Origin of the sequence: Aquicoccus porphyridii (assembly GCF_008369105.1) — a bacterium.
Classification (GTDB): domain Bacteria; phylum Pseudomonadota; class Alphaproteobacteria; order Rhodobacterales; family Rhodobacteraceae; genus Aquicoccus; species Aquicoccus porphyridii.
Genome location: NZ_VINQ01000004.1, coordinates 224,443 through 280,036 on the forward strand (window position 1 = coordinate 224,443; position 55,594 = coordinate 280,036).

60 protein-coding genes and 1 other RNA gene (2 of these 61 running past the window's edge) are annotated in these 55,594 nt (G+C 64.9%); 22 read left to right on the top strand and 39 right to left on the bottom strand.

The genetic code is table 11. The features are described from left to right. The 5 genes in view from hpaE to hpaH are tightly spaced (at most 28 nt apart) and all read left to right on the top strand, a layout consistent with a single transcriptional unit that may run on beyond the window. Window positions 1–142, top strand: partial view of a 5-carboxymethyl-2-hydroxymuconate semialdehyde dehydrogenase gene (hpaE, locus tag FLO80_RS08210; RefSeq protein ID WP_111365515.1) — the 3' portion only. 1,370 nt of this gene lie to the left of the window's left edge; only the last 142 of its 1,512 coding nucleotides appear in the window; its start codon lies off the left edge, out of view; the stop codon is at window positions 140–142. Window positions 143–170: 28 nt separating this feature from the next. Continuing rightward, complete coding sequence (gene hpaD, locus FLO80_RS08215; RefSeq protein ID WP_111365517.1) at window positions 171–1,151, top strand: 3,4-dihydroxyphenylacetate 2,3-dioxygenase; 981 nt, start codon at window positions 171–173, stop codon at window positions 1,149–1,151. Between the two features lie 10 nt (window positions 1,152–1,161). Next, the gene (locus FLO80_RS08220; RefSeq protein ID WP_111365519.1) at window positions 1,162–1,473 is read left to right on the top strand and encodes a cupin domain-containing protein; all 312 of its coding nucleotides are present in this window, start codon (window positions 1,162–1,164) and stop codon (window positions 1,471–1,473) included. A 4-nt stretch (window positions 1,474–1,477) separates the two neighbouring features. Then, entirely contained in the window at window positions 1,478–2,335 is an 858-nt protein-coding gene (locus tag FLO80_RS08225; protein WP_111365521.1) for a fumarylacetoacetate hydrolase family protein, read from the top strand. Continuing rightward, window positions 2,332–3,129, top strand: a complete 798-nt coding sequence (gene hpaH, locus FLO80_RS08230) for a 2-oxo-hept-4-ene-1,7-dioate hydratase (RefSeq protein WP_111365523.1) — start codon at window positions 2,332–2,334, stop codon at window positions 3,127–3,129. The genes FLO80_RS08225 and hpaH overlap by 4 nt, the downstream gene beginning before the upstream one ends. 115 nt (window positions 3,130–3,244) lie before the next feature. Here the strand turns inward: hpaH and FLO80_RS08235 are convergent, their stop codons facing one another. From FLO80_RS08235 to FLO80_RS08245, 3 genes are all read right to left on the bottom strand, one after another. Next, window positions 3,245–3,718 carry a c-type cytochrome gene (locus FLO80_RS08235; protein WP_439328711.1) on the bottom strand — a complete coding sequence of 158 codons (474 nt, stop codon included), beginning with the start codon at window positions 3,716–3,718 and terminating at the stop codon, window positions 3,245–3,247. Window positions 3,719–3,782: 64 nt separating this feature from the next. Next, window positions 3,783–4,928, bottom strand: coding sequence for an alpha-D-ribose 1-methylphosphonate 5-triphosphate diphosphatase (locus tag FLO80_RS08240; protein ID WP_111365525.1), 1,146 nt, complete (start codon window positions 4,926–4,928; stop codon window positions 3,783–3,785). Beyond that, a complete protein-coding gene (locus tag FLO80_RS08245) occupies window positions 4,925–5,644 on the bottom strand; it encodes an esterase/lipase family protein (RefSeq protein WP_111365527.1) in 720 nt (239 codons plus the stop codon). Before FLO80_RS08245 ends, FLO80_RS08240 begins: the two co-directional genes overlap by 4 nt. Window positions 5,645–5,687: 43 nt before the next feature. On the opposite strand from FLO80_RS08245, the gene FLO80_RS08250 reads away from it, so the two are divergent. Beyond that, window positions 5,688–6,140 carry an NUDIX domain-containing protein gene (locus FLO80_RS08250; protein ID WP_111365529.1) on the top strand — a complete coding sequence of 151 codons (453 nt, stop codon included), beginning with the start codon at window positions 5,688–5,690 and terminating at the stop codon, window positions 6,138–6,140. On the opposite strand, the gene FLO80_RS08255 is transcribed toward FLO80_RS08250, so the two are convergent. The 5 genes from FLO80_RS08255 to groES form a co-directional block, all read right to left on the bottom strand. After that, entirely contained in the window at window positions 6,107–6,949 is an 843-nt protein-coding gene (locus tag FLO80_RS08255; RefSeq protein ID WP_111365531.1) for a DMT family transporter, read from the bottom strand. The two genes, FLO80_RS08250 and FLO80_RS08255, sit on opposite strands and share 34 nt — an antisense overlap. Continuing rightward, window positions 6,946–7,530 carry a VOC family protein gene (locus FLO80_RS08260; protein ID WP_111365533.1) on the bottom strand — a complete coding sequence of 195 codons (585 nt, stop codon included), beginning with the start codon at window positions 7,528–7,530 and terminating at the stop codon, window positions 6,946–6,948. Before FLO80_RS08260 ends, FLO80_RS08255 begins: the two co-directional genes overlap by 4 nt. A gap of 105 nt (window positions 7,531–7,635) precedes the next feature. Then, on the bottom strand, window positions 7,636–8,385 hold the full coding sequence (map, locus tag FLO80_RS08265; RefSeq protein ID WP_111365535.1) for a type I methionyl aminopeptidase: 750 nt from the start codon (window positions 8,383–8,385) through the stop codon (window positions 7,636–7,638). A 235-nt stretch (window positions 8,386–8,620) separates the two neighbouring features. Continuing rightward, window positions 8,621–10,270, bottom strand: coding sequence for a chaperonin GroEL (gene groL, locus FLO80_RS08270; protein WP_111365537.1), 1,650 nt, complete (start codon window positions 10,268–10,270; stop codon window positions 8,621–8,623). Between the two features lie 61 nt (window positions 10,271–10,331). Then, window positions 10,332–10,643, bottom strand: coding sequence for a co-chaperone GroES (groES, locus tag FLO80_RS08275; protein ID WP_111365539.1), 312 nt, complete (start codon window positions 10,641–10,643; stop codon window positions 10,332–10,334). A 259-nt stretch (window positions 10,644–10,902) separates the two neighbouring features. Between groES and FLO80_RS08280 the strand changes: the two genes are divergently transcribed. Both FLO80_RS08280 and FLO80_RS08285 read left to right on the top strand, forming a co-directional pair. Beyond that, window positions 10,903–11,913, top strand: a complete 1,011-nt coding sequence (locus FLO80_RS08280; protein ID WP_111365541.1) for a TraB/GumN family protein — start codon at window positions 10,903–10,905, stop codon at window positions 11,911–11,913. Next, window positions 11,910–12,791 carry an alpha/beta fold hydrolase gene (locus tag FLO80_RS08285; protein ID WP_111365543.1) on the top strand — a complete coding sequence of 294 codons (882 nt, stop codon included), beginning with the start codon at window positions 11,910–11,912 and terminating at the stop codon, window positions 12,789–12,791. The genes FLO80_RS08280 and FLO80_RS08285 overlap by 4 nt, the downstream gene beginning before the upstream one ends. Before the next feature lie 259 nt (window positions 12,792–13,050). Here FLO80_RS08285 and FLO80_RS08290 read toward each other — a convergent pair whose 3' ends face one another. The 5 genes from FLO80_RS08290 to FLO80_RS08310 form a co-directional block, all read right to left on the bottom strand. After that, window positions 13,051–13,632: a 5-formyltetrahydrofolate cyclo-ligase gene (locus FLO80_RS08290; RefSeq protein ID WP_111365545.1), complete on the bottom strand. Its 582-nt coding sequence runs from the start codon at window positions 13,630–13,632 to the stop codon at window positions 13,051–13,053. After that, the gene (gene mgtE, locus FLO80_RS08295) at window positions 13,629–15,023 is read right to left on the bottom strand and encodes a magnesium transporter (protein ID WP_111365547.1); all 1,395 of its coding nucleotides are present in this window, start codon (window positions 15,021–15,023) and stop codon (window positions 13,629–13,631) included. The genes FLO80_RS08290 and mgtE overlap by 4 nt, the downstream gene beginning before the upstream one ends. A 116-nt stretch (window positions 15,024–15,139) precedes the next feature. After that, complete coding sequence (locus tag FLO80_RS08300) at window positions 15,140–16,483, bottom strand: 8-oxoguanine deaminase (RefSeq protein WP_111365549.1); 1,344 nt, start codon at window positions 16,481–16,483, stop codon at window positions 15,140–15,142. Window positions 16,484–16,881: 398 nt separating this feature from the next. Beyond that, entirely contained in the window at window positions 16,882–17,655 is a 774-nt protein-coding gene (locus FLO80_RS08305) for an inositol monophosphatase family protein (RefSeq protein ID WP_111365743.1), read from the bottom strand. Window positions 17,656–17,766: 111 nt separating this feature from the next. Further along, the gene (locus tag FLO80_RS08310; protein ID WP_111365551.1) at window positions 17,767–18,138 is read right to left on the bottom strand and encodes a helix-turn-helix domain-containing protein; all 372 of its coding nucleotides are present in this window, start codon (window positions 18,136–18,138) and stop codon (window positions 17,767–17,769) included. A 319-nt stretch (window positions 18,139–18,457) separates the two neighbouring features. Between FLO80_RS08310 and FLO80_RS08315 the strand changes: the two genes are divergently transcribed. Both FLO80_RS08315 and FLO80_RS08320 read left to right on the top strand, forming a co-directional pair. After that, the gene (locus FLO80_RS08315; protein WP_111365553.1) at window positions 18,458–19,417 is read left to right on the top strand and encodes an NADPH:quinone oxidoreductase family protein; all 960 of its coding nucleotides are present in this window, start codon (window positions 18,458–18,460) and stop codon (window positions 19,415–19,417) included. A gap of 148 nt (window positions 19,418–19,565) precedes the next feature. After that, entirely contained in the window at window positions 19,566–20,342 is a 777-nt protein-coding gene (locus tag FLO80_RS08320; RefSeq protein WP_111365555.1) for a Bax inhibitor-1/YccA family protein, read from the top strand. Between the two features lie 161 nt (window positions 20,343–20,503). Here the strand turns inward: FLO80_RS08320 and rpmG are convergent, their stop codons facing one another. From rpmG to gatC, 7 genes are all read right to left on the bottom strand, one after another. Beyond that, window positions 20,504–20,671, bottom strand: a complete 168-nt coding sequence (gene rpmG, locus FLO80_RS08325; RefSeq protein WP_057816833.1) for a 50S ribosomal protein L33 — start codon at window positions 20,669–20,671, stop codon at window positions 20,504–20,506. A 79-nt stretch (window positions 20,672–20,750) separates the two neighbouring features. Continuing rightward, window positions 20,751–21,179, bottom strand: a complete 429-nt coding sequence (locus FLO80_RS08330; RefSeq protein WP_188078241.1) for a PACE efflux transporter — start codon at window positions 21,177–21,179, stop codon at window positions 20,751–20,753. A gap of 231 nt (window positions 21,180–21,410) precedes the next feature. Further along, an RNA gene (rnpB, locus tag FLO80_RS08335) (RNase P RNA component class A) lies at window positions 21,411–21,828 on the bottom strand. Between the two features lie 11 nt (window positions 21,829–21,839). Beyond that, window positions 21,840–22,454 carry an N-acetylmuramoyl-L-alanine amidase gene (locus FLO80_RS08340; protein ID WP_111365559.1) on the bottom strand — a complete coding sequence of 205 codons (615 nt, stop codon included), beginning with the start codon at window positions 22,452–22,454 and terminating at the stop codon, window positions 21,840–21,842. 71 nt (window positions 22,455–22,525) lie between these two features. Beyond that, window positions 22,526–23,242: a hypothetical protein gene (locus FLO80_RS08345; RefSeq protein ID WP_111365745.1), complete on the bottom strand. Its 717-nt coding sequence runs from the start codon at window positions 23,240–23,242 to the stop codon at window positions 22,526–22,528. Between the two features lie 35 nt (window positions 23,243–23,277). After that, entirely contained in the window at window positions 23,278–24,765 is a 1,488-nt protein-coding gene (gatA, locus tag FLO80_RS08350) for an Asp-tRNA(Asn)/Glu-tRNA(Gln) amidotransferase subunit GatA (RefSeq protein WP_111365561.1), read from the bottom strand. Beyond that, a complete protein-coding gene (gene gatC / locus FLO80_RS08355) occupies window positions 24,765–25,052 on the bottom strand; it encodes an Asp-tRNA(Asn)/Glu-tRNA(Gln) amidotransferase subunit GatC (protein WP_111365563.1) in 288 nt (95 codons plus the stop codon). Before gatC ends, gatA begins: the two co-directional genes overlap by 1 nt. A gap of 250 nt (window positions 25,053–25,302) precedes the next feature. Between gatC and FLO80_RS08360 the strand changes: the two genes are divergently transcribed. The 3 genes from FLO80_RS08360 to FLO80_RS08370 all read left to right on the top strand — a co-directional run bounded on the left by FLO80_RS08360 (window position 25,303) and on the right by FLO80_RS08370 (window position 27,660). Further along, a complete protein-coding gene (locus FLO80_RS08360) occupies window positions 25,303–25,995 on the top strand; it encodes a metal-dependent hydrolase (protein ID WP_111365564.1) in 693 nt (230 codons plus the stop codon). A 115-nt stretch (window positions 25,996–26,110) separates the two neighbouring features. Further along, window positions 26,111–26,815 carry a Crp/Fnr family transcriptional regulator gene (locus FLO80_RS08365; RefSeq protein ID WP_111365566.1) on the top strand — a complete coding sequence of 235 codons (705 nt, stop codon included), beginning with the start codon at window positions 26,111–26,113 and terminating at the stop codon, window positions 26,813–26,815. Window positions 26,816–26,973: 158 nt separating this feature from the next. Then, entirely contained in the window at window positions 26,974–27,660 is a 687-nt protein-coding gene (locus FLO80_RS08370) for a GntR family transcriptional regulator (protein WP_188078242.1), read from the top strand. An 11-nt stretch (window positions 27,661–27,671) separates the two neighbouring features. Here FLO80_RS08370 and FLO80_RS23360 read toward each other — a convergent pair whose 3' ends face one another. The 4 genes from FLO80_RS23360 to FLO80_RS08385 form a co-directional block, all read right to left on the bottom strand. Beyond that, a complete protein-coding gene (locus FLO80_RS23360; RefSeq protein ID WP_281286978.1) occupies window positions 27,672–27,806 on the bottom strand; it encodes a hypothetical protein in 135 nt (44 codons plus the stop codon). After that, window positions 27,803–29,761, bottom strand: a complete 1,959-nt coding sequence (locus FLO80_RS08375; protein WP_111365570.1) for an acetyl/propionyl/methylcrotonyl-CoA carboxylase subunit alpha — start codon at window positions 29,759–29,761, stop codon at window positions 27,803–27,805. Before FLO80_RS08375 ends, FLO80_RS23360 begins: the two co-directional genes overlap by 4 nt. A gap of 17 nt (window positions 29,762–29,778) precedes the next feature. Continuing rightward, the gene (locus tag FLO80_RS08380; RefSeq protein WP_111365572.1) at window positions 29,779–31,395 is read right to left on the bottom strand and encodes an acyl-CoA carboxylase subunit beta; all 1,617 of its coding nucleotides are present in this window, start codon (window positions 31,393–31,395) and stop codon (window positions 29,779–29,781) included. 175 nt (window positions 31,396–31,570) lie between these two features. Next, complete coding sequence (locus FLO80_RS08385) at window positions 31,571–32,380, bottom strand: helix-turn-helix transcriptional regulator (protein WP_146611032.1); 810 nt, start codon at window positions 32,378–32,380, stop codon at window positions 31,571–31,573. Window positions 32,381–32,573: 193 nt separating this feature from the next. Between FLO80_RS08385 and FLO80_RS08390 the strand changes: the two genes are divergently transcribed. The 3 genes from FLO80_RS08390 (at window position 32,574) to FLO80_RS08400 (ending at window position 35,495) form a co-directional block, all read left to right on the top strand. Continuing rightward, the gene (locus tag FLO80_RS08390) at window positions 32,574–33,851 is read left to right on the top strand and encodes an acyl-CoA dehydrogenase family protein (protein ID WP_111365576.1); all 1,278 of its coding nucleotides are present in this window, start codon (window positions 32,574–32,576) and stop codon (window positions 33,849–33,851) included. 49 nt (window positions 33,852–33,900) lie between these two features. Then, on the top strand, window positions 33,901–34,554 hold the full coding sequence (locus tag FLO80_RS08395) for a glutathione S-transferase family protein (RefSeq protein ID WP_111365578.1): 654 nt from the start codon (window positions 33,901–33,903) through the stop codon (window positions 34,552–34,554). An 83-nt stretch (window positions 34,555–34,637) separates the two neighbouring features. Then, a complete protein-coding gene (locus FLO80_RS08400; RefSeq protein WP_223145469.1) occupies window positions 34,638–35,495 on the top strand; it encodes a beta-keto acid cleavage family enzyme in 858 nt (285 codons plus the stop codon). Window positions 35,496–35,576: 81 nt separating this feature from the next. Here the strand turns inward: FLO80_RS08400 and FLO80_RS08405 are convergent, their stop codons facing one another. The 15 genes from FLO80_RS08405 to FLO80_RS08475 all read right to left on the bottom strand — a co-directional run bounded on the left by FLO80_RS08405 (window position 35,577) and on the right by FLO80_RS08475 (window position 49,012). Continuing rightward, window positions 35,577–35,960 carry a DoxX family protein gene (locus FLO80_RS08405; protein WP_149187066.1) on the bottom strand — a complete coding sequence of 128 codons (384 nt, stop codon included), beginning with the start codon at window positions 35,958–35,960 and terminating at the stop codon, window positions 35,577–35,579. After that, on the bottom strand, window positions 35,957–36,424 hold the full coding sequence (gene msrB / locus FLO80_RS08410) for a peptide-methionine (R)-S-oxide reductase MsrB (protein ID WP_111365582.1): 468 nt from the start codon (window positions 36,422–36,424) through the stop codon (window positions 35,957–35,959). The genes FLO80_RS08405 and msrB overlap by 4 nt, the downstream gene beginning before the upstream one ends. Window positions 36,425–36,502: 78 nt before the next feature. Continuing rightward, window positions 36,503–37,054: a fasciclin domain-containing protein gene (locus FLO80_RS08415; protein WP_111365749.1), complete on the bottom strand. Its 552-nt coding sequence runs from the start codon at window positions 37,052–37,054 to the stop codon at window positions 36,503–36,505. A 92-nt stretch (window positions 37,055–37,146) separates the two neighbouring features. Next, window positions 37,147–37,833 carry an anti-sigma factor gene (locus FLO80_RS08420; RefSeq protein WP_111365584.1) on the bottom strand — a complete coding sequence of 229 codons (687 nt, stop codon included), beginning with the start codon at window positions 37,831–37,833 and terminating at the stop codon, window positions 37,147–37,149. Then, a complete protein-coding gene (locus FLO80_RS08425; RefSeq protein ID WP_111365586.1) occupies window positions 37,830–38,372 on the bottom strand; it encodes a sigma-70 family RNA polymerase sigma factor in 543 nt (180 codons plus the stop codon). The genes FLO80_RS08420 and FLO80_RS08425 overlap by 4 nt, the downstream gene beginning before the upstream one ends. 128 nt (window positions 38,373–38,500) lie before the next feature. Then, window positions 38,501–39,334: a DUF4394 domain-containing protein gene (locus tag FLO80_RS08430; protein WP_246156612.1), complete on the bottom strand. Its 834-nt coding sequence runs from the start codon at window positions 39,332–39,334 to the stop codon at window positions 38,501–38,503. A 268-nt stretch (window positions 39,335–39,602) separates the two neighbouring features. Further along, window positions 39,603–40,082: a helix-turn-helix transcriptional regulator gene (locus FLO80_RS08435; RefSeq protein WP_111365590.1), complete on the bottom strand. Its 480-nt coding sequence runs from the start codon at window positions 40,080–40,082 to the stop codon at window positions 39,603–39,605. A gap of 43 nt (window positions 40,083–40,125) precedes the next feature. Beyond that, complete coding sequence (locus FLO80_RS08440; protein WP_146611033.1) at window positions 40,126–40,614, bottom strand: hypothetical protein; 489 nt, start codon at window positions 40,612–40,614, stop codon at window positions 40,126–40,128. Window positions 40,615–40,698: 84 nt separating this feature from the next. Beyond that, window positions 40,699–41,172, bottom strand: coding sequence for a hypothetical protein (locus FLO80_RS08445; protein WP_111365592.1), 474 nt, complete (start codon window positions 41,170–41,172; stop codon window positions 40,699–40,701). Window positions 41,173–41,337: 165 nt separating this feature from the next. Further along, complete coding sequence (locus FLO80_RS08450) at window positions 41,338–42,102, bottom strand: ABC transporter ATP-binding protein (protein ID WP_111365594.1); 765 nt, start codon at window positions 42,100–42,102, stop codon at window positions 41,338–41,340. Continuing rightward, a complete protein-coding gene (locus tag FLO80_RS08455; RefSeq protein ID WP_111365596.1) occupies window positions 42,099–43,139 on the bottom strand; it encodes a FecCD family ABC transporter permease in 1,041 nt (346 codons plus the stop codon). Before FLO80_RS08455 ends, FLO80_RS08450 begins: the two co-directional genes overlap by 4 nt. After that, window positions 43,136–44,143 (bottom strand): ABC transporter substrate-binding protein, encoded by a 1,008-nt coding sequence (locus FLO80_RS08460; RefSeq protein ID WP_111365598.1) that lies wholly within the window; start codon window positions 44,141–44,143, stop codon window positions 43,136–43,138. The genes FLO80_RS08455 and FLO80_RS08460 overlap by 4 nt, the downstream gene beginning before the upstream one ends. Before the next feature lie 167 nt (window positions 44,144–44,310). Further along, window positions 44,311–45,504, bottom strand: coding sequence for an MFS transporter (locus tag FLO80_RS08465; RefSeq protein WP_111365600.1), 1,194 nt, complete (start codon window positions 45,502–45,504; stop codon window positions 44,311–44,313). Between the two features lie 267 nt (window positions 45,505–45,771). After that, entirely contained in the window at window positions 45,772–47,400 is a 1,629-nt protein-coding gene (locus FLO80_RS08470; protein WP_111365602.1) for an amidohydrolase, read from the bottom strand. A 25-nt stretch (window positions 47,401–47,425) separates the two neighbouring features. After that, window positions 47,426–49,012, bottom strand: coding sequence for an amidohydrolase (locus FLO80_RS08475; protein WP_246156613.1), 1,587 nt, complete (start codon window positions 49,010–49,012; stop codon window positions 47,426–47,428). Between the two features lie 148 nt (window positions 49,013–49,160). Between FLO80_RS08475 and FLO80_RS08480 the strand changes: the two genes are divergently transcribed. The 6 genes from FLO80_RS08480 to FLO80_RS08505 form a co-directional block, all read left to right on the top strand. Next, window positions 49,161–50,105: a LysR family transcriptional regulator gene (locus tag FLO80_RS08480; protein WP_111365606.1), complete on the top strand. Its 945-nt coding sequence runs from the start codon at window positions 49,161–49,163 to the stop codon at window positions 50,103–50,105. Window positions 50,106–50,219: 114 nt separating this feature from the next. Then, the gene (locus FLO80_RS08485) at window positions 50,220–51,776 is read left to right on the top strand and encodes an ABC transporter substrate-binding protein (protein WP_111365608.1); all 1,557 of its coding nucleotides are present in this window, start codon (window positions 50,220–50,222) and stop codon (window positions 51,774–51,776) included. A gap of 124 nt (window positions 51,777–51,900) precedes the next feature. Continuing rightward, on the top strand, window positions 51,901–52,878 hold the full coding sequence (locus FLO80_RS08490; RefSeq protein WP_111365610.1) for an ABC transporter permease: 978 nt from the start codon (window positions 51,901–51,903) through the stop codon (window positions 52,876–52,878). Continuing rightward, window positions 52,875–53,744 (top strand): ABC transporter permease, encoded by an 870-nt coding sequence (locus FLO80_RS08495; RefSeq protein WP_111365612.1) that lies wholly within the window; start codon window positions 52,875–52,877, stop codon window positions 53,742–53,744. The genes FLO80_RS08490 and FLO80_RS08495 overlap by 4 nt, the downstream gene beginning before the upstream one ends. Further along, entirely contained in the window at window positions 53,744–54,718 is a 975-nt protein-coding gene (locus FLO80_RS08500) for an ABC transporter ATP-binding protein (RefSeq protein WP_111365614.1), read from the top strand. The genes FLO80_RS08495 and FLO80_RS08500 overlap by 1 nt, the downstream gene beginning before the upstream one ends. After that, window positions 54,715–55,594, top strand: partial view of an ABC transporter ATP-binding protein gene (locus FLO80_RS08505; protein WP_111365616.1) — the 5' portion only. Its footprint extends 104 nt past the window's final position; only the first 880 of its 984 coding nucleotides appear in the window; its start codon is at window positions 54,715–54,717; its stop codon lies off the right edge, out of view. Before FLO80_RS08500 ends, FLO80_RS08505 begins: the two co-directional genes overlap by 4 nt.

The window sequence follows — 55,594 nt, forward strand, 5'->3', positions numbered from 1 at the left end:
CCACCTGCCCACCCCCTTCGGCGGGGTCAAGGCATCGGGCATCGGGCGCGATGGCGGCGACTGGTCGTTCGAATTCTACATGGAGCAGAAACATATCGGGCTGGCCACCGGCCAGCACCATATTCCGCAACTGGGCGCCTGACCCGACCCGCACAAAGGACACAGCCGAAATGCCCATCCCTGCCCCCAATCTCTACCCCGCCTTCAACATCGTCCGCCTTTCCCATGTCGAGCTCGTGGTGAGCGATCTGGCGAAATCCCGCGCCTTCTATGTCGACACGCTCGGCCTGCAAGTCACCGACGAGGACCGCGAAACGATCTACCTGCGCGCGATGGAGGAACGCGGCCACCATTGCCTCGTCCTGCGCCGGGGCGATACACCTTGCGCCCGCGATCTCGGCTTCAAGGTTTATGACGAGGACCACCTCGAAAAGGCCGCGCAGTTCTTCACCGAAAAATCGCTGCCCGTCGAATGGGTCGACCGGCCCTTTCAGTCGCGCACCTTCCGCACCCGCGATCCGCACGGCATCCCGCTGGAATTCTACGCGCGCATGGACCGCTTGGCGCCCATTCACCAGCAATACGCGCTCTACAAGGGCGTGAAACCGCTCCGGATCGACCATTTCAACGTCTTCTCGCCCAATGTCGACGAAAGCGTGGCGTTCTACAACGATCTCGGCTTTCGCGTCACCGAATACACCGAGGACGAGGCGTCGGGCCGCCTCTGGGCCGCATGGACCCACCGCAAGGGCGGCGTGCATGACATCGCCTTCACCAACGGCACCGGCCCGCGCCTGCATCACACCGCCTTCTGGGTGCCCACGCCGCTCAACATCATCGACCTGCTTGACCTCATGTCCACCACCGGCTGGGTCGACAACATCGAACGCGGCCCCGGGCGGCATGGCATCTCCAACGCCTTCTTCCTCTATATCCGCGATCCGGACGGCCACCGGATCGAGATCTATTGCTCTGACTACCAGACCGTCGATCCCGATCTCGAACCGATCAAGTGGGATCTGAAAGACCCCCAGCGCCAGACCCTCTGGGGCGCCCCCGCCCCGCGCTCATGGTTCGAGGAAGGCTCGCTTTTCGAAGGCCAAGCACCCGTCCCCGCCCAACTCGACGCCCAACCCATCATTGCCCCGTAAAGGACATCCCATGTGCGACACGACCCAAGGCACCGCCAAAGGCGACATCCTGATCGAAAACGACCGCGTCCGCGTCACCCGCTGGAGCTTTGCGGCAAAGGGCGACAACACCGGCTGGCACCGCCACGAACATGATTACGTCGTCATCCCGCAATTCGACGGCACGCTCGAGATCAAGTTGCCGGGGGGCGAGCGCACCACCGCAGAGCTGCGCACGGGCGAACCCTATTACCGCCCCTTGGGCACCGAGCATGACGTGATCAGCGGCAATGACTTCCCCTGCGCCTTCATCGAGGTTGAACTCATGGACCGCAAAGGCTGATCCGATGCGCTATGCCACCGTCACCACTGCCGAAGGGCCGCTTTACGGCATCGTCACCGACGACGGCTTCATCGCCCTCTCGCCCGATTTCCCGCAATGGCAAACCCTGACCGACGTGATCCGCGCCGGCGCGCTGCACGATCTGGCCCGCGCCGCGACGGGCCGCACCGTCACCCACGAAAACGGCACCTTCACCCATGACATCCCCCTGCCCGATCCGGGGAAAATCCTCTGCGTCGGCGTCAATTTCCCCGACCGCAACGCCGAATACAAGGACGGGCAGGACGCCCCGCCCAACATGTCGCTCTTCATCCGCTTCGCGCAAAGCTTTACCGGCCACGGGCAAAACCTCGTCCGCCCGCCGGAAACCCCGCAGCTCGACTACGAGGGCGAAATCGCGGTCGTGATCGGCAAACCCGGCCGCCGCATCCCGCAGAGCGACGCCTATGATCACATCGCCGCCATCACCCTTTGCAACGAAGGCACCCTGCGCGACTGGGTGCGGCACGCGAAATTCAACGTGACGCAAGGCAAGAACTGGGATCGTTCCGGCGCGATGGGGCCATGGCTCATCCCCTTCACCCACGCCGCCCAACTCGACGACATCCGCCTCACCACCCACGTGAATGGCGAGTTGCGACAGGATGACCGGACCAGCCGCATGCTCTTCCCGATCCGCCGCCAGATCGAATATATCTCGACCTTCACCACGCTCCACCCCGGCGATATCATCGTCACCGGCACCCCCACCGGCGCGGGTGCTCGCTTCGACCCGCCCCGCTTTCTCGAACCGGGCGATGAAATCCAGGTCAGCGCCGAAGGTATCGGCACCCTCATCAACGGCGTGGAGGACGAGGCATGACCCCGCAAGAGATCGAACAGGCCGCGCAATCTCTCCTCGAAGCCGAGGAAACCGGCCAGCAGACCGGCCTGCTCTCCACCGCCCACCCCACGATCACCATGGACGACGCCTATGCCGTCCAGTCCGCGCTGATCGCCCGCAAGAAATCCACCGGGCGCCGCGTGATCGGCTGGAAGATCGGCCTCACCTCCCGCGCCATGCAACAGGCACTGGGCATCACCACCCCAGACAGCGGCGTTCTGCTCGACGACATGAAGTTCGCTAACGGCGCCACCATCCCCGCGGGCCGCTTCATCCAGCCCCGCATCGAGGCCGAGATCGTCTTCGTCATGAAGGCCCCGCTCAAGGGCGCCGTCACGCGCGACGACGTGCTCGCCGCCACCGATTACGTCGCCCCCGCGATCGAGATCCTCGACACCCGGATCAAGCGCACCTGCCCCACCACCGGCCAGCCGCGCCGCATCTTCGACACCATCGCCGACAACGCCGCCAATGCGGGCATCATCCTCGGCGACCATAGGTTCGACCCCGCGAAAGAAGACCTCCGCCGCACCGGCGCCATCGTCAGCGCAAACAGCATCGTCGAGGAAACCGGCCTCGGCGCCGGCGTGCTGGGCGATCCGGTCATGGGAATCGTCTGGCTGTCCGAGCGGATGACCCAATACGGCCAGAGCATCGAACCCGGCCAGGTGATCCTCTCAGGCAGCTTCATCCGCCCGCTCGAATGCCCCCCCGGCACCGAGATCGACGCCGATTTCGGCCCCTGGGGCCATGTCACCTGCCGCTTCGACTGACCCACACCCCTGCTTCATCTGACTGAAAATACCTCGGGGGTGCTGACAAAATGCCCCGGCATTTTGCAGCTCGGGGGCTGGCCCCCGCTCCGACCTCACAACAGGCGCAACCGCCTCAGTTCACGCCAATCCCGTTTTCCCGTTGCAGTTCCCGCACATAGGCGGTGATCGCGCGGATATCCGCCCCGGTCAGCCCCGCGACCGGGGCCATGTCCCCGAACCGCCAGTGATGCGCCCGCACACCGTTCTTCACCGCCATCTCGAACGCGTAATCGGCATGATGCGAGGGCTCGTATATCTTGTGGACAAGCGGCGGCCCGCTGCCCATCACCCCGGCGGCGTTGTCGCCGTGACAGGCCACGCATTTCGCTTCAAAGGCGCGCTGGCCCATCCGTGCCTCCGCGCTGATCGTCTCGGGCAATACCGGCGTCACGATCGGGGCGCCCTCGGCCACGCCCGACACCCGGGCCGACGCCATCTCTTCGGGCAATCCGCGCGCCCCCTGCGGCGCCATGCCGGGCGCGCCGAAGAGCCACCACCCAACCGCCGCCAGCACGATCAGCGCAAACCCAAGCCCTGCAATACGCATCGTTCATCCTTTGCATGTCATTCGGATGACAGACACCCTTCCCACGGGGGAGGGTCAAGCCCGCTCAGCCCAGAAACCGCGCCGCCACGTCGCCCGCCATCCACGCGACCCGCCCGCCCGCGAACGTCGCCACCAACCTGCCGCTGCCCGGCTCCAGAACCACCAAATCCGCGCACTTGCCCGGGCTGAGCTCCCCCCGGTCGTCCAGCCCCAAAAGCCGCGCAGGCCCCGCCGAGACCAGCGCCCAGGCCCCGGCCAGGTCGAGCACCCCGGCGCGCTCAAGAAACAGAGCCGCCCGCCACAACGACGGGTAATGGTAATCCGAGGCCAGCGCATCGCACAGCCCCAGCGCAATGAGGTCGAGCGCCGAGGCATTGCCCTTGTGCGACCCGCCCCGCATCACGTTGGGTGCACCCAGAACGATTCCGTCACCGCCCGCGCGCGCCGCCTCCGCCGCCTCAAGCGTCTCGGGAAACTCGGTGATCGGGCAGCCCCGCGCGCGCCACTCCGCCCGATCCTGCGCGCTGTGGTCGTCATGGCTCCCCAGCCGCACATCCCGCGCCGCCAGTCGCGCGGCAAGTGCGCCCACGGCCCCCGGCACCTCGCCGCGACGGTCATGCATCTCCTGCATCAGCGCCAACAGCGCCTCGGGGCTGCGCCGCGACTTGAGCGCAGTCCCGGCCAGCCGTGCGGGCCGCTTGCCCGCCGCCAGCCTCTCATGCGGCAGGTGATCGTTGAACACCACGTAATCGACGCCGAACTCCACCACCAGCGCCTCGAACTCGGCGTAAAGGTCCAAGAGATGCGTCTCGAGCCGCAACTGCACCCGCAGATCCACCTCGACCCGGTCCCGCACCCCGCCCAGCGCCTCCAGCATGGCGCGGGCGAAGTCCGGCCCGCGCAAGCCGCCCTCCCAACTGAAGAACTGGGCCAGCACGCCAGTGGTGATCCCGTTCGCGGCCAATTCCGCGGCGCAGGCCTCGATGCCCCCGCCCATATCCTTCATCGCCCCCCGGCGCGGCGCCACATGGCGCTCGAACCCGTCGCCATGAATGTCCACGATCCCCGGCAGGACCTGATAGCCCGAAAGATCGACCGCCCGCCCCACCGGCGCCTTCGCGATCACCCCGTCGGCAAACCCCAACGGCGCCTGGTCGAGCCCCCCGGGCCGCAACACCTGCGCCCCCTCAAGCGTCAGCGCGAGGCTCACCTGCCCGGCCCCGGGATCAGGTCGCCCATCTCCATCCCGTGATCGAACTGACCATGTTCGAGGAAATACAGCACCTGCGCGATCACCATCGGCGCGTTCATCATGAAGGTATGCGTGACCGGCAACACGATATGATCCGCCATTCCCTCGACCCGGGTCGAGGCGACCGAGACCTTGCCATCATCCGGCCCGGGCAGGATCACCGAATAGGCCGGGCTCAGCGACCGGTTCCCGGCGATCACGCCCAGATCGAACGCGACCGGCCCCAGATGCGCGGGCAGCCCCTCGGGCCCGGTGCCAAGCTGCATCCCCGCCGGGCCGTTGATCCAGTCGAACACCGCGATATCGCCCAGCGTATCCACCAGCTCCGACCCCTGGTTGGGCGGGGCCAGCATCACCACCCGGCCAAGGTTGGCCGGTTGATGCGTCTCGAGCCATGTGCGCACCAGGATGCCACCCATCGAATGGGTCACGAAATGCACCGTGTCGTCGCCGCAATCGTCCACCGCCCTCGGCAGGGTCTTGACCACGAGCGACACGATGGTCTCCTCGGTCGACGGGTATCCGGGCCGCACCACCCGGTAACCTTCGGTTTCAAGAACCTCTTCCATCACCAGGAACGACACCTCGCTGCGCGCCAGCCCATGAAGCAGCACGACACAATCCGCCCGCGCCATGACGGGAAACATCAGCATTATGAGGAAAAGCCACCGCATGGGGCTTGAGATAGGCCGAAACCCGCGCCTATGAAAGGGCGTTATGAGCACATGCCCCATCCGCCTCGCCACCCGCGCGCTTTTGCTGCACGATGACCGGCTGTTGCTGGTCAACGCCTTCCCGGATGCGTCCTCCACGCTCTGGTGTGCGCCCGGTGGCGGGGCCGATCCGCATATGTCCCTGCCCGACAACCTCGCCCGCGAGGTGCACGAGGAAACCGGCCTTTCCATCGCGGTCGGCGCGCCCGCCCTCGTCAACGAGTTCCACAACCCGGACACCGACTTTCACCAGGTCGAGGTGTTCTTTCGCTGCACCCTCACCAGCGGCGAGATCACCGACGACTGGATCGACCCCGAGGGCATCGTCCACCGCCGCCGCTGGGTCGCCCGCGCCGAAATGGCGGGGCTGCGCTTCAAACCCGACGCCCTGCCCGCCGCCGCATGGGGCACGGCCACCTGCGCCTATGACCCCCTCGAACGCCTCGCAAAGGCATAATTGGCAATTCCCACGCCCCCCAGCACCAGCAGCAACGCCAGCACCACGCGCAGGCTCACCGCCTCGCCCAGCAGGAGAGCACCGCCCGCGATCGCGATCACCGGCACGGTGAGTTGCGCCACCGCCGCCCGCGTCGCCCCCAGCCCCGGCAGGACGTGATACCACAGCGCATAGCCCAGCCCCGACGTCACCGCCCCCGACACCACGGCCAGCCAAAGCCCCGCCATGCTGCTCGCATCGGGTCGCATGAGCCAGACCAGCACCGCCACCGGCGCGGCCCAGAGAAAACTCGCCGCCGTCACCGCCAGCGGATCGCGCACCCCCCGCCCGATCAGCGAATAAAGCCCCCAGCCCAGCGCCGCCGCAACCATCAACCCCGCCCCCCACAGGTCGGGCGCGGCCCCGCCACTGGGCCACATCAGGTAACACAGGCCCACGAAACTCACCCCGGCCCCCAACCAGCGCCGCATCGGCACCACGTCACCGCCGATCAGCGCGCCCGCGAACATCGTCACCTGAACACCACCAAAGAGGATCAGCGCCCCGACCCCCGCGGGCAGGCTGACATAGGCGAACGAGAACCCCAGCATATAGAGCGCCAGCGCCGCAGGCCCACTCACCCCCACGCGCCACTTCACGCCACCGCCCCGCGCCGCGACCAGCAGCGCCAGCATCACCGCCCCCGAGATCAGCCGGATCGCGGCGAAACTCGCCGGTCCCGCCTCGCCCGCATCAAGCGCCAGCCGGTTGAGCACCGAATTGGCGGCAAACGCCACCATGGTCAGCGCGGTCAGAAGGAACACCTTCATGCATAGGGATTCCGCGCCGCGCGATCCTGCGACAGCGAATCTTGCCGCCGCTCGACCAGCATCTCGATCGCATCGGCCAGGTGCACCTCCTGGATGTTGTAATCACCCCGCGCCACGCGCAGGCGGTGCGCCTCAATCATCACGTCGGCATGGGTGCAACCCACCGGCGGCTCGAACCGGTAACAGGCCAGTTCGATCAACAGGCCCAGCGGGTCCTTGAAATAGATCGAATCCATGAACCCCCGGTCCTTGACCCCCGAATGCCCGACCCCGCGCGCCTCCAGCCGCTCGATCACCTGGCTGAACACCGCGTGGCTCACGTTGAACGCCAGGTGATGCACGCATCCCGGCTCGGTCGGCGTGCGCCGCCGGTCGGGGGTGCGGGTCTCGTTGGTGAAAACGGTGATCAGCCGCCCGTCGCCCGGATCGAAATAAAGATGCCCCTCATCCGGCGCATCGAGATTGGGCTGATCGAAGATGAAGGGCATGCCAAGCAGCCCCTCCCAGAAATCAATGCTGGTCTGCCGGTCGGCCCCGGTCAGCGTGATGTGATGCACGCCCTGAACCTGTAACTTGCGCATGGTCGGCCCTCCTTTTGGCCGAGGATAGACCGCCCGAGCCCCCCTGTCGCCCCCTCCCGGCGCAGGGCACCCGCGCGCGATTGCACAGGATCGGGCCCGGATCGGTCATCCCGGCAGTGTCACGATGGCAGCCCCGCGATCCGTCGCAACGATCGTGTGCTCATACTGCACGACATGAGCGGCCGGCTCGCTGTAAAGTGTCCAGCCATCGCGCCCGTCGGCCGCCCAAAGCCCGCCGGTCGAGAGAAAGGGTTCGACGGTCATGACAAGCCCCTTGTGAATGCGACGGGTATCCCCACGAGTGGGCCAGGTCGGGATCTCTTCCGGATATTCGTGCAGGGATCGGCCCACACCATGACTCGCGAGATTTCGGATCAGCGTGTAGCCCCGGTCCGAGGCGAAGCGCCCGATGGCCCGTCCGATACCGGCCAACGGCTTGTTGCGGCCGACCTGCGCAATCCCGATTTGCATCGCGCGCTTCCCGTCTCGGCAGAGGCGAGTTAGCGACGGGGCCACCGGCGGAACACGATAGGTCGCGCCGGTATCCGCGAAAAAGCCGTTCCTGGAAGCCGACACATCAATATTCACAAGATCACCGCGTGCAATGACACGCTCGCCGGGAATACCGTGTGCGATCTCCTCGTTCACACTTATGCACGTGGCTCGTGGAAAGCCGTAAACCGATTGCGGTGCCGAGACAGCCCCTTCACGCTCCAGCAGGTCGCTGCCGATCTCGTCCAGTTCCCCGGTGGTCATGCCCGGCTCCATCGCCTTCGCCATGGCCTGCATCGTATTCGCGACAATTCGGCCGATCTCTTTCAACCCATCCAGTTCATCTTGCTTTGTGATCGTCATCGCCGATGCTCCTTCGTTCAGGGCCAGCGTAGCACTGAAGGGTTGGATTGTCCCGCAGACCGGAAGTTGACCTTGTAGAGGTCCGGCTCATGCCGAAACTCTCGAAGTTTCCTTCGCAATCGTCAACGCTTCAGCCCCTCTTGCGGCGAAGCTTCGTGCCCCGAGACGCGGCACCGCAAAATAAAAAGGGGCCACCCGTGGGCAGCCCCTTCCATATCGGCAAGGCCAAAGCAGCTTACATCATGCCGCCCATGCCGCCCATGTCGGGCATGCCGCCGCCAGCACCGCCACCGGCGCCTTCTTTCTGCGGCTTGTCGGCCACCATGGCTTCGGTCGTGATCAGCAGACCGGCGATCGAGGATGCGTCCTCAAGCGCGGTGCGCACCACCTTGGCCGGGTCGATCACACCGTATTTGAACATGTCGCCATATTCTTCGGTCTGCGCGTTGAAGCCAAAGCTCTTGTCTTCGCTTTCACGGATCTTGCCCGCCACGACGGCACCATCGACACCGGCGTTCTCGGCGATCTGGCGCAGCGGCGCTTCAAGCGCGAGGCGCACGATCTGGATGCCGCGGTTCTGGTCGATGTTGACACCCTGAAGGCCGTCAAGCGCCTTGGCAGCTTGAACCAGTGCAACACCACCGCCCACGACGATGCCTTCCTGAACGGCGGCCCGGGTGGCGTTCAGCGCGTCATCGACGCGGTCCTTGCGCTCTTTCACCTCGGTTTCGGTCATGCCGCCCACGCGGATCACGGCCACGCCACCGGCGAGCTTGGCAACACGCTCCTGGAGCTTCTCGCGGTCGTAATCGCTGGTGGTTTCCTCGATCTGGGTGCGGATCTGCGAAACACGCGCCTCGATCTCGGCTTTCTCGCCAGCACCGTCAACGATGGTGGTCTCGTCCTTGGTGATCGTGACCTTCTTGGCGGTGCCCAGCATGTCCATGGTGACATTCTCAAGCTTCATGCCAAGATCTTCGCTGATCACCTGGCCGCCGGTCAGGATGGCGATATCCTGAAGCATGGCCTTGCGACGATCGCCAAAGCCCGGTGCCTTGACAGCCGCGATTTTCAGACCGCCGCGCAGCTTGTTGACCACGAGGGTGGCCAGCGCTTCGCCTTCGACGTCTTCCGCGATGATAAGCAGCGGCTTTTGCGACTGGATGACGCTCTCGAGCAGCGGAACCATCGGCTGAAGGCTCGACAGTTTCTTCTCGTGCAGCAGGATCATGCAGTCATCGAGATCGGCAATCATCTTGTCGGGGTTGGTCACGAAATAGGGCGACAGGAACCCACGGTCGAACTGCATACCCTCGACCACGTCGGTTTCGGTCTCGAGACCCTTGTTTTCCTCGACGGTGATGACACCCTCGTTGCCGACTTTCTGCATCGCATCGGCGATCTGGCGGCCGATTTCGGCTTCGCCGTTGGCCGAGATGGTGCCGACCTGGGCAACTTCATCGCTGTTGTCGACAGGGCGCGACGCGGCCTTGATCGCCTCGACCACCTTGCTGGTGGCAAGGTCGATGCCGCGCTTGAGATCCATCGGGTTCATGCCGGCGGCAACCGCCTTCATGCCTTCCTTGACGATCGACTGGGCCAGAACCGTCGCGGTGGTGGTGCCGTCGCCGGCCTCGTCATTGGTGCGGTTGGCCACTTCCTTGACCATCTGCGCGCCCATGTTCTCGAACTTGTCTTCCAGCTCGATTTCCTTGGCCACGGACACGCCGTCCTTGGTGATGCGCGGCGAGCCAAAGCTCTTGTCCAGCACCACGTTACGGCCTTTCGGGCCCAGCGTCACCTTGACCGCATCGGCCAGGGTGTTCACGCCCTTGAGAATCTTGTTACGGGCGTCGGTGTTGAATTTCACGTCCTTTGCAGACATGTGCAATCTCCTTGCATTTTTGTTCGTTGAAACGGTCAGATCAGGTCACGATCCGCGGAATTCAGGCCGCCTTGGCCGCCTTGCCGCTTCCCATGATGCCCATGATGTCGGACTCTTTCATGATCAACAGTTCCTCACCGTCGATCGTCACTTCCGTGCCCGACCATTTGCCGAACAGAACGCGATCGCCGACCTTGACATCAAGGGCGATGCGCTCGCCGTCCTCGTCGCGCGCGCCCGCGCCAACTGCGACGATTTCACCTTCCGCCGGCTTTTCCTTGGCGCTGTCGGGGATGATCAGCCCGCCTGCGGTTTTCTCTTCGCTTTCAACGCGGCGCACGACCACGCGGTCATGAAGCGGTGTAAATGCCATCTCTGTACTCCTCTGAGACAGTCGTTTCTCCCGGGCTCGCCACGCCCGAAGCACGTGAGCGAGCGTTAGCACTCATTGGGTTCGAGTGCTAACGGCGTATAGCTAAGGTTATGGCCCGCGCCTGTCAAGACAGCGTTTCGCGAAAATTGGCGCCGTCCTGCACACCGACCTTCACAGCCCCCGACTTCGGGGTTAAGCCCGCGCCGCAAACACGCTAACCTGCCCCCCGAACCCCGCCATCCCGACCGGAGCCCGACCCGTGCGATTCCTCCTTGTTGCCCTCCTGCTGATTGCCCGCCCGGCGCTCGCCCTCGAGTGCGCCGGCACCGACCTGCTCACCACGATGCCAGAGCCCGACCGCACCGCGCTCAAGGCCCGCGCCGAGGCCACGCCGCATGGCCACGGCCTGCTCTGGCAGGCAACCAGGGACAACACGCGCTTCACGATCTTCGGCACCTATCACCTGCCGCACGAGCGGACAACGGCCCATCTCGACGCCCTCCTGCCCCGCGCCCGCGCCGCCGACATCGCCTATTTCGAGATGAACACCCCAGATGCCCGGGCGTTCGAACGCATGGCCGCGACCCGGCCCGGTCTCATCTTCATCGCCGACGGGCCGACCCTGCCGGAACGCCTCGCCGAAGACGAATGGCAAGCGCTGCACCGGCAAATGGCCACCCGCGGCTTTCCCGCCTTCATGACCGCCAAGCTGCGCCCGGTCTTCGTCTCGATGATGCTGGGAATAAGCCCCTGCGCCCTCAAACAGCAACAATCCGGCGCGAAAGGCATCGACCACCGCCTCGCCGAAACCCTGCATGCCGAATCCCGCGACACCCGCTCGATCGAGGACCCGATGACGACCCTGCAGATCTTCGACGCCTTCCCCCCCGAGAAAGAGCTCGACATGATCCGCCTCGCGCTCGACATGGCCATCGACCCCGACGATCTGGGCACGACCCTGCTGAATGCCTACCTGCGCCAGGAAATCGCGCTCATCTGGGAACTCGGGCGCGACATCTCGCTCGCCCATGGCGGACCAACCGCCGAAGAGGATTTCGCCCTGTTCGAACGCGTCCTGCTGACCCAGCGCAACCGCGACTGGGCCGACACCTTGCTGGCCGATGCGACCCGAAACCCTGACCAGACCGCCTTCGTCGCCGTCGGCGCGGCGCATCTCATGGGCGACACCGGCCTCCTCAACCTGCTCGAACGCGCTGGCTACACGATCACGCCCCTGCCCTTCGACCAACCGGAGAGACACCGCCAATGAAGATCACCGCCAACGACATCACGCTCGAAATCGAGGATCACGGCCCCGCCGACGCCCCCGCCATGATCCTGGTCCGGGGCCTCGGCACACAGCTTGTCCACTGGCCCGAGAACCTCGTGCAGGGCTTCGTCAATTCCGGGTTCCGCACGATCAGTTTCGACAACCGCGACGTCGGCCGCTCGCAACGCTGCCCCGCCCCCGGCGTGCCCGGCGATGCCGATGAGATCACCGCAAAAATCATGGCGGGCACCGACATTCCCCCCGCCTACACGCTCGATGACATGGCCCGCGACGTGATCGGCCTCATGGATGCACGCGGCATCGAACGCGCGCATGTCTTCGGCATCTCCATGGGCGGCGCCATCACCCAGCTCCTCGCCCTCGACCATGGCGACAGGTTGCTGAGCGCCACCATCGTCATGACCGCCGCGCGCCCGCTGCTCGAGCGCGGGCGCATCGCCGACATGCTGCCGCGGCTGCTTGCACGCCCCGAAACCCTCGACGAGGCCCAGGACAACTGGGTCGCGGGCCACGCCTCCTTCGGCTCGCCCGGCTTTCCCATGGCCGAAGAGGACATCCGCGCCGAGGCCCGCCTCGCCTGGTCGCGCGGCGCCGATGCCGAAGGCGTGAACCGCCAGCTTCTGGCCACGCTCGATGCCCCCGACCGCCGCCCCCGCCTTGGCGGCGTGACCACCCCCTGCCTCGTGATCCACGGCACCGACGACACGCTGATCCCGGTCGAGATGGGCGCGGAAATCGCCGATCACATCCCCGGTTCCGAATTCCACCCGATCAAGGGCATGGGCCACATCATCACCCCGCTCCTGGCCCCGCAAATCGTCTCGCTGGTCGGCGATTTCATCCGCCGGCGGGGGTAGGTGCGCCGACCTTCCGCGCCACCCTATCCCCGACCCCCGCTCTCTTTCTTGGTGAAAATACTCAAATCCCACCCCTCCACCCGCACCCGGCGCCATCCGGTGCGCGCGAAGGACGGGCGCGGGGTGGGTGGGCGGGTGGGCGCGCCCGTCCTTCGCGCCTGATGCATGTCGCATCGGAAGGATTCAAGCCTACCCGCCCCGGMACATCAAGCATCGCAAATGTCCCGAAAACACCAGACGCAGCCACGGTATCCGCGATTCACCCGGTTCCCGAAACGCCATGCCCGATCTCGATCACCTCGGATTCGGTCACGATCATGTCGAGCGGCTGATCGGTCGGCTCAAGCGGCAGGGTGTCGTCCTCCTGCGCGCCATAGGCAAACCCGATGGCCAGCGTCGGGCGCTTGGCCCGCAGCATCTCCAGCGTGCGGTCATAGAACCCGCCGCCATAGCCCAACCGCCCGCCACGCCGATCGAACGCGACCAGCGGCACGATCAGGATCTCGGGCTCGATGAAATCATCGACCGCCGGAATCATCGCCCCGAACGGGCCCTCGCGCAGCGCGCAACCCGGCTGCCAGCGCGAGAATTTGAGCGGCAGGCCCCGCCCCATGATCACCGGCACGCAAACCGGCCCATGCGCGGCGGCCTCCTCCATCGCGGGCAACGGAGAGATCTCGGTGCGGATCGCCATGTAGCCCGACATCGGCACGCCCCGGTGCCCGGCCAGAACCTCGCTCAGATGCCCGGCCTCGCCCGGCCCTGCGGCTTCATGCGCGGCCTTGCGCCGGGCGAATGCCGCCTTGCGCGCCGCCGCCTTGATGTCGGCAAGATCGGTCATAACAGCACCCACGAGGCCAGCCCGAGAAAGGCGAAAAACCCGACCACGTCGGTCACCGTGGTCACGAACGGCCCCGAGGCCAGCGCCGGGTCGATCTTCAGCCGGTCAAGCAGCAGCGGAATCACGATCCCGCCAAAGGCCGCCGCGACCTGCGTCATCAGCATCGCGCTGCCGATCACCACGGCCAGCATCGGCACCCCGAACCAGAACGCCGCCACCAGCGCCATGGCCAGGCCGAACAGCGCCCCGTTGAGCGCCCCCACCACCAGTTCGCGCCGGATGATACGCCGCGCGTTCTGCCCGGTCAGGTCACGGGTGGCGATCGCGCGCACCGCCACCGCCATCGTCTGCGTGCCCGCATTGCCCCCCATCGAGGCGACGATCGGCATCAGCACCGCAAGCGCCACCATCTGGTCGATCGTGTCCGAGAAGAGGTCGATCACCAGCGAGGCAAAGATCGCCGTGACCAGGTTCACGAACAGCCACGTGGCCCGCCCGCGCATGGTCTCCAGCACGTTATCCGAAAGGCTCGCCTCCTCGCTGACGCCCGCCATGCGCAGCATGTCCTCCTCGTGCTCCTCGTCCAGCACGATCATCGCGTCGTCGATGGTGATCACCCCGGCCAACCGGCCCTCGTCATCCACCACCGGGGTGGAAATCAGGTGATACTGGTTGAACGCATAGGCCACGTCCTCTTCGTCCTGATCGACCGGGATCGTGCGAAAACTGTCCTCGGTCATGTCCTGCAACGCCTGCGCGCGCGGCGCCGACATGATCTTGCCCAGCGTCACGTAACCGGTGGGCCGGTGACGCGGATCGACCAGGATGACGTGATAGAACTGCTCGGGCAGGTCCTCCTTGCCGCGCATGAAGTCGATCGCCTCGCCGACGCTCCAATGCTCGGGCACCGCCACGACCTCGCGCTGCATCAACCGACCGGCCGAATCCTCCGGATAGCTCAGCGCCTGGCGCACCACCATCTGGTCGGCATCGTCGAGCGCGCCGATGATCGCCTGCTGCTGCGGCTCTTCGAGGTCTTCCAGAAGGTCGACCACGTCGTCGCTTTCCAGATCGCGCACCGCATCGGCAAGAACATCGGGATTGAGAACCCCGATCACCTCCTCGCGGATCGATTCGTCGAGCTCCGACAGGATGTCGCCATCGAACTCGACCCCGTAAAGCGCGATCAGGCGGCGCCGGTCCGGGCTGTCGATCTGTTCGAGAAGGTCGGCGATGTCGGCCGCGTGCAACGGCTCCATCAACTCGATCAGCGCGTCGCGGTCGCCCACGTCCACGGCATCGAGAATCGCCGCGACCTCGCGCCGGTTCAGCCCGTAACCCTCTTCTTCAAGGGGGGTCTCATCCTCGGTCACCCGCTCCTGATCGTCCATCGCGCGCCCCTGTTCCCGTTCACCCGGACCATATGAGCAAACCCGCCCGGGGAACAGCAACAATGCGGCGAAACGGGCCGGTTTCGCGCCCTCCTCACCTCACCTGCAGGCTGGCCTCAGCTCCCGCTCCCGGCCAGCCGCGCCGCCAGCGCCACCTGCCGCGCCACCACCGCGCGCGGATCGACCGTCATCACCCGCCCATCCCGCACCACCACGCGCCCCTCGACCAGCAGATCACGCACCCCAACCGGCCCGGCCAGCAATATCGCCGCCGGGTCCCAGCTTCCGGCACTCTCGATCCCCGACACGTCCCAGATCGCCACATCCGCCCGCTTGCCCGGCATGATTCGCCCGCACTCATGCCGCCCCAGCACCTCGGCCCCGCCGCGCGTCGCGATCTCCAGCGCCTCGCGCGCGCTCATCGCGTCGGCCCCGCGCGCCACCCGCTGCAACAGCATCGCAGCCCGCGCCTCAAGCACAAGGTTCCCCGCATCGTTGCTGGCCGACCCATCGACGCCCAATCCCACGCGCAGCCCCGCATCGCGCATGTCGCGCAGTGGTGCGATCCCGCTGCCAAGGCGGCAATTGGAACAGGGGCAATGCGCCACGCCCGTGCCCGTGCGCGCGAACAGCTCGATCTCCTGCCCGTCGAGCTTCACGCAATGCGCATGCCACACGTCGTCCCCGGTCCAGCCCAGACCTTCGGCATATTGCCCCGGGCGACAGCCGAACATCTCAAGGCTATAGGCGACATCCTCCTCGTTCTCGGCGAGGTGGGTGTGCAGCATCACCCCCTTGTCCCGCGCCAGCAGCGCGGCATCGCGCATCAATTCGCGGCTCACCGAAAACGGCGAACAGGGCGCCACGCCCACCCGCACCATCGCACCCTCGCTTGCGTCGTGATGGGCGTCGATCACCCGTATGCAATCGTCGAGAATCGCCGCCTCTCCCTCGACCAGCGCATCGGGCGGCAATCCGCCCGCGCTCTCGCCGATGCTCATCGCGCCGCGCGTCGGGTGAAACCGCAGCCCGACCTCGGCCGCCGCCGCGATCGTGTCATCAAGCCGCGCACCATTGGGATAAAGATAAAGATGATCCGACGTCATCGTGCAGCCCGACAGCGCCAGTTCAATGAGCCCCGCCTGTGCACTCACGAACATCTCTTCCGGCCCCATCCGCGCCCAGATCGGATAAAGCGTCTTGAGCCACCCGAAGAGAAGCGCATCCTGCCCGCCCGGCACCGCGCGGGTCATGCTCTGGTAAAGGTGGTGATGGGTGTTGACCAACCCCGGCGTCACCACGCACCCCGCCGCCGCGATCACCTCTCCACTGGTGCTGAGTCCGTGACCCACCTCCGCAATCACCCCGTCGCGGATCAATATGTCCGCGCCGCGCAATTCCGCGCGGCTGTCGTCCATGGTCAGGATATGGTCGGCATTTCGAATCAGGATCTCGGGCATGGCATCTCCCCTCGGACAAACCCGCCCCCCTCATCCGCAATCATCGCGCGCGGTGGAAAAGGGACCGAAGAACCGCGCGGCGGGTCCAGTATGCCCAAAGCAGTCCGCGCTCGGCAAGGGCGGTCGCATCCCGTCGCTCAGATCGGAGGACGCATCAGCGGCTGACCCAGGCAAAGCCTGGGGCGTGTCGCATTTGATTGGAAACACCCGCCCCGACCCAAGGCCGGGGCGAAGAGGCGCGAATCCGTTGCGCTGCGACATGCGCTAACATCCGGTTAAAATCCACCGCGCGCGCCGTTCACATTTGCCCCGCAAGCGCCCCGCGCCTGACCCGGCAGCCGGGCAACAGCCGGGCGGTGCACGCAAAGCACCCCCCGTTTTCGGCCCGCCGCGAATCATTAACCTTCGGCGATCACCCGGCCCAGAATCTCCAGCGCCGCCGCATGTTGCACCCGTCCCGCCGCCGCGATGACCCGCCCGCCTTGCAGCGCCGGGCGACCCTGCCAGTCGGTCACGATTCCCCCCGCCGCCTCGATCACGCCGATGGGCGCCTGGATGTCATAGTTCGACAGGCCCGCCTCGATCACAAGGTCGATATGACCCGCCGCCAGAAGCGCGTAGGCATAGCAATCCAGCCCATAGCGGGTAAGCCTGCAAACCTTTGAAACTTCACGGAAAGCCGCACCTTCGACCACGCTGCCGACCTCGGGAAACGTGGTGCAGAGAATCGCCTCGGATAGTGGCCCCTCACCCCGGGTTTTCAAATCCCGCGCGCCCTGCGGCCCGGTCATCCTTGCCTGCCCGAACCCGCCCCAGAACCGTTCGCCGATATAGGGCTGGTCGATCATGCCAAAGCGCACGGCATCGGCATCCGACGCGGCGATCAGAACACCCCATGTCGGTGTGCCCGCAACAAAGCCCCGCGTGCCGTCAATCGGGTCAAGAACCCATGTCAACCCGCTGGAACCACTGTGTTTTTCGAATTCCTCGCCGATCACCGAATCGTCCGGCCGCCGCTCGGCCAGCACCGCGCGCATCGCCTTTTCGGCGGCGCGGTCGGCCTCGGTCACCGGGTCGAACCCGCCATCGGCGATCTTGTCGCCCTTGTCCTCGGCCACGAGAGTCGCGGCCCGGAAAAAGGGAAGGACCGCCCCGCGCGCCGCATCGGCCATCGCATGGGCGGTCCCCTGAATGTCGTCGCCGTCGCTCACTCCCGCCGCTCCTCGCCTGCAAAATCAGGCCCGGAAATAGCGCGCGCCAAGCCCCGGCTCAAGCCAATCTGATCAGGACACGTCGGACAGAACCCGCGCCAGATCGAACAGGCGTCGGCGCTGGTTCTCGGGAATGGAATAATACGAGCGCACCAGGTCGAGCGCCTCCTTGTCCCCCATCAGGTCCGCAGGCACCGCCTCGTCCCGGTCCCTTGCCACATCCGCGTCTTCAAGCCCTTCAAAGAAAAAGCTTACCGGCACATCAAGTGCTTCCGAGATATCCCAGAGGCGTGACGCGCTCACGCGGTTGGCCCCCGTCTCGTATTTCTGGATTTGCTGAAACTTGATCCCGACCTTCTCGGCCAGTTGTTGTTGCGTCATGCCCACAAGCCACCGACGGTGGCGAATACGTTTGCCGACATGCACGTCCACGGGATGTGCCATTCACGTCTCCTCTTCAAATTAGTCCTCGTTACCCAGACTCGCACCCCCAATTCGCTTGGTAGGCTTTGGGCTGCAATTTGAACGCGAATCCAGAAAGGGCGAAATCGCGTGCGTATTTGTTTATCAGGACGGGGCGGAAATTCAACACTTTTACACCCGATTTTGGCGAGCTTTCCCTTGCGTCAATCTATTTCTGCGTGTTGAGCCTGCGAGAAAAAGCGTTGCAAAAACAAATGCTTCCGCAATATGTGGAAAACCCGGCCAAACTGGCGTATCGAACCAGTCACGGGATTCGTCACATTCACGCGGGGATCTTATCATGCGCGCTTTCCAGATCGAAACCTTCGACACGCCACCCCGACTGGTCGAAGCTACCACGCCGGAACCCGTCAAAGGAGAAATTCGCCTGCGCATCCACGCATGTGGATTGAATTTTGCCGACCTGCTGATGAGCCAGGGCAAATACCAGGACACGCCCACCCCGCCCTTCACCCTCGGGATGGAGGTCGCGGGCGTGGTCGACGCACTTGGCCCCGGCGTGACCGGCCCCGCGCCGGGCACCCGCGTCGTCGTGTTCGGCGGGCGGGGCGGGCTGGCCGAGACGGGGTGCTTTCCCGCCGACCGCGTCACGCCGATCCCCGATGACATGCCCTTTACCGATGCCGCGGCCCTGCAGATCGCCTATGGAACAAGCCATGTCGCGCTCGATCACAAGGCGCGGCTCAAACCGGGCGAAACCCTCCTGGTGCTGGGCGCGGCGGGGGGCGTGGGTCTCACCGCCGTCGAGATCGGCAAGCTGATGGGCGCCCGGGTCATCGCCTGCGCCCGTGGGCGTGACAAGCTCGAGATCGCCGCCCGGGCCGGGGCCGATCACCTGATCGACGCGCGCACCGAAGACATCCGCGAAACCGTCAAGGCACTGGGCGGGGCCGACGTGGCCTATGACCCGGTGGGCGGCGATCAGTTCACCGCCGCCCTGCGCGCCTGCAACCCCGAGGCCCGCATCCTCGCCATCGGCTTCGCCAGCGGCGACGTGCCGCAGATTCCCGCCAATCATCTTTTGGTTAAAAATGTCGACGTTCTGGGCTTCTACTGGGGCGGCTACCTCAAATTCCGCCCCTCCGTCATCACCCAAAGCCTCACCACCCTGCTCGACTGGTACGGCCAAGGATTGATCAAACCGCATGTCAGCCACGTGCTACCGCTCGACCGCGCCGCCGAAGGGCTCGAATTGTTGCGCAGCCGCGCCTCGACCGGCAAGGTGGTGATCACCCCGTGACGCCACCGATCGGGCGCGGGCGGAAACAGTCAATTCGGCAGGTTCCGAACCGGAAAAGCTTGAAATGAGGGCCTGACTCACCGATATTCAAAACGAAGACCCGATCGCATGATGCGACCGGGATGAATGTTGCAACTCGGAGGCTTTGATGGCTGAACTGAACACGATCCGGACAACGGCGGGTGCCCGCTCTTCCGCGATTGACCAAGGGCTGCGCGCCCATATGAACAAGGTCTATGGCACGATGTCCATCGGCATGCTCATCACCGCGCTCGCGGCTTGGGCGATTGCCGGGCTTGCCGTCACGACCGACCCTGCCGCTGCCGTTGGGCAGATCGGCAATGGCAAATTGCTGACCGGACTTGGTGCCGCGATCTACACCTCGCCGCTGCGCTGGGTGGTGATGCTCGCGCCGCTGGGCATGATCTTTGCCTTCGGCGCGCTCACCAATCGGATCTCGGCGGCCGGGGCACAGCTCTTCTTCTGGACCTTCGCGGCGCTGATCGGCGTCTCGCTCAGCTCGATCTTCATCTTCTACACGTCCTATTCGATCATCCAGACCTTCCTCGTGACGGCAATCGCCTTCGGGGGCCTGTCGCTCTGGGGTTACACCACGAAAAAGGACATCTCGGGCTGGGGCAGCTTCCTGATCATGGGCGTGATCGGCCTTCTGGTCGCGATGGTCATCAACTGGTTCCTGCAATCGCCGGCGATGATGTACGCGATCTCGATGATCGGCGTGCTGATCTTCGCGGGGCTCACCGCCTATGACACACAGCGGATCAAGAGCACCTATCTCGCCCATGCCCATCACGGCGACACCGAATGGCTTGAGAAGTCGGCGATCCACGGGGCGTTGAACCTCTATCTCGACTTCCTCAACATGTTCCAGTTCCTCCTGATGTTCATGGGGCAGCAGGAATAGGGCAACCGCCGATACCAACGCTGAAAGGGCCGGTCACAGCGACCGGCCCTTTTTCTTTTGGCAAGGATGACCCGATCCATCCGGGCGCAACCGCCCGCGCCCCGCAAAAGAAAAAGCCGCCCCCGAAGGCGCGGCCCCAATCTTCCCAAGGTCAGGCGATCTTACTTGATCTTGCCTTCCTTGTATTCGACATGCTTGCGCGCGACCGGGTCGTATTTGCGTATGCTCATCTTCTCGGTCATCGTGCGCGCGTTCTTTTTCGTCACGTAGAAATGGCCCGTGCCCGCGGTCGAGTTCAGGCGGATTTTGATTGTGGTCGGCTTCGCCATTGGTCTTCTCCTGCGGCGGGCGTCATTGCGCCCGCGAAAATCTCATGAAGCCTGTCTTTTAACGATGCGCGCCCCCGAGTCAACCACGTTTCTCGACCGGGCCGGGCGGAAACAGCAGATCATAGGCCCAGTTGAACGCGAACGCGTAGAGAAGATAAAATGCCGCCATCGAAAGATCGAGCCAGAACGCCTCGATAAACCCGATATCCAGGTGCCACGCGATGAATGGCAACAGGATGATCAGCAACCCCGCCTCGAACAGCATCGCATGGACGACCCTGAGCCACAGCGGCTTGCGCAGTGCCCCGGTCAACCGCACAAGCACCCGGTCGAACGCCAGGTTGTAGATATAGACCCACACCATCGCCAGCGTCGTGCCCACAAGGGCAACCGTGCCGATTTCCGCCATCGGATAGCCAAGCCCCCATGACCCGAGCAACGTAAGGATCAAGAGGCCCGACACCTCGAAGGAAACCGCGTGAACAATCCTGTCCCAGGTGGTGCGCATGTCGCCGCCCCCAATCATTTCTCCGGGTCGTCCCGGACATGTCGCCCGATCATCGGGGGAGGCCGTCCTCTCTTGGACGAAACATAGGTTACCACGCCGCGGGATGCCAGCCTGTCGCAACCAGGGCGTGTTGCACTCGATCGGCCTCAAGCATTCACCCCGCGGCGCGAAGCGCGGCCACGGTATTGCCGATCCAGGTCGTTCCCGAAACGCCAAGTATGGTCGATATGATTGCGCGGAGGGCCTGTAAGCCGGATTCTGTCCAAGGGGTCGCCCCCTCTGGATGACCATTCCTCTGATCCCGCGATTGCCCGCGGGCTCAAGCTGCCAACCCGGATCGCTCGGGCCAAGGCGCCCCTGCCGCGATATCCCGGACCGTGATCCGGGATCAGGCCAGCGCACGATCCCTATTCGGCATTGCTCCCGGTGGGGCTTGCCATGCGGGCGCTGTTGCCAGCCCCCCGGTGGGCTCTTACCCCACCGTTTCACCCTTACCAGCGTGCCGCAAAGCGGCGCGCGTGGCGGTCTGTTCTCTGTGGCGCTTTCCGTCGGGTTGCCCCGCCCGGGCGTTACCCGGCACCGTTGCCTTGTGGAGTCCGGACTTTCCTCGCAAGACCCGAAAGCCTCACGCGGCCATCCGGCCCTCCGCGCAGACCCCAGTTAGGCACTCCGCGCGCCCCGGTCAACGGGGAAACGCGCCGCCAGATCGGCCATCGCCGCCGCATCCGCATCACATACCGGCCCTGCCCCCCATGGCCGAAACCGCAACCGGAACGCCTCAAGGATCATGTCATCGGCCACATCCCCAACCGGATAACCGAACCGCGCCGCATCTCTCGCGAAATCCCCCGGCGCCGCCCGCCCGGGCCACACGCTCACCCCCTGCAACGCCAGCCGCGCCCAATCGAACCGGCGCCCCGGATCGCCCTTGCGCCCCGGTGCCATGTCGGAATGGCCGATCACCCGTTCGGGCGGAATCCGCCAGCGCCCCATGATCCCGCGCATCACCCCTTCCAGCGCCGCCATCTGCGGCTCGGGAAACGGGTGGTCGCCGCGATTGGCCAGCTCGATCCCGATCGAGCGGGAATTGACGTCCCTGACATCGCCCCAGCGTCCCGCACCCGCATGCCAGGCGCGCGCCTCCTCGTCGATCATTTGCCAGACGCGCCCACGCTCACAGATCAGGTAATGCGCCGACACCTCGGCCGCGGAATCGCACAGCCGGTCCAGCGCCGCCTCCGCGCTCTCCATCGCGGTATAATGAATCACCACCATGTCGGGCCGGGCCCCTGCACGCCGTGGCCCGCAATTGGGCGAAGGATGCCAGACCGGACCCGCCAGCGGGATCAGTTCCCGCGAACCTTGCGAAACGGCGCCGGGTCCCAGTCACAGGCATAACCATCGCCATCGGGATCGAGCCCCAGCCGGTCGCGCTGCGGCCCGCCCTTTTCAAGGAACTCCAGTTGCGCCAGGTCGGGCGAAGGATACTTGGCGCAATTGCGCTCATAGCGCGCCTGCGCGTTGAGCCCGCCACGCCGATACTGGCTCTGGCCCTTGGGATGCGAGGTCGAAAGCGCATATCGCACGATATTGGGCCCGCTCGCGCCACTGCGCGACGGCAGGGCAGTCGGCGGAATCACCCTGTATTGTGCCTGCTGCTGGCGTCGCAACTGGGCATCATCCTCGATCGTTCGCTCCGCATCCACCGCGCTGAAATCATTCTCGCGCGAAATGCCCGACGGATCGTTGATGACCTCCGGCGGCGGGTTGGACGCGCTGGCCTGCAGCGGCGCCTCCCCCGAATTCGCCCGCGTGGCATCGAGAACCGCGCGCGCATCCGCGGCGACATCCGCCCCCGCGTCGGTCGATGTGCCCGACAGCGGCGCGCTCGTCACCCCCTGCGCCGGGGGCAGGGCCTGCCCGGTCAGTTCCGCATCACGGACCGCCTCAAGCTCGATGTATTCCGAGTAATCGCCAAATCCCACCCCGGCCCCGCTGTCCGGGATCGAAGGCTCACAGGCCGCCAGCGCCACAAACGCCGCACCACAAAGGAAAAACCGCATGTTCAGACCCTGCCACATTGAATTGCCCGCGGTTATTACCACCATTTCCCGGGCTTGGCCACAAACCCGGCCGCCTGTTCCAGCGCATAGGCGCCATTCAGCAGATCGCCCTCTTCCCATGGCCGCCCGATGAGCTGCAGACCCAGGGGCAGCCCCTGCTTGTCGAGCCCCGCGGGCACCGCGATCCCCGGCAACCCGGCGAGGTTCACCGTGACCGTGAACACGTCGTTGAGATACATCGCCACCGGATCGGCATCGCTCATCTCGCCCAGGCCAAAGGCCGCGCTCGGCGTGGCGGGCGTCAGGATCGCGTCGATCCCAGCGGCGAACACCTCCTCGAAATCGCGCTTGATCAGCGTGCGCACCTTGCGCGCACGGTTGTAATAGGCGTCATAGAACCCTGCCGACAACACGTAGGTGCCCACCATCACCCGACGCTGCACTTCGGGGCCAAAGCCTTCGGCGCGAGTCTTTTCGTACATCTCGGTAATGCCGTCCCCCTGGGCGAGCTTGGCGCGATGGCCATAGCGCACCCCGTCATAACGCGCGAGGTTCGACGACGCCTCGGCCGGCGCGATCACGTAATAGGCGGGCAGCGCATATTTCGTGTGCGGCAGGCTGATATCCACCATCTCGGCCCCCGCATCCTCCAGCATCCGCTGCCCCTCGGCCCAGAGCGCCTCGATCTCGTCGGGCATGCCATCCATCCGGTATTCGCGCGGGATACCGATCTTCTTGCCGCGAATGTCGCCGGTCAGCATCGCCTCGAAATCCGGCACCGGCAAATCGACGCTGGTCGAATCCTTCGGGTCATGCCCGCACATCGCCTCAAGCATGATCGCCGCATCGCGCACCGATCTGGTCATCGGCCCGGCCTGGTCGAGCGACGAGGCAAAGGCCACGATCCCCCAGCGCGAACAGCGCCCATAGGTCGGCTTGATGCCGGTGATCCCGGTAAACGCCGCGGGCTGGCGGATCGACCCGCCAGTGTCGGTGCCGGTCGCCGCGAGGCACAGATCGGCCGCCACCGCCGCCGCCGAGCCGCCCGACGACCCACCGGGCGTGAGCGGCGCGTCGTCATTGCCGCGCCGCCACGGGTTGACCGCGTTGCCGTAGACGCTCGTCTCGTTGCTTGACCCCATGGCGAACTCGTCCATGTTGAGCTTGCCCAGCATCACCGCGCCCGCATCGAACAGGTTCTGCGTCACCGTCGATTCATACTCCGGCCGGAACCCGTCAAGGATCTTCGATCCGGCCTGCGATGGCACACCGCGCGTGCAAAAGAGATCCTTGATCCCCAGCGGAATCCCGCACATCGCGGGCGCATCCCCCGCCTTGATCCGCGCATCCGCCGCGCGCGCCTGCTCGAGCGCGATCTCGGGCGTGTGGTGGACAAAGGCGTTCAGGGCTCCTGCCCCCTCGACCGCCGCAAGGCAGGCCTCGGTCAACTCCACGCTCGTCACCTCGCCCGCGCGCAATGCATCGCGCGCCGCCGCGATCTTCATGCCGTTCAATTCAGCCATCACTCGACCACCTTCGGTACCGCGAAAAACCCTTCGCGCGCATCCGGCGCGTTCGACAAGACCTTCTTTTGCATGCCGCCATCCGTCACCACGTCCTCGCGCCGCTTCAATCGCATCGGCGTCACCGACACCATCGGCTCGACCCCCTCGACATCCACCTCACCCAGTTGCTCGATAAAGCCCAGCACGGCATTGAACTCCCCGGCCAACGCCTCCAGCCGGTCATCGTCCACCCTGATCCGGGCAAGCTTGGCCACCTTCGCGGCGGTTTCCTTGTCGATCGACATGCGCGACTCCTGCGAAATTCCTTGCCCCGGCTCTTAGCGCCCACGCCGCCCGGCTTCAAGACAATGCGGCCCTTCCGGCATCGCCCCGCCTTTCATCTTGCCCCAAATACTCCCGCCGGAGGCACCCTGCGGGACGGTGGGCGGGGCGACGCGCCTGCGCGAGCGCCGTCACGCCGTCCGCTGCCACTGGCACAGCGCCCCACAGATGTTATCCTGCCCCCGACCACACGAACCCCAAGGGAGGCATTTCATGAACATCATCTGGCTCGGACACGGCTCATGGCGCATCGAAACCGGCGGACAGGTCCTGCTGATCGATCCGTGGCTCACCGGCAACCCGCTCCTGCCCGAAGAGCGCCACGACGAGGCGGTCAAGGGCGCGACCCATATCCTGCTCACCCATTGCCATTTCGATCACGTCGCCGATCTCCTGTCGCTCTGCCACAAGCTCGGCGTTCCCGCCTATGGCCAATACGACATCATGAGCCATTACGCAGAGAACGAAGGCATCGAGGCGGTGGGCTTCAACAAGGGCGGCACCGTCGATCTCAACGGGATCAAGGTCTCGATGGTCCCGGCCTCGCATTCCAACAGCTTCGCCACGCCCGAAGGCCCGCGCGGCGCCGGCTCCGAGGTGGGCTTCATGATCGCCGCCGAAGGCCACGTGATCTATGCCTCGGGCGACACCGACATCATGGCCGACATGGATTGGATGGGCGACTATTACAAACCCGATATCGGTATTCTCTCGGCCGGCGGGCATTTCACCATGGACATGAAGGGCGCGGCCTATGCCGCCAGGCGCTATTTCAACTTCAAGACGGTGATCCCCGGCCATTACCGCACCTTCCCGCTCCTCGAACAGGACGCCTCCGGCCTCGCCGCGGGCCTGCCCGGCGTGAACGTGATCGAACCGCAAGTGCTCGAACCGATCACGATCTGAGATATCAGGCCGCCGCGCCCCGGCAAATCGGGGCGCGGCGTGCCGTTCCATGATCTGAATCAAAGCCCGGACCCTCCGGATCGTGCAACCTGACCCTGCGAACAGGAGGCACGGAATGGAAACCCTTATGGCGGCCGCGGCATCACGATGCCCGGTCCTATCACAAGCATCCGCAGCGTCGCGCGAGACGCTCATGCGTCACGCGCTCTTGCGCCATGTCGAGCGGGGCACATGCATCTTCAGTCATGGGGCTGCGGCCGAAAGCGGCTATATCCTCATGGGGGGCTGGATAAAAATCACCCGAACCCAGCCCTGCGGCGCGATCAGCATCCTGACGCTGCACGCCCCCGGCGAAACCTTCGGCTTTGCCGACAGCATCCGCAGGCTTCCACGTAGCGCCACGGCCGAGGCCGCCACCGACTGCACCATTCTGTCGGTTTCGGCGCGCTCGATCTGCCAGACCATGCGCAGCGATTCGAGCTTCGGAAATGCCATCCTCAGCCACTCTTTCCAGCAGAACGACTCGCTCCTGCAACAACTCGAAGCCCTCAAGATATTTTCCGGCATCCAGCGTCTGGCCTGCTTCCTCCTGCGCCATGCCAAACCCGGGAACGGGCGGCACATCGTCCGGCTGCCGTTCCACAAGCATCTCGTCGCCCATTACCTTGGCCTCAAACCGGAAAGCCTGTCGCGCAGTCTTGCCAAGTTGAAAGAGTACGGCGTTCGCACAGTTCCCGACGGGATCGAGATTTCCAACCCCGGGGCCCTCGAAGCGCTGATCGGCGAAACGTCCGATATCCGGCATCGCGAAATCGCCTGACCGGCAGCCCCCATCAATGACAAGCCCGGCACCCATGCACACGACGTGGGCGCAAGGGCACGACCGATTTCCGAAATTGCATGGAGACTTGCCAGCGCATTGCGATTTGCGTCAAAGGTGCACAACCCATCCGTTCAGCCATGGCGAAGGGAAACAGGATGCCGGCCGAGGGCCCAGAGAACCCTGAGAACACCGCGACATCCGCGGGCCGCTCCCAAAAGGGCGAAAGCACATCGCGCGCCATCGTGCGCGATGTCGTGAAAGGTCTCTACGAGGGCCGATACGTGGCCGGCCAGCGCCTCGTCGAACCCGACCTCATGGCCCACTACAACGTCAGCCGCAGCACAGTCCGCGAAGCCCTGAAAGAGCTCGGTTCCGAGGGCATTGTCGAGATTGCCGCCTTCCGTGGCGCGCAGATCCGCAAACTGACCCGCGCCGAGGCGGCCAACCTGTTTTCCATAACCGAGGTCATTCTCGGGCTCGCCGCCCGGCAGGCCGCCCAGAACATCGACGCGCCCGGTGCGCGCGAAAAGATCGAGGGCCTGTTTCGCGCGATGTCCGATTACCACGACGAAGACGGCCCTTTCGGCTTCCTGCTGCGGCGCAACCGCTATTTCCGCCAACTGGTCACGATCAGCGGCAACGCGGAAATCCACCGCATCCTGCCCCGCCTTCAGGTGCATCTGATCCGCAACCGTCTCGCGGTTCCGCCAACCGAACGGATCGAAGGCTATCGCCAGATCACCCGGGCGGTTCTGGCAGGCGACGCCATCGCCGCGGAAGAGGCCGCGCGCGAATATGTCCGGAAGACGGCGGCCTGCATCCTGCCGCATTTCCCGGAGTAACCGGCCCCGCCTCAGGCCCCACGCCCCTCCGGCGGGCGTTTTTCAAGCAAGGCACGCGCCGCTTCGTCACCGCACGCCGCGCATCGACCCGGATCGCCAGTCAGGATCACCTCGTTGACCACCCCGCCCCCGATACCCTCCGTCATTCCGCCTCGATCTCCACCAGAACAGCATGGGTGCTGACCTGCATACCCTTGTCCACGTTCACCGCCGCCACCCGGCCCGCCACGGGGCTGGCATGGGCATGTTCCATCTTCATCGCCTCGATCACCAGCAATGTCTGACCGGCGGCAACCATATCTCCCACGGCGACATCCACCGACACGACATTGCCGTTCATCGTGGCGCGCAGCTTGCCATCACCGCCCGCCATCTGCGCGGTCACGCCGGGCTGATAGGTCAGGTCGGTGAAATCAAAACACCACACCCCGCTCTGGCCCCCGCTCTGAATCGTCACGCCGCCCGCCCCGGTCACCAGCGTTGCCACCCGCTCCGCGCCATCCGTCTCGAACCGGACACGGTGCCCCAGCGCCTCGATCAGCCGCAATCCGATCGGCTCATGACCTTCCATCTCGACATGGCAGACCCCGCCGCCACGCACCTGAACCCTCGGCTGATACTCGACCTCACCCCGCGACAGGCGCAGGGGGGCGAAAAACCCGTGGGTCAGCCGCGTCCCCGACCCCGCCCGCAACAGCGCGGCGGCGATCATCGCGGCACGGGCCTCGCCCCCTGCCCCGGCGACGGTCAACGCATCGCCTTGATCCGCCGCAAAGCCGGTGGTCGCCGCGCCCGCCGCAAAGACCGGATGCGCGAGGCACGCGCCAAGGAAATCCTTGTTGGTCCGCACCCCCATCGCCACGCTCTCCTGCAACCCCGCAATCAACCTGCGCCGCGCATCCTCGCGCGTGGGCCCATGCGCGATCAGCTTTGCAATCATCGAATCGTAATAGGGCGGCACCTCCGCACCGCTCTTCAACCCGTGATCCACACGGACGGAATCGGCAGGCTGCCACAGGGCCAGCCGCCCGCTTTGCGGCATGAACCCCGCCTCGGGGTCTTCCGCGCAAAGCCGCAGCTCGATCGCGTGGCCGTCAAAGGTCACATCCTCCTGCTCCAGCCGCAAAGGCTCGCCCGCCGCCACGCGCAATTGCATCTCCACAAGGTCCAGCCCGGTGATCGCCTCGGTCACCGGATGTTCGACCTGAAGCCTTGTGTTCATTTCCATGAAATAGAAATTCCCCTCGGCATCGAGCAGGTATTCGAACGTCCCTGCCCCCTCGTAACCGATCGCCTTGGCCGCCTCGACCGAGGCCCGGCCCATCTCTGCGCGCAACGCAGGGCCGACCGCAGGCGACGGCGCCTCCTCGATCAGTTTCTGATGACGCCGCTGGACCGAACAATCCCGCTCGCCCAAATGGATCACGTTGCCATGCCGGTCCGCCATGATCTGGATTTCCACGTGGCGCGGATTGATGATCGCCTTTTCCAGGAGCACCACATCATTGCCAAAGGCCGACCGCGCCTCGGATTTCGCCGATTTCAGACGGTCCAGAAAATCGCCCTCCCCCTCGACAAGACGCATCCCCCGCCCGCCGCCGCCCGCCGTGGCCTTGATCATCACCGGAAAACCGATGCGCCGCGCCTCGGTCAACAACCTCTCTTCGCCCTGATCCTCGCCCTGGTAGCCCGGCACACAGGGCACCCCCGCGGCCTCCATCAACGCCTTGGCGCGGGCCTTGTCGCCCATCGCCCGGATCGCCTCGACCCCCGGCCCCACGAAAACGATCCCCGCCGCCGCACAGGCCGCCGGAAGGTCCGGGTTCTCGGACAGGAACCCATAGCCGGGATGAATCGCGTCCGCCCCGGTCCTGCGCGCTGCCTCGATGATCGCCTCGATCCGCAGATAGGACTCCCCCGGCGCGGGTTCGCCGATGCATACCGCCTCATCGGCCATGCCCACATGCACAGCCTCCGCATCGGCCCGCGAATAGACCGCCACGGTGCCAAACCCCATGCCCCGCGCCGTGCGCATCACCCGCACCGCGATCTCGCCCCGGTTGGCCACCAGAAGTTTCGTGAACGGTGTCGGCCCGCGCATCGCCCTCTCCTGCCCGCTCACGGCCGTGCCACCGCGAATTGCATCGCGTTGGGTTGCCGCGCCTCGGCCTCCCGCGCGATCTGCATCAGCTCGATCATCAGGTCGCGCGTGTCGCGCGGGTCGATCACGCCGTCATCCAGCAGCCGCGCCGAGGTGTGAAACGCATCCATCTGCCGGTTGAAATTCTCCACGATCCGCGCCTTCAGCGCATCGAGCTTCACGCGGTCCACCGCCTCGCCCAGCCGCTCGGCGCGCATCTCCTGCACCACGGCCATCGTGCCCGCCGCCTGTTCGCCGCCCATCACCGCGGTCTTGGCATTGGGCCACGAGAAACAGAACCGCGGATGAAACCCGCGCCCGCACATGCCGTAATTCCCCGCCCCGAACGAGGCCCCGCAATAGATGGTGAATTGCGGCACCGTCGCGTTGGTCACCGCCTGGATCATCTTCGCACCATGCTTGATGCTGCCCGCCTCCTCATAGCTGCGCCCGACCAAAAACCCGGTCGTGTTGTTGAGGTAAAGGATCGGCGTGCCCGCCTGGCAACAGGCTTGTATGAAATGCGTCGCCTTGGCCGCGCCGTTGGGGTCAATCGGCCCGTTATTGGTGATGATCCCGATCGGCCAGCCCGCGATCTTCGCATTGCCGCACACCGTCGCGGCCCCGTACCGCGCCCCGAACTCGACGAAATCCGAGCCATCGACAACGCGCGCGATCACCTCTTTCATGTCCACCGGCTGACGGTGATCCATCGGCATCAGGCCCAGCAATTCCTCGCGGTCATAGGCCGGTTCGTCAAAGGCCCGGTCCACCTCACCCGCCCCGTTCCAGTCGATATTGGCCATGATCGACCGCGCCAGGCCCAGCGCCTCGCGATCATCCTCGGCCAGGAAATCGCCCAGCCCGGAAATGCCGGTGTGCATCTCGGCCCCGCCCAGCTCTTCCTCGGTCGCAACCTCCCCGGTCGCGGCCTTCAAAAGCGGCGGCCCGGCCAGAAACGCCCGCGTGCGCCCGCGCACCATGATGATGTAATCCGAAAGCCCGGTCTGATAGGCCCCGCCCGCGGTCGAACTGCCATGGGTGATCGTGACCACCGGCAGCCCCGCCGCCGACATCCGCGCGAGGTTGCGGAAAAGGTTGCCCCCGCGCACGAAATCCTCGACCCGGTAGTCCATCAGGTTCGCACCCGCGCTCTCGACCAGTTGCACATAAGGCAACCGGTTTTCCAACGCGATCTCCTGCGCGCGCAATTGCTTGTCGAGCCCCATGGGCTGCAACGCCCCCGCCGCGATGCCCGAATCCGAGGCGTTGATCACACAGCGCACCCCCGAGACATAGCCGATCCCGGCAATCACCCCGCCCCCCAGCACCGATGTCTCAAGATCCGCATGATCGAGCCCATACCCCGCCAATTTCGACAACTCGATGAACGGCCGCCCCGGATCGAGCAAAAGCGCCACCCGGTCGCGTGGCAAAAGCTGGTGGCGTTTCTCGAACCGCGCGCGCGAGCGTTCGGATGCCGCGCGGGTGCGCCCCTCGATCGCCTCCATCTGCCCCAACAGGTCGAGCATCCCCTCGCGGTTGGCCCGGAAACCCTCTGATTTCGGTGAAACTGTGCTCGCGATCCTGACCATGGCCGATCCGTGACCCCTCCGTTGGACATCTCGTATCTTATAGGCAGTCGCGGGCGCCGGTGACTTGCGTTCATTCGCTAGCCTGCCGCAGCCGGATTCATGGCCCCGACGGCGCCACCCCGAAGCGCCGCCACGTAGCGAAGTGCAGGGTCAGCGGAGACGAGAGCCGCCCGCCTCACGCATGAAGGCTTACCGCCGCGCGCGCATTGCTGTCCACCCGCAGGTTGCGCGATCCGATCCGGATCGAGCGCGGCTGAAGTCCGAAAGTCTTGCGGATCGAATGGCTGAAATGGCTCGAATCCGGATAGCCAAGGCTCAGCGCCACATCGGTAAGGCTGCCGGAATGGTTGGCATGCAAAAGGAAACCCCGCGCCCGCCGCCACATTCGATGATTGCGGAACGAAACGCCGGTCTGTTCCTTGAACAGATGCAGGAAACGCGAGGATGACAACCCGATGATCCCGGCAAGGTCCGCCGCGAGGGTCTGGCTCTCCAGCCCGTCCCCCTCCATCTCCACAAGCGCGGTTTCGATCCTCGGGTCGATGCTGCGTTCCCGCAAGGCCCGCCCCAGCACGATCCGATCAAACGCGCCCGTGGTCATGCGCGCGCCCCGCGCCCCATCCGAGAGCCGCCCCGCCGCCGCCCGCAACCGCGCAAGCAGCCCGGCCCGCCGCTCCGGGTCGCCGAATTCAACGAACAGGCGCTCCATATCCGCCGGGTCCAGCCGCTCGGGCTCGATCAGCACGCTGATGATGCTGCCGCAATCCGAAACCGCCTGATGCGCCACGTAGGGTGGAACGATGGCCAGTTCCCGCCGGGTCCACGGCCCGTTGCCATGTTTCAACCGGAACCCGCCCTCCGGCGCCAGGTAGATCGACACCGCGCCAAGGCTCCGGGCCTTCATCCGATGTCCAAGCAGCCCGCGATAGAAAAGCCGGTCATCAAGCACCAGCATGTATTTGTGGTCCTCGATCCCTGCGGTCATCGCGATCCCCCCTGCGCTTGAACAATGCGACCGGGGCTCGATTCCCGTTTGCCCGGCGCGCCGGATGATCAAAACGGGAAAAGGCCGCACCCGCAAGATCAGCTTTTTCGTCTGACGATATTGCCAGTCGTAATATGTAACGCTAGCTTGCCCCCAACGAAGGACCGCGCGCAATCACCCAAAGGACGCAAACATGATTCCCGAAAGCTCCCAGACCTCGCTGGCCCTCAGGGCCCGGATCGAAACCTTCATGGAGGAACACATCTATCCGAACGAGGCCCGGTTCTACCGCGAATCCGAGGATCTGGGCCCGTGGAAGGTTCAGCCGGTGGTCGAGGAACTCAAGGCCAAGGCCCGGGCCGCAGGGCTCTGGAATCTCTTCCTGCCCGAATCAGACCGCGGCGCCGGGCTCAGCAATCTCGAATACGCGCCACTTTGCGAGGTGATGGGCCGCAGCCATCTCGCCCCCGAGGTCTTCAACTGCTCCGCCCCCGACACCGGCAACATGGAAGTCCTGGAACGCTACGGCTCGGACGCAGACAAGAAGCGCTGGCTCGAACCCTTGCTCAACGGCGAAATCCGCTCGGCCTTCGCCATGACGGAACCCGCCGTCGCCTCGTCGGACGCGCGCAACATCGAAAGCGCCATCACCCGCGATGGCGACGAATACGTCATCAACGGCCATAAATGGTATACCACCGGCGCCACCGACCCGCGTTGCAAGATCATCATCTTCATGGGCAAATCCGACCCCGACGCCGAACCCTACCGGCAACAGTCGATGATCCTCGTCCCCAAGGACACGCCCGGCGTGACGGTGCGGCGCGCGCTGCCCGTCTTCGGCTTTTACGGGGTGCCCGACCGCGCCTCCGAAGTGCTGTTCGAGAATGTCCGCGTGCCCGCCTCGAACATGCTTCTGGGCGAAGGGCGCGGATTCGAGATCGCGCAGGGGCGGCTCGGGCCGGGGCGCATACACCATTGCATGCGCCTCATCGGGCTGGCCGAGCGCACCCTCGAAAAGATGGTGGCCCGCGCCGATGACCGCGTCGCCTTCGGCAAGCTCCTGTCGGACCAATCCGTCACCCGCGAACGCATCGCCGAATCGCGCATCATGATCGAACAGGCCCGCCTGCTGACACTGCGCGCCGCGCACATGATGGACACCGTCGGCAACAAGGAGGCCAAGGCCGAAATCGCGATGATCAAGGTCGCGGTGCCGCAAATGGCCTGCAAGGTGATCGACTGGGCGATCCAGCTTTTCGGCGGCGGCGGCACCGGCAACGATTTCGGACTGGCGGCGGCCTATGCCACCGCGCGCCTCCTGCGCCTCGCCGACGGCCCCGACGAGGTTCACCGCGACCAGATCGCCCGGCTCGAATACAAGCGCCAGCGCAACCGCAACGAATCCGCCGGGGCGCCGAACGGGGCGCCCGCGCTTTCCGATACCGCCTTGGGTGTCGCGGCAAATTGATCCATAAAGCACGGGCGACAACGGCAAGGACAAGGACAAGGAAGGCGTCATGCTGCAACTCTGGCACTGCCACGATGCCCGCTCGTTCCGGGCGCTCTGGGCGCTCGAGGAACTCGGGCTCGACTACGACCTGCGCATGCTGCCCTTCCCGCCACGGGCACTGCGCAAGGAATACATGGCCGAAAATCCCCTTGGCACGGTCCCGCTCCTGATCGACGGCGACACGCGGATGACCGAATCCGCGGCCATCCCGCATTACCTCTCGACCGTTCACGGCGGCGGCAGGCTCGCCCGCGCGCCGGGCGAGGCGGAGTATGGCGCCTATCTCAACTGGCTGCACCACGGCGAGGCGACGCTGACCTTTCCGCAAACGCTCTACCTGCGCTATGCCACGCTCGAACCCGAGGAACGCCGCCAGCCGCAGGTGGCCGAGGATTACAGGAAATGGTTTCTCGCCCGGCTGCGCCTCGCCGAGCAGACCCTCGCCGATGGCCGCGAATACCTTTTGACCGGCGGCTTTTCCAATGCCGACATCTCGGTCGGCTACGCGATCCAACTCGCGCTTGCCCTGCGCATGCGTGACGATCTGCCGCCGAACTGCCTCGCCTGGTTCGACCGCCTCTCCGCGCGCGACGGCTTTACCCGCGCCCAGGCCGCGCAACGGGCCGGCATGGAGGCCGAGGGGCTCAAACCCATCTTCTGAGCCGGGTGCAGCGCATTCACGCAAGCCCGCCCCTGCCGCCATCCCTATGCTGGCACACGGAAACACGGCCACCCGGAGGGATCATGTCCAAAGCCATCATCACCTGCGCGCTCAACGGTGTGCTCACCGACCCAAGGCAGCACAACGTCCCCGTCACCCCCGCCGAAATGGCCGCCGAGGCACGGCGCGCCTATGACGCGGGCGCGAGCGTCATGCATATCCACCTGCGCCAGCAAGGCCCGGACCAAGGCCACCTGCCCGCCTGGGACATCGACCTTTCGCGCGCGGTGCAATCCGCCATCCGCGACGCCTGCCCCGACGTGATCATCAACCACACCACCGGCACCGTCGGCCCCGACTACCGGCCCGCGCTCGATTGCATCGCGGCCACGCGGCCTGAAATGGCGGCCTGCAACGCGGGCTCGCTGAACTATCTCAAGCTGCGCTCCAACGGCGACTGGGCCTGGCCGCCGATGATGTTCGACAACCCGGTCGAAAAGGTGCAAGCGTTTCTCGATGTCATGGCCAGCGCGGGCACGATCCCCGAATTCGAATGTTTCGACACCGGCATCATCCGCTGCGTCGGCATGTATCAGCGCAACGGCATGTTCTCCGGCACGGCGCAGCTCAACTTCGTGATGGGCGTCGCCTCGGGCATGCCCGCGCGACCCGACCTGCTGGCGATCCTCACTGATCTCGCGCCCGACGATGCGCGCTGGCAGGTCACCGCCATCGGCCGCGCCGAGATCTGGCCGCTGCACAGCCGCACCGCCGAACTGGGCGGCCATTTGCGCACCGGGCTCGAGGATACGTTCTACCTGCCCTCCGGCGACAAGGTCACGTCGAACGGCCCCCTGATCGAGGCGCTGGCCCAGACCGCCCGCGAGGCCGGGCGCGACATCGCCTCCCCCGCCGAGGCGCGCGCCATGCTCGGGCTCTGACCGGGGGGGGCCGCGCGAAAAGCGACGTTCGAAACCCCCGTTCCCATGTCGGCTAGCGTGCCGTGAGCGCATTCAGAAACCCTACCGCTTCGGGGCGAGCCTGGTTTCTTCGCGCCCGCGATCCATCGTCGAAGCGGACAGGACCAGCAAGCCACCGGCAAGAGCCCAGTTCTTGACCATGATCGACATCTGCCACGGGTCGGACGGCACGAAGTGGAAGGCGCTCGTCACCAAACAGTAGAACGCCAATGCGCGGCTGACGGGGCGCAAACACATGTTGGCGATCAGAAGAAATGCCGCCCCCGCGTTGAAGATCATCGCCGGCCAGACGAGCCATTCCGGCAAGCCGAAGCCCGCCAGAAGCGCACTTGCCGTGTCGGGCTGCATGACCTTCTGAACCGCACCGGCAAGAAACAGCCCCGCCAACAAGACGCGGCCAGCGGCCAATTCCAGCCGGGCCGTCACGCCGCGGGCGAAAAGGCCAGGCTCAGACCGTTCAGGCAATGCCTTTTCCCGGTGGGGGCTGGCCCGTCATCGAAGACATGGCCAAAATGGCTGCCGCAGCGGCGGCAATGCACCTCGGTGCGGACCTGAAAGATGAAGTTGCGGTCTTCCTTGGTCCGGACAGCATCCGGAATGCTTTCGAAAAAGCTCGGCCACCCGGTTTCGCTGTCGTATTTCGCGGCGGCGTCATAGACGGGCAGATCACAGCCGCGGCAATGGTACGTGCCGGGCCGCGTTTCTTCGTTCAGGGCACTGGTATAGGGGCGCTCGGTCGCCTCTTCGCGCAGCACCATGTATTCCTCTTCGGTCAGGCGCTCTCGCCATTCCGCATCGCTTCGGCATATCTCGAAACCGCAAGCGGCGGCGTATACCGGCCGAGCAAGCACAGCCGCACAGGCTGTCAGAAAGAGTGTACGTCGGTTCATGATGGCACCTGTTGTGAAGAGACCCGGGCAGGGCCCGCGGGGATAATCGTTGATCCTGCCCGGGAGGTCCTGCTCGAATTACTTCGGAACAAGGACCGTATCGACGACGTGGATCACGCCGTTTGACTGATTGACGTCCGCGATCGTCACGCGACCCGCGTTGCCGTTCTCGTCGTAGATATAGACCTTGCTGCCCTTGACCTGGGCAGACAAAGCGTCACCCGATACGGCGTTGAAGTGATAAAAGCCGTCGGACGAAGCGCGCGCCTTGCGGGCGATTTCCGCCGAGGACCAGTTCCCGGCGACAACATGCGCGGTCAGGACCTTGACCAGCATGTCCTTGTTCTCGGGCTTCAGCAGCGTGTCGACCGTTCCCGCGGGCAGCGCGGCAAAGGCGTCGTTCACGGGCGCGAAAACGGTAAACGGCCCGGGGCCCTGCAGCGTCTCGACCAGGCCCGCGGCCTGAACGGCGGCCACGAGGGTGGTGTGGTCCGCCGAGTTCACGGCGTTTTCGACGATGTTCTTGGTTTCGAACATTGCGGCGCCACCAACCATCGGGTTTTCCGCATAGGCGGCTGTTGCGATGGTGAGCGCCACGACGGCGGTGGCCAGTTTGGATGCGATCTTCATGTAGTCCTCCTCTTGAATGTGCCAGCGATGTTTCGTGGCTGCAAAGGACACACGGTCGAACGCGCGAAAGAGTTTCATTCGATCCGAAAGATTCAAACGTCGAAGAACTGGCCAGCGGCCAGAATGGCGCCCGTGGGCGCGCCCGTCGGCGAACCGCCTTCTGGCTCGTCAGAGACGGCCAGTGTTCCGCCCTCGATCATGGCGGCAATCTCGGGGCTGATCTCGAAGGTGATTTGCCCGCCTGCCGGGATCACGCCCAGCGACACGGGCGCATCCGCGTTCTCGCCGATCACCCAAAGCTCGAAGTCGCGGCCCGACATTGGCGCGCCCTGTTCGGGGATCACCTTGAACAGGTTGCCATCCGGGGCATAGCCGGCCTCGATACGCACGGCGCCATCCTCGGAGATCAGCGTCGCATGGAACGCCGGATCGAAAGCCGGGCCACGCAGCATCGGGCTCAGTGCAAGAAACGCAACGACCGCAACGGCCGCCAGCGCGGGCCACGCCAGCCACCCCCAGACCGAGCCACGCCGCGGCGCTGCACGCTCGCCATGCAGTTTGGCGAGAAGCCGGGACTTGACCGCGGGCGGTGGCGCCACGTCCGGCACATCCGCGGCCAGCGCGGCAAACTCGGCCTCCCAGAACTGCACCCGCGCGCGAAGCTCGTGTTCTGCCTTAAGCCGCGCCTCGAAGGCCCGCTCGGCATCCCCGTCCAGCAGGCGCAAGACGTATTCGGCGGCCAGCGCCCCGTCTTCCGGTATGTCCTGCGGGTCACTCATCGCGAAAGGCACTCCTTCAAGGCCATCAGACTGCGGCGCAGCCAGGTTCTCATCGTGTTCAGCGGCACGTCGAAGCGTTTCGCCAGGTGTTGATACGTCGCACCATCCAGATAGGCCGCGCGCACGGCGGCGGCCCGGTCCGGCGGCAATTCCTCGAAGCAGGCGCTGATCCGACGCTGTTCCGAAGCGGCAATGCTCACGTCTTCGGGGCCGGGGCGTTTTTCGACCAGTTCCCCCGCATCGTCGAGGTCGGTTTCACATGATCGCTTGGCGCGCAGGCGATCGATCGACAGGTTCCGCGCCACCGTAATCAGCCATGTCATGGGGCTGTGCCCGGTCACGGCATAGCGATCCGCCTTGTGCCAGACGCGCAGATAGACATCCTGAAGGGCGTCTTCGGCTTCCGACCGGTTCTTCAACACACGCAGGCAGACGGCGAAAAGCTTTCCGCTGGTTGCATCGTAAAGCGCAGCGAAAGCTGTACGGTCGCCAAGCGCGACCTTCGCAATCAACTCTTCGATGTCGTTTCGACTTGCCATGTCCCCGCGTGACCGTCAGAAAAGCCAACTTTTCTTTGCAAGTGACGCAGATAAACCCGGACTGCAAACACGCGCAGTCCGGGCCACCTTCACCTGCACACGAAAACTCGTTACCCAACCGGCGCGTTTCACATTCCGAGCGATGCCGCGAAGCCGGTAATGCCACCCATGCCAAGATCGGCTTTCATCGTCGCGGCGCCGGTCTCGAGGTCGATCGTGTAGAGCCCGGCCGTCTCTTCGCCCTCCATCTGCAGAATGGCGAAGGCCATGTTCTCCCCCTCGCTTGGCGAGACGATATCGAAACCGCCCATCGGGGCCAGATCGACAGCCATGCCATCGACGGTGATCTTGCCGATGGTCTCCAGCGTTCCCGCATTGTTGGCAAGGCTGACCAACGCATCGGTGCCAGCGTCAAGCGCGTACTGGAACGTTTCACCCGCCGTCATGTCGTTGATCGCGTTGGTATAGGCGTTGGCAAAGACCATCGGCGTCGTGCCGGCCATCGCATCGCCGTCGCCATAGGCCAGGCTGGTGAACCGGCGCACCGAACCGGCGCGCTCGTCATTGTCGCCAAAGCCCTCGGGGAAGTAGACGAGGTTGTCGCCTGCCGATGTCACGGCACGCACCGCGTCGATCTTGTTGTTGAAGTCGAACGCGACCATCTTGCCGTCGCCGATCATGGCATCGTCCATGAAGACGGCACCCAGATCGGTCATCTCGCCCGACATCGGGTCGATCGTTGCGATCATGCCGTCGGAAAAGCCGAGAAGTTCACCGGTGACCGGACGCCATGCAATCGCCTGCAGCGAAGCCGTCAGGCTGTGGGTCATGACATCGTCGGGCGCGTTCAAGTCGCCCATGACGACCAGCGTGGTGCCACCGTCCGCCAAGGCATAGCCAGAAATCGCCGCATGCCCGCCAGCAAATGCCGGGCCTGAAGCGAGAGCGATAAGAGACGTCACAAGAGCTTGAGTTTTCATTGTCCTACCTTTCGATGTTGCCGCAACACGCGCTGTCTAAAACGCGCTCTGATCTCAACCACGAAAGGAAACACGCAATAGTTTCGCCGCTCATCCAATAAAGTGCGATTTTTCTCGCGTCATGCGCCGTGACGCGTCGGCCCACGCCGAAACCGACATTCGAGCCCGTGACCTGATGAGACTGAAGCTTGCAAGGAAGGTCCGGACGCCCCCCAAAGCGGACGTGACCTTGAACCTTGCCGAACGCTCGTCACAAGAGAATGTCCTCGACCAGCAGCGAGAAGAACTGCGACTTGTTGCTGACATCCGCCTTGCGATAGATCGCCGTGCATTGTGCCTTCACGGTGCCCTCGCGCGTGTTACGCAGGCCGGCAATCTCGGTCAGGGACATTCCCTTGAGCAGGAACCACGCCACTTCGGTCTCCGCCGGGGTCAGGCCGAGTTTGCGGAAATAGTCGTCGACAACCGCGGTGAATTCGCCCGCGGTCAGGCGTCGCGCAGATTCCGCGCGCCGGATGTCGCGGCTCGCGGTAACGGCCAGCACCGTCCCCAGCACCGCGCCCAGCACCAGCCCGAGGCTCGCCCCGATATCGACCAGCTCTCGCGTCTGCCAGCGCAGTGGAATCGTCGGCAGGCCCGCAACGGCGGCCAGAATTTCCCACAGGAAATAGGCACCGCAGCCGACCTGGACAAGCACCAGGGCCCAGAGCAGCCAGGGATGCCTCAGCATGGCACCACGCGGACACCGCGCAAGGATTCAACGGCCCGAAGCATCATTCGTTGCCGCCGCCGATGCCACCACCCACGCCTCCACCGACGCCTTCGCCCACACCACCGCCCACACCACCGCCGACGCCTCCACCCACGCCACCACCGATACCTCCGCCCAGGCCACCGCCCATGGCGCCGCCCGCCGCGTCACCGACTGCGCCAGTGACGCCCCCCGCGGCATTGTCGGCAGCGTTGCCGGACCTCCCGAGGCCCTCTTCGACCGGCACATCGGGCGCGCTCTTCTCGCCCAGCGGGAATGCCCGGTCGCTCACAACCTGCCCGGTAACCCGGTTCAGCACGACCTCGCGCAGGTGGGTATCGTTACGTGCGGTAATGAGAATCCGGCCCAGCCATGTCCGTTCGATCTCCGTCACCGAATAGCCCTGCGCCTCGATCTGGTCGACCACCGGCTCGGCGACGCCGGTCTGGGCCGCAACCGGCAGGACTCCGGTCAGCATCATGGCAAGGGTTATGGCGAAAAGACGTTTCACGGCGTCACCAGTTGATCGGCCCAAAAGGCTTAGGAAACAGGGCGCGGGCCGTCAATACCCGCGCCCCTTGGTTTGCTCGGCCGATCAGAAGCCAATACCGACGGCACTTTCGGCTGCACCGCCGATGCCGACCCCGACACCACCGAGACCAACCGACACGCCACCCGACACACCGGCACGGCCCGAGACGTCGCCTGCCGCGGAACCTGTCGCGTCGGACGCTTCACCGGACGCATCGCCGGCCGCTTCACCGGATGCTTCGCCGGACGCGTCGCCAGACGCATCGCCAGACGCATCGACCACCGCACCGACATCGCTTCGCGCCTCGCTCGCCGCCGCAACGACGGCAGCGGCATTGGCGGTCGCGTTGCCAGCGGCGTCAATCGCCGTCTCGATGCCGCCGTTGGCCTCTGCATCCGCGCTGGCCTCTCCCTGCACCCCGGCATTCATACTTGCCCGGTTGAAGGTACCGGACTCCGCAACAACCGGCATCGCAGTAGCGAGAGCGGTCGTGGCGGCAAGCGGCAGGATGAACTTCGAAAAGCTGTCAAGTTTCATGGTTGGGGTCCTCTTTGTTTCAGGTTCGCATTCGACACGGCCCGCAGCCGTGATGAGGCAGACCTGAACCCCGAACCCGCAGGATCACAGTGGATCAAGGTCCAGTTTCACCCGAAATAAACCAAAGTCATACGACCGATTCAGGCGACAAGCACCGCGCCCGGTTCATTCCGCCCTGAAGCGGATATGCGGCCGGCCCGTATCGGGCGCCCCGCTCACATCCGCCGCGACGCGAAACACCTCGCGGCACAGGTCTCGCGTCAGCACCGCATCCGGCGTGCCACAGGCCCGGACCGCCCCCGCCTCCAGCACCACGATGCGATCACAGAACATGGCGGCAAGATTGAGATCGTGCAGCGCCACGATGCTGGTCAGATCAAGATCGCGGACAATCCGCAGGATCTCGATCTGGTGATGAATGTCGAGATGGTTGGTCGGCTCGTCGAGGAACATGACGTTCGGCGTCTGCGCCAGTGCGCGCGCGATGTGAACGCGCTGGCGCTCGCCACCTGACAGCGTCTGCCAGGGCTGGCTCCTGCGCTCGACCATGTCCACCAGGTCGAGGGCATTCGCCACCGCGGCCTCATCCGCCGCCGACCACCCCGCAAGGGCCGAACGATGCGGTGTCCGGCCCAGCCGCACGACATCGCGCACCGTCACGTTGGTGTCGGTTGCGGCGCTTTGCTGGACAAACGCAATTTGCCGCGACAGGGCTTTGCGCCCCACCCGGGCGATGTCCTGGCCGTTGATCTCGACCCGCCCGGAAACAGGCGTCCTGAGCCCCGCCAGCAACCTCAGAAGCGACGACTTTCCCGACCCGTTGGGGCCGATCAGGCCCAGCGTTTCGCCCGGCGCAACCGTCAGGGACACGCCCGACACGATGGTCTTGCGCTTGACGCCCCAGTGCAGGTTTTCCGCGATGACGCTCATGACTGTGGCCTCGCACGGTAGAGGATGATGGCGAAGAACGGCACGCCCACCAGCGCCGTGACGACCCCGATCGGCACCGTCTGCTGCGCGGCGATCACGCGCGAGACGATATCGGCAACCACCATGAACACCGCCCCGATGACAGCGCAGGCCGGCAACAACCGAAGGTGCAGGGGCCCGACCACGTATCGCGCCGCATGCGGCACCACCAGCCCGACAAAACCGATGGCCCCGACCATGCTGACGATGGTCGCGGTCAACAGCGCGGTCACACCGAACAGCACCAGCCGGATACGGGCGACGGGCACGCCGAGCGACGCGGCATCCTCGTCACCGAAGGTAAAGGCGTCCAGCGCGCGGCCCATGAGGATGCAGATCGCCAGGCTGACGATCACGACCAGCAACAACAGTTGAAAGTCCGGCCAGCGCACGCCGCCGAAACTGCCCAGCAGCCAGAACATGACGTCCCGCGCCTGCTGGGCATTGCCCGAGGTCGTGACGATGTAGGACGTCAGCGCGTTGAACAATTGCGACGCCGCCACACCGGCGAGGATCGTGTGGTTGGGTCCGCTCGTCGCCCCGTTCGACAGAAGCGCCACCAGCGCAAAGGCGGCAAAGGCTCCGGCAAAGGCCCCCAGCGACAGCGACAGACCGCCCGCGCCGATCCCGAGCACGATGACGCAGACCGCCCCGGTAGAGGCCCCCGCCGATACGCCCAGCACGAACGGTTCGGCCAGCGCGTTGCGCAACAGCGCCTGCAGGATCGCCCCGCAAATCGCCAGCCCCGCCCCCGCAAGCGCGGCCACCAATGCGCGGCTCAGGCGCAGGTTCCAGACCACGCTTTGCTCGATCGGCGCGATTTCGGCCCCGCTCAGGCCCAGCTCATTGGTGATCGACAGGAAAACCGTGCCCAACCCGATGTTGTAATCGCCAATCGCCGTCGCTGCGGCGACGGCGAAGGCGAGAAGAAACAGCGACAGCCCGAGAATGAGGGCGAGACGAAAGGCCCCGCCCTCGGTGTCATCCAAGGGTGTCACGGCAGATCGAGCGCTTCAAGTTGTTCGGCCACCTGCTCGGCGCCGTAAAGCGTGCGGATGCTCGGGTTCATGGCGGCGCCGCTCATCACCACGATGCGGCCCTTTTGAACCGCCTCCATCTGGCTGACCGTCGGGTCCGAGGTCAGAAACTCGATCTTGTTCTCGGCGGTATCCAGATCCCAGCGATTGCGGTCGACCTGCGACGCCACGAAAACCGTCGGATCGGCGGCCATGATGCCCTCCCATCCGAGGGCCGGCCAATCCGCCTCGGTCTTGATCGCGTTCGAGCCGCCCAGAATGTCCGCGATATATCCCGAAGGGCCGTTGCCACCGCCAAGATAGGCATCATCGGCGGGCGACGGGCTCGAGAACCAGAACAGGAAGGTCAGGTCCTCGTCCTTGGCAAACCGCTTGCGCAGCGCCGCCTCGCGCGCCTTGAAATCGTCGATCAGAACCTGTCCGCGCTCGGCCACGTCAAAGATTCGCGACAGGTCGTCGATCTCCTTGTAGAGCAGGTCCATGGTCCACAGATCGTCGCGCGAGCCATAGGCGTCGCCCGCGTTCAGCGTGGTCGAACATGCACTGGGCGAAAGATAGGTGGGAATGCCAAGCGCCTCGAAATCCGCGCGCTTGGCGACCTTGCTGTCGGGGCCAAGAAGCGTCGTCAGCATCGCGGCCACGAAATCGGGCTGCTTTGCAAGCACCGACTCCAGCGTGGGAAATTCAACCGTAAGCACCTCGACCTGATCGTTGGCCTCGGCCAGTTCGGGCAAGACCTCGTTGGGCCAGAACGCCGTCGCGGCCATCTGCTCTTCCAGCCCCAGAAGCAGCATGATCTCGGCGCTGTTCTGGCCCAGCGCCACGGCGTTCCGTGGGGCCTGTTCGAAGGTGACGGTCTGACCGCAGTTCTCGATCGTCAAAGGATAGTCCGTTTCCGCGTGCAGCACCGCGCCGGAAAACGCCAGGGCGGCGCTTCCAAGCGCAAGGATCAACTTCGTCGGCATGGATGGAGTCCTATTTTGAGTATTTCAGTCGGGAATCGGCTATCGGCATCCGAAAACAAGATCAAGAGCGTTTTTGTCAGGTACAGGCGACAAGACCGCTCATCACCCATTTCACGCAGATAGCCCAAACTCCTGACCGCGATTTCATGACGGATCGGCCCGCGACGTCAGTCTCCGATGACCCGACCGCGACGGACAAAGACGGGCCGCATGAAGACAAGCCCGAAGACCGGACCCAGGGCCAGGACCCCCATAACGACCGGCCAGCCGTGGGCTTCGGCGATCCGGGGCGCCAGTTGGGTTGTGAGTGTCGTCATCAGGAACCCGAGCGACGCCTGGAACGTCAGCAGGCTCCCGGCCAGATCGGGCGGCGCGAAATCTGCGACAAGCGCCGAGAATTGCGGCGAATCCGGTATCACCGCCGCACCCCAGACGATCAACAGGGCGAAGGTGAGCCAGACCGGCCCGCCAAAGGTCAGTGCCGTCAATACGCAGGCCGATCCGCTGATCGCGAGGGCCGTGGCGGCCACGCGCTCCTTGCCCACACGGTCGGCGACGAATCCCGACAGGACACAGACCGGGGCAGCCGCGAGGATACACAGGAATGCGGACAGCTTGCCAAGGCTAACGGCCGCATCGGGGGCAAGGCTGGCAGAGTAGGACACCGAGGCGAACACCCCGACCCAGGCCCAGAACGCGATGAACTCCCACATGTGGCCAAGATATCCGAGAACCGCGGCACGGATTCGCCTGTCGGTCCAGACCAGCGCTATGGCGCGGGTCCGGAACGCGGTGGCCCGGGCGTGATGCGGGCCAAGCCTGCACAGAAGGATCACGACGCCGCAACAGGCAGTGATCGCCGAACCGAGCATGATGGCCAGCCGCCAATCGGCGCCCCCGAACCAGGCCAGAAGATACGGCACCGCCTGCCCCGCCACCAGCGCGGCCACCAGGCTGCCCATGAGCGCGCCGCGCCGGTGAACGGTCCATCCGACGGCGATCTTCATCGAGACCGGCCATGTCCCCGCCATCATGACCCCGGAGGTAAAGCGCAGCGCGATTGCGGCAGGTCCGCCGATCGGCACGGCCAGCAGCAGAAGGTTCAGCAGCGCAACAGCGAAAGCGCAGCAGGCGAAAAGGTATCGCGGGTCGATACGATCCGGCAGGCCCAGAAGCGCGAAACCAAGCGCGCCGATGCCGAACCCCGCCGGGACCATGCTGGACAGCCACGCGAGTTCGGTCTCCGCGAGCTTTGCCTCGGCCGCCATGTCGGGGATGATGGCCGCCGCCATGAACCACAAGGACATCCCCGAGAGCGTGGCGACGAAAAGAAAGATCATGCTGAGCGTCTGACGGTCCATTCAGGCCCCCCCTGACGCAATCTACACCGCGACCCGCCATTCGCGAACCAAATTGGGGGTGCGCAAGACGACGAACCCCAAAAATGGGCTACGCCGTCCCCACCCGCCGAACACCCCGTTAACCTTCGGCTCCCCCTCCCCGGCCCGTTTCACCCGGCAGCCGGGCAGCAGCCGGATGTCAGCCGGATGTCACCCCCCGATTTTTCGCCGAAAAATCGTGTTAACCCGGCGGAACGGTGCGGTCATCCTTCGTCAACCCACCCCGGCTCAGACCGGGTGCGGCACCCCGCCCGCGACCGTGCCCAGCACCGGCACATCCTTCAACGCCTCGGGGGCCACGGCGGTTGGATCGTCGCCCAACACCGCGAAATCAGCGCGTTTCCCGGCCTCGATGCTGCCCACTTCGGCATCCATCTTGAGCGTATAAGCCGCCCCCATGGTGACCGCGTAAAGCGCCTCGCCCACGCTGATCCGCTGCGCCTCACCCAGCACCCGCCCCGACATCGTCTGCCGGTTGACCGCACACCACGCGGTAAACAACGGCCCCAAAGGCGTCACCGGCGCATCCGAATGGATCGCCACATGCACCCCGGTATCCAGCGCCAAGCGCGCCGCGTTCATCCGCTGCGCGCGCGTCTCGCCCAGCGTCAGCGCGGCATGCTGATCCCCGAAGTACCAGATATGATTGGAGAAAATATTGGTGCAAATGCCCAACTCGACGCAGCGTTCAAACTGGTCGCGGCCCATCATCTGGCAATGCTGAAGCACGTGCCGCGCCCCCGGCCAGGGGTGCTTGCGCGCCGCGGCGGCGATCGCGTCGATCGTCACCTCGCTGGCTTCGTCGCCATTGGTGTGAAGATGCATCTGCACACCCGCCGCCTGCATCACCTCGACCATGCGGCGGATTTCATCGGGCGCCATGTTCCAGATCCCGTTGGGCTGCCCGCCGACATAACCGGGCCACTTGACCCGCGCCGTCCAGCCCTGGATCGAGCCATCGGTCATCACCTTCACCGCTCCCAAACGCAGCTTGTCGGTGGATTTCGCCTTGAGCGCCAGCGCCCGCCGCGCCGATTCGTCAGGGTCCGTCCCCGCCACACCCAGAACCGGCACCAGCCGCACCGGAAAATCCGCCCCCGACGTCACCGACAAAAGGCTGCCCAGATCGTCCTCCTCCATCTGCGAGTAAAGATCCGTCACCGTGGTCACACCGGCCCGCTTGCAGACCTCGCCATAGGATCGGATCGCCTCGGGCTTTTGGCTCAACCCCCTGAAATCCATGCCCAATCTACGCATCACCGGGAACATCGCGGCCATTTCCTGCAACTCGCCCGTGGGCGCACCATCGGCCCCCTTGAGCACGCCTTCCGCATTGGTCGAAGCGTCATACCCGGCGAGTTCCAGCGCTTTGGAGTTCACGCACATCAGGTGGAAATTCGAGAACATGATCGCCACCGGTCGCTCGGTGGTGATCTGGTCGAGATGGTGCCGCGACAGCCGCTCGCCCTCGAAAAAGATCGGGTCGAGTCCCCAACCGATCAGCGGCTCGCCGTCGCCCAGACCCTTTTCATACTCACTCAAATCGCGCACCACCGCGGCCACGTCTGGCTTGCCCTTCCACCATTTGCCGTTCGGGTCCATCCGGTCGTGAAACCCCGCATAGGCGAAGTTCCACATCGCCCCCGACATCATGTGCGCATGCCCTTCCACCATCCCGGGCATCAGCACCGCATGGGCAAACCTGTCATCATGGCTGACCTCGCCCCATCGATCAGCACAATCCGCGCCCCCCACTGCGAGGATATGCCCGTCTTGCACCGCGACATGGCTGGCCTCTGGCCGGTTCGGGTCCATGGTGATGATCTTTTTCGCCTTGTAGACTTTTATCTCTGACATCTTCGCCTCTCTCTTTTATCCATTTTCACAACAGGTTGAGATGCCCGCCCGTGACCGTGCCCAAAACCGGCACATCCCTCAGCGCCATCGGATCAACCGCTGTCGGATCGTCTCCCAGAACCGCGAAATCCGCACGTTTTCCGGCCTCGATACTGCCCACCTCCCCATCCATCCTGAGGGTATAGGCGGCCCCCATCGTGATGGCAAAAAGCGCCTCGTCCACGCTGATCCGCTGCGCCGCGCCCAGCACCCGCCCCGAGGTCGTGACCCGGTTGACCGCGCTCCACGCGGTGAAGAGCGGCCCCATTGGCGTCACCGGCGCGTCCGAATGGATCGCCAGGTGCACCCCGGCATCGAGTGCCGACCGGCATCCATCCATCCGCGCCGCGCGATCCTCGCCAATGGTCAGCGCCGCATGTTGATCGCCGAAATACCAGATATGATTGGCGAAAAGATTGACACACACGCCCAGTTCCGCCGCCCGCGCAAAGAGCGCCGACCCCATCATCTGCGCATGTTGCAGCACGTGGCGCGCACCCGGCCACGGGTGTTTGCGTGCCGCCGCCTCCAGCGCGTCCAGCACCACCTCGCTGGCCTCGTCGCCATTGGTGTGGATATGCATCTGGATGCCCCCCTCTTGCATCATCTCGCAGGTGCGGAAAATCTCGTCGGGCGCCATGTTCCAGATGCCGTTAGGCTCCCCGCCGATATAACCTGGCCATTTCACCCGCGCGCTATAGCCCTGGATCGAACCATCGGTCATCAGCTTCACTGCCCCGAAGCGCAGCTTGTCATGGTTCTGCGCCGCCAGCGAACCAACCTGTGCCTGGACCTCTTCGGCCGATGTGTGAATCGTCGAGACCGCAGGCACCACCCGCACCGGATAGTCCGGCGCCGCCGTGGTCGCGATCAGGCTTTGTGCGGTCTCGTCCGTCAGCATCGCGAACAGGTCGGTCGCCGTCGTGACCCCCGCCCGCACACAGATCCGCCCGAACGCATCGACATAATCAGGCGCATGCGACAGGGTCCGCGTGTCCATCCCCATTCGCCGCATCACCGGGAACATCGCCGCCATTTCCTGCAACTCGCCCGAAGGTTCGCCATCGGCGCGGCGCATCACCCCTTCGATGTTGCTCTCGCGGTCATACCCGACCGCCTCGAGCGCCTTCGAGTTCACGCACATCAGGTGCCCCGACGAGAACAACACCACCACCGGGCGGTCCCCGCTCACCCGGTCGAGATGGTCGCGGTTGAGCCGCTCACCCGTCAGGAAAATCGGATCGAACCCCCAGGCAATCAGCGGCGCATCGTCAGGCAGGGTTTCGACATGCGCGCACAGATCGGCGATCACCGTCTCGATATCGGTCTTGCCCCGCCACAACCGCCCGTCCGGGTCGATCCGGTCATGGAACCCGGCATAGGCGTAATCCCAGAACACGGTTTCGGCCATGTGGCTGTGGCCTTCGACGAACCCGGGCATGAGAACGGCATGGGCCAGGCTGTCATCATGCACCACCTCGCCCCATTGATCGGCACAATCGGCGCCGCCCACGGCCAGGATACGCCCCTCGCGTACCGCCACATGGCTCGCTTCGGGGCGGTTGGGGTCCATCGTTATGATCCTTCGCGCTCTGAAGACGATAGTCCTGGTCATGGCTGCTGTCCTTCCCTCGTGGCGAAAGGTTACGCCCCGGCTTGCCCTTCGGGAAAATGGTTTTACTGTCTGGATAAACCCGATTGAATGATGCAATGGTGACCCGATGCACTTCACACTCAAACAGTTGCGCTATTTCGATGCCGTCCTGCGCACCGGTTCGATCGCCCGTGCCGCGATCGAGATGAACATCTCGCAAAGCTCGATCACCGCCGCCATCGACTCGGTGGAACAACGTGTCGGAACCGAGCTTTTCCGCCGGATTCCGGCCAAGGGCCTCGTCCCCACCGACACCGGGCACCGGGTTGGCGGGCTTGTCACCGGGTTTCTCGAACAGGCACGGGTCTTCGAATCCGAACTGATGTCGCTGTCGGGCGCGCCTTCGGGCACGCTCAGCCTCGCGTGCTACGCGCCCAGCGCGCCGCATGTCCTGCCGCCGGTCCTGCGTCACGTGGCACAGGCATACCCCTCGATCCGGATCGACCTGAAAGAGGGCGACATGCAGACGATCAGCGACCTCTTGCATGCCGGATCGGTCGATCTGGCCCTCACCTATCGCCGCAACACCCCCGAGAAAATGCCTTTCACGCCGCTTTTTCACGCCCGCCCGTGGGCGCTTCTGCCACAGAATTCGCCGCTGGCGTGTGAGGAGACGGTGGCGCTCGACGATCTGGCGGACCTGCCGATGATCCTGCTTGATCTGCCCACGACCGAGCGGTATTTCCGCGAGATTTTCTCGTCTCACGGGCTGCGCCCCAATGTCGTGCACCGCACCAAATCCTCGTCGGTGCTGCGCGGGCTCGTGGCCGCCGATTTCGGCTATTCCCTGCTCAACATCTGCGGCCCGAACGACCGCTCGGGTCAGAACGGCTATATCGTCCGTCCGCTTCGCGGGAATGTCCCCTCGCCCGAATTCGGCGTGTCCTGCACATCGGGGTCGCTGCGGTCGGCCATGGTGCAGGCCGTGCTCAAGATCGTGACGGATCTCGGCGCGAATGGCGGGTTCGACCATCTGGTTCTGGGCGAGACCGAGAAATCCATCACCCTATGATGCATTTTTTGCGTTTTCTCTATCCAGAAAACACTGTTTTCTGTGCCTTAGGTCATGACTAACAATGTTATGAAGACAAGAAAAACACGCAATAGACCAACCGGGAGATTTCCAATGAAACACCTTACGCGACTTTTGGGCGCAGCGGCCATCGCGGCCGGTTCGCTCGGATCGGTGCCTGCCTTTGCCGAGGGCGGCACCCTCGTCATCGGCTCGACCCAGGTGCCGCGCCACCTCAACGGAGCGGTTCAATCGGGGATCGCGACCGCCGTCCCCTCGACCCAGATCTTCGCCTCGCCGCTGCGCTATGACGAAAACTGGGAGCCGCAACCCTATCTCGCCGAAAGCTGGGAGGTCAGCGACGACGGCCTGTCGGTCACGCTCAACCTGGTGCAGAACGCCACCTTTCATGACGGTGAGCCGGTCACATCCGAAGACGTGGCCTTCTCGATCATGACGACCAAGGAAAATCACCCCTTCCAGTCGATGTTCGCCCCGGTCGAGACGATCGAAACCCCTGACGCGCACACCGCCGTCATCAAGCTCAGCCAGCCACACCCGGCGCTCTTGCTGGCACTGTCCCCGGCGCTGGCCCCGGTGATCCCCAAGCACATCTTCGGCGACGGGCAGGACGTGAAATCGCACCCCGCCAACGCCGCGCCGGTCGGATCGGGCCCTTTCATGCTCGACGAATTCACCGCCGGTGAGGCGATCATCCTCAAGAAGAACCCGAATTTCTTCATCGACGGGCGCCCCAAGCTTGATGAGATCATCATCCGCATCGTCCAGGACCCGTCCGCACTTCTGATCGCGATGGAAAACGGTGAAGCCGACATCTACCCCTTCATGGCCGGCAGCCAGGAAATCAAGCGGCTCGAAAAATCCGATCACCTGACGATCACCGATGAAGGTTATGCCGCCGTCGGCCCGATCAACTGGCTCGCTTTCAACACCAAGAGCGAAAAACTCAGCGACGTGCGCGTGCGCCAGGCCATCGCCTATGCGACCGACCGAGATTTCATCACCAACGCGCTGCATCGTGGCGTATCGACGCAACAGCGCGGGCCGATCATCGAAAGCTCGCCGTTCTTCGACGATACGATCGAAGCCTATGATGTCGACCTCGACAAGGCCAACGCGCTCATGGCCGAGGCCGGTTTCGCCGACGGGATGGAACTCACCATCGACTTCATCCCCGGCCCCCGGGAACAGCAGCAATCGGTCGCTGAATACCTCAAGTCGCAACTCAAGAAGATCGGCATCGACCTGACCGTGCGGGCAGCACCGGACTTCCCGACATGGGCGGGCCGCGTTGGCGGGCATGATTTCGAACTCACGATGGACGTCGTGTTCAACTGGGGCGACCCGGTGATCGGCGTGCACCGCACCTATCTGTGCTCGAACATCCGGCAGGGCGTGATCTGGTCCAACACCCAGAGCTATTGCAACGAAGAGGTCGACGAGATCCTCAACGCCGCGGCGATCGAACAGGACGCGGACAAGCGCAAGGAACTCTACTCACGGTTCCAGCAGATCATCGCGCAGGACGTGCCGATCTACTTCGTGAACGCCACGCCCTATCACACCGCCTATGACAATCGGCTGATGAACCCGCCCAAGGGCATCTGGGGCACCATGCACCCGATGGACCGTCTCGAATGGTCTGAGTAACCCAAGCCTACCCCGCCGCGGGTCTCACACCGCGGCGGGGTTTCTCCCTGCTCCCCGGGCGCGCCGCGATACGCCCGGCAGCGTATCATTCCGCAACGCATCCACGCCTCTGAAAGAACGCCGCATGAACTCCTCCTATATTCTCCGCCGCGTCGGCTATGGGCTTGTTCTGATGCTCGGCGTGGTCGTGCTCAACTTCCTGCTGATCCGGCTTGCCCCCGGCGATCCCGCGATGGTCATAGCCGGTGAAATGGGCGGCGCCACCGAGGAGATGCTCGAAAGCATTCGCGAGGAATACGGCCTCAACAAACCGCTGGTCGTGCAGCTTGGCATCTATGTCGGCAACGTGTTGCAGGGCAACCTGGGCGAAAGCTTCTTTTTCAATCAGCCGGTGGCATCGCTGATTGCCCAGCGTATCGGCCCGACCATCCTTCTGGTGATCACGGCACAGATCCTGTCGATCCTGATCGGCGTCTTCCTTGGCGTCATCGCCGCGCGCAAACCCAACGGGGTGATGTCGGGCTTTGTCTCGGTCTTTGCCACGATCGGCTATGCCGTGCCGGTGTTCTGGACCGGGATCATGTTGATCATCCTCTTTGCCTCGGTCTTTCCGATCTTCCCGGTCGAAGGCATGCAATCGGTCCGGCTGCGCGGCGCGGACGTCTTCACCAAGACGCTCGACATCGCCCATCACCTCATCCTGCCCGCCTTTACCCTCGCCATCATCTACCTTGCGCAATATGCGCGGCTTTCGCGCGCCTCGATGCTCGAAGTGCTGGGGTCGGATTACATCCGCACCGCCCGCGCCAAGGGGGCGGCGGAAAAGACGGTGCTCTTCAAGCACGCGCTGCGCAACGCGGCCCTGCCGATCCTGACCGTCGCGGGCCTGCAATTCGGCAACCTCATCTCGGGCGCCCTGCTGGTCGAGACGGTGTTCAACTGGCCCGGCATGGGGCGGCTCGCCTTTGATTCTATCCTGCGCCGCGATTACCCGACCATCATGGGCGTGCTGTTCTTTGCCTCGGCCATGGTCGTCGTCGCCAACATCCTCACCGACATTTCCTATCGCTGGGCCGACCCCCGGCTGCGAGGCAAATCATGACCGACACGCCCGACTACAAGGCCGAATCCCCCGCACGCGAAGCATGGCGCATGTTTCGGCGCAACGTGCCCGCGCTGGTCGGCGTGGTGATCCTGTCCTTCATCGTGCTGGCAACGCTTTATGGCACGTTCTTCTATGCCGGCGATCCCTATAACGTGGTCTGGGCCCCGCACGAGCGCCCGGGTGTCACGCCCGAGTTTCCGCTCGGCACCGATTACCTCGGGCGCGACATCCTTGCGGGCATGCTCACCGGCGGCGGCCCGACCCTCGCCGTGGGCGCCGCCGCTGCCGCGATCACCATGGTGATCGGCATCACGCTGGGGTCGCTGGCGGGATTCTATGGCGGCTGGGTCGACAACCTTCTGATGCGCATCACCGAGTTTTTCCAGGTTCTGCCCGCACTCCTCTTCGCGATGGTGCTGGTCACGCTGTTCTCGCCCTCGCTCTGGACCATCGCGATCGCCATTGGCGTGGTCTCCTGGCCGCAAACCGCGCGCCTCACCCGGGCTGAATTTCTCAGGATCAAGGAACTGGAATACGTGACCGCCGCCCGCGCCATCGGGGCACGCAACAAGCGGATCATCTGGAAGGTGATCCTGCCCAATGCCATGCCGCCGCTGATCGTATCGGCCACCCTGACCATCGGCATCGCGATCCTGTTCGAGGCCGGACTGAGCTTTCTCGGCCTTGGCGATCCCAACGTGATGAGCTGGGGGCTGATGATCGGCGCCAACCGCGATTACATTCTCGATGCCTGGTGGCCCGTGACCTTTCCGGGCCTTGCCATCTTCTTCACCGTCTTCGCAGTGAGCCTCATCGGCGACGGGCTCAACGACGCCTTCAACCCGAAACTGAGGGAGCGGTGATGACAGCCCTTCTCGACATCACCGACCTCAAGGTCACGTTCAATACGCGCTACGGACAGGTCACGGCGCTCGACGGCGTGTCGCTCCATGTCAACGCGGGCGAAACCCTTGGCGTGGTCGGCGAATCCGGCTGCGGCAAATCGATCACCGCGCTGGCGACGATGGGGCTCATTCCGATGCCCCCGGGCCGGATCGCGGGCGGCTCGATCCGGCTCGCGGGCGAAGAACTCGTGGGTGCCAGCCCCGCCAGGATGCGCGCCATGCGCGGCGCCGACATCGCCATGATCTTTCAGGAACCGATGACCTCGCTCAACCCGGTTTTCACCGTGGGCGACCAGATCGCCGAAGCGATCATGCTGCACCAGAAGGTCAGTGCCGACCGGGCATTCAAGGACGCGGTGGCGCTGCTCGACCGGGTCGGCATCCCCTCGCCCGCCGACCGGGCGCGCGATTACCCGCATCAGCTTTCAGGTGGGATGCGCCAGCGGGTGATGATCGCCATGGCGGTTTCGTGCCGCCCCAAGGTGCTGATCGCGGATGAGCCGACAACCGCGCTCGACGTGACCGTGCAGGCCCAGATCTTCGACCTGCTGAACGAGATCCAGCGCGATTTCGGCGCGGCGATCGTCCTCATTACCCATGACATGGGTGCGATCTCGGAAATGGCCGACCGAGTGGCGGTGATGTATGCGGGGCGCATCATCGAAGAGGCCACCGCCGACGATGTGCTCGATTTCCCGCAACATCCCTATGCCCGCGGGCTGATCGACTGCATTCCGGCACTTGGTCGCGAGGAACACGCACTCAAGGAAATCCCCGGTGTCGTGCCGCCCCTGCACCTGCTGGGCGCTGGCTGCGCCTTTGCCGAGCGCTGCGAGCACGCGAATGATCGCTGCCGTCAGGAAAAGCCGCTCCTCGTAAACCATGATCACCACCCGGCCGCCTGCCACGCCGTCGAGGAGGGCCGCATATGACCAAACTTCTCGACGTTCGCGATCTTACCGTGCGCTTTGCTATGCCGCGCAAGGGGCTGTTCGGCCCGCGCCCCTTGCTCGAAGCCGTGCGCAGCGTGTCCTTCACGCTCGAAAAGGGCCGTGCGCTCGGCATCGTCGGCGAAAGCGGCTCGGGCAAGACCACCACCGCCATGGCCGCGATCCGCCTGACCGAAGCGGCCAGCGGCCAGGTTCTGTTCGAGGGCGAGGATCTTCTGGCGCTGCCGGACGAAGAGATGCGCGCCCATCGGCGCAACGTCCAGCTGATCTTTCAGGACCCGTATTCCTCGCTCAATCCCCGGGCGCGCGTGATCGACATCGTGCGCGAACCGATGGACCTGATGGAGATGGGCACGATGGAAGAGCGCAACGCCCGCGTGCGCGACCTGTTCAAGCTCGTGGGCCTGCGCCCGGATCAGCTCAACCTCTTCCCGCACCAGTTCTCCGGCGGCCAGCGCCAGCGCATTTCCATCGCCCGCGCGCTCACCACCAACCCCAAGCTCCTGGTCTGCGACGAACCCGTCTCGGCACTCGACGTGGCGATCCAGGCCCAGATCCTCAACCTCCTCGCCCGGCTCAAGGACGAGTTGGGACTGAGCTATCTGTTGATCAGCCACGATCTCGGCGTGGTGCGCCATGTCTGCGATGATGTCGCGGTGATGTATCTTGGCAAGATCGTCGAACATGCCAGCCGCTCTGCGCTCTTCGATTCGGCGCAGCACCCCTATACACAGGCGCTTCTGTCCGCGGCACCATCACTTGCCCGGCGCAAGTCAAAGGGCTACGTGCGGCCGCTCAAGATCTCGGGCGATCCGCCCTCGCCGATCAACCCGCCGCCGGGCTGCGCCTTTGCCGACC

Coding starts and splice junctions, on each gene's coding strand:
- hpaD (WP_111365517.1), top strand. CDS start 171: ATGCCCATCCCTGCCCCCAATCTCTACCCCGCCTTCAACATCGTCCGC.
- FLO80_RS08220 (WP_111365519.1), top strand. CDS start 1,162: ATGTGCGACACGACCCAAGGCACCGCCAAAGGCGACATCCTGATCGAA.
- FLO80_RS08225 (WP_111365521.1), top strand. CDS start 1,478: ATGCGCTATGCCACCGTCACCACTGCCGAAGGGCCGCTTTACGGCATC.
- hpaH (WP_111365523.1), top strand. CDS start 2,332: ATGACCCCGCAAGAGATCGAACAGGCCGCGCAATCTCTCCTCGAAGCC.
- FLO80_RS08235 (WP_439328711.1), bottom strand. CDS start 3,718: ATGCGTATTGCAGGGCTTGGGTTTGCGCTGATCGTGCTGGCGGCGGTT.
- FLO80_RS08245 (WP_111365527.1), bottom strand. CDS start 5,644: ATGCGGTGGCTTTTCCTCATAATGCTGATGTTTCCCGTCATGGCGCGG.
- FLO80_RS08250 (WP_111365529.1), top strand. CDS start 5,688: ATGAGCACATGCCCCATCCGCCTCGCCACCCGCGCGCTTTTGCTGCAC.
- FLO80_RS08255 (WP_111365531.1), bottom strand. CDS start 6,949: ATGAAGGTGTTCCTTCTGACCGCGCTGACCATGGTGGCGTTTGCCGCC.
- FLO80_RS08260 (WP_111365533.1), bottom strand. CDS start 7,530: ATGCGCAAGTTACAGGTTCAGGGCGTGCATCACATCACGCTGACCGGG.
- map (WP_111365535.1), bottom strand. CDS start 8,385: ATGACGATCACAAAGCAAGATGAACTGGATGGGTTGAAAGAGATCGGC.
- groL (WP_111365537.1), bottom strand. CDS start 10,270: ATGTCTGCAAAGGACGTGAAATTCAACACCGACGCCCGTAACAAGATT.
- groES (WP_111365539.1), bottom strand. CDS start 10,643: ATGGCATTTACACCGCTTCATGACCGCGTGGTCGTGCGCCGCGTTGAA.
- FLO80_RS08285 (WP_111365543.1), top strand. CDS start 11,910: ATGAAGATCACCGCCAACGACATCACGCTCGAAATCGAGGATCACGGC.
- FLO80_RS08290 (WP_111365545.1), bottom strand. CDS start 13,632: ATGACCGATCTTGCCGACATCAAGGCGGCGGCGCGCAAGGCGGCATTC.
- mgtE (WP_111365547.1), bottom strand. CDS start 15,023: ATGGACGATCAGGAGCGGGTGACCGAGGATGAGACCCCCCTTGAAGAA.
- FLO80_RS08300 (WP_111365549.1), bottom strand. CDS start 16,483: ATGCCCGAGATCCTGATTCGAAATGCCGACCATATCCTGACCATGGAC.
- FLO80_RS08305 (WP_111365743.1), bottom strand. CDS start 17,655: ATGGCCGATGCGGCGCGCGGGGCGGTCCTTCCCTTTTTCCGGGCCGCG.
- FLO80_RS08310 (WP_111365551.1), bottom strand. CDS start 18,138: ATGGCACATCCCGTGGACGTGCATGTCGGCAAACGTATTCGCCACCGT.
- FLO80_RS08315 (WP_111365553.1), top strand. CDS start 18,458: ATGCGCGCTTTCCAGATCGAAACCTTCGACACGCCACCCCGACTGGTC.
- FLO80_RS08320 (WP_111365555.1), top strand. CDS start 19,566: ATGGCTGAACTGAACACGATCCGGACAACGGCGGGTGCCCGCTCTTCC.
- rpmG (WP_057816833.1), bottom strand. CDS start 20,671: ATGGCGAAGCCGACCACAATCAAAATCCGCCTGAACTCGACCGCGGGC.
- FLO80_RS08330 (WP_188078241.1), bottom strand. CDS start 21,179: ATGCGCACCACCTGGGACAGGATTGTTCACGCGGTTTCCTTCGAGGTG.
- FLO80_RS08340 (WP_111365559.1), bottom strand. CDS start 22,454: ATGGTGGTGATTCATTATACCGCGATGGAGAGCGCGGAGGCGGCGCTG.
- FLO80_RS08345 (WP_111365745.1), bottom strand. CDS start 23,242: ATGCGGTTTTTCCTTTGTGGTGCGGCGTTTGTGGCGCTGGCGGCCTGT.
- gatA (WP_111365561.1), bottom strand. CDS start 24,765: ATGGCTGAATTGAACGGCATGAAGATCGCGGCGGCGCGCGATGCATTG.
- gatC (WP_111365563.1), bottom strand. CDS start 25,052: ATGTCGATCGACAAGGAAACCGCCGCGAAGGTGGCCAAGCTTGCCCGG.
- FLO80_RS08360 (WP_111365564.1), top strand. CDS start 25,303: ATGAACATCATCTGGCTCGGACACGGCTCATGGCGCATCGAAACCGGC.
- FLO80_RS08365 (WP_111365566.1), top strand. CDS start 26,111: ATGGAAACCCTTATGGCGGCCGCGGCATCACGATGCCCGGTCCTATCA.
- FLO80_RS08370 (WP_188078242.1), top strand. CDS start 26,974: ATGCCGGCCGAGGGCCCAGAGAACCCTGAGAACACCGCGACATCCGCG.
- FLO80_RS23360 (WP_281286978.1), bottom strand. CDS start 27,806: ATGACGGAGGGTATCGGGGGCGGGGTGGTCAACGAGGTGATCCTGACT.
- FLO80_RS08375 (WP_111365570.1), bottom strand. CDS start 29,761: ATGCGCGGGCCGACACCGTTCACGAAACTTCTGGTGGCCAACCGGGGC.
- FLO80_RS08380 (WP_111365572.1), bottom strand. CDS start 31,395: ATGGTCAGGATCGCGAGCACAGTTTCACCGAAATCAGAGGGTTTCCGG.
- FLO80_RS08385 (WP_146611032.1), bottom strand. CDS start 32,380: ATGACCGCAGGGATCGAGGACCACAAATACATGCTGGTGCTTGATGAC.
- FLO80_RS08390 (WP_111365576.1), top strand. CDS start 32,574: ATGATTCCCGAAAGCTCCCAGACCTCGCTGGCCCTCAGGGCCCGGATC.
- FLO80_RS08395 (WP_111365578.1), top strand. CDS start 33,901: ATGCTGCAACTCTGGCACTGCCACGATGCCCGCTCGTTCCGGGCGCTC.
- FLO80_RS08400 (WP_223145469.1), top strand. CDS start 34,638: ATGTCCAAAGCCATCATCACCTGCGCGCTCAACGGTGTGCTCACCGAC.
- msrB (WP_111365582.1), bottom strand. CDS start 36,424: ATGAACCGACGTACACTCTTTCTGACAGCCTGTGCGGCTGTGCTTGCT.
- FLO80_RS08415 (WP_111365749.1), bottom strand. CDS start 37,054: ATGAAGATCGCATCCAAACTGGCCACCGCCGTCGTGGCGCTCACCATC.
- FLO80_RS08420 (WP_111365584.1), bottom strand. CDS start 37,833: ATGAGTGACCCGCAGGACATACCGGAAGACGGGGCGCTGGCCGCCGAA.
- FLO80_RS08425 (WP_111365586.1), bottom strand. CDS start 38,372: ATGGCAAGTCGAAACGACATCGAAGAGTTGATTGCGAAGGTCGCGCTT.
- FLO80_RS08435 (WP_111365590.1), bottom strand. CDS start 40,082: ATGCTGAGGCATCCCTGGCTGCTCTGGGCCCTGGTGCTTGTCCAGGTC.
- FLO80_RS08445 (WP_111365592.1), bottom strand. CDS start 41,172: ATGAAACTTGACAGCTTTTCGAAGTTCATCCTGCCGCTTGCCGCCACG.
- FLO80_RS08450 (WP_111365594.1), bottom strand. CDS start 42,102: ATGAGCGTCATCGCGGAAAACCTGCACTGGGGCGTCAAGCGCAAGACC.
- FLO80_RS08460 (WP_111365598.1), bottom strand. CDS start 44,143: ATGCCGACGAAGTTGATCCTTGCGCTTGGAAGCGCCGCCCTGGCGTTT.
- FLO80_RS08465 (WP_111365600.1), bottom strand. CDS start 45,504: ATGGACCGTCAGACGCTCAGCATGATCTTTCTTTTCGTCGCCACGCTC.
- FLO80_RS08470 (WP_111365602.1), bottom strand. CDS start 47,400: ATGTCAGAGATAAAAGTCTACAAGGCGAAAAAGATCATCACCATGGAC.
- FLO80_RS08475 (WP_246156613.1), bottom strand. CDS start 49,012: ATGGACCCCAACCGCCCCGAAGCGAGCCATGTGGCGGTACGCGAGGGG.
- FLO80_RS08480 (WP_111365606.1), top strand. CDS start 49,161: ATGCACTTCACACTCAAACAGTTGCGCTATTTCGATGCCGTCCTGCGC.
- FLO80_RS08485 (WP_111365608.1), top strand. CDS start 50,220: ATGAAACACCTTACGCGACTTTTGGGCGCAGCGGCCATCGCGGCCGGT.
- FLO80_RS08490 (WP_111365610.1), top strand. CDS start 51,901: ATGAACTCCTCCTATATTCTCCGCCGCGTCGGCTATGGGCTTGTTCTG.
- FLO80_RS08495 (WP_111365612.1), top strand. CDS start 52,875: ATGACCGACACGCCCGACTACAAGGCCGAATCCCCCGCACGCGAAGCA.
- FLO80_RS08500 (WP_111365614.1), top strand. CDS start 53,744: ATGACAGCCCTTCTCGACATCACCGACCTCAAGGTCACGTTCAATACG.